42 protein-coding genes and 1 pseudogene (1 of these 43 running past the window's edge) are annotated in these 43,039 nt (G+C 60.1%); 42 read left to right on the top strand and 1 reads right to left on the bottom strand.

The features are described 5' to 3' along the window. Positions 1 to 268: 268 nt before the first annotated feature. From gpr to VB144_07575, 18 genes are all read left to right on the top strand, one after another. Positions 269 to 1,363, top strand: a complete 1,095-nt coding sequence (gene gpr / locus VB144_07660; protein MEA4883515.1) for a GPR endopeptidase — start codon at positions 269 to 271, stop codon at positions 1,361 to 1,363. A gap of 56 nt (positions 1,364 to 1,419) precedes the next feature. Beyond that, positions 1,420 to 3,003, top strand: a complete 1,584-nt coding sequence (locus tag VB144_07655) for a stage II sporulation protein P (protein ID MEA4883514.1) — start codon at positions 1,420 to 1,422, stop codon at positions 3,001 to 3,003. Then, on the top strand, positions 2,987 to 3,283 hold the full coding sequence (locus VB144_07650; protein ID MEA4883513.1) for a hypothetical protein: 297 nt from the start codon (positions 2,987 to 2,989) through the stop codon (positions 3,281 to 3,283). The genes VB144_07655 and VB144_07650 overlap by 17 nt, the downstream gene beginning before the upstream one ends. 65 nt (positions 3,284 to 3,348) lie before the next feature. Further along, positions 3,349 to 5,154: a translation elongation factor 4 gene (gene lepA / locus VB144_07645; protein ID MEA4883512.1), complete on the top strand. Its 1,806-nt coding sequence runs from the start codon at positions 3,349 to 3,351 to the stop codon at positions 5,152 to 5,154. A 2-nt stretch (positions 5,155 to 5,156) separates the two neighbouring features. Beyond that, positions 5,157 to 6,362, top strand: coding sequence for a radical SAM family heme chaperone HemW (gene hemW, locus VB144_07640; protein MEA4883511.1), 1,206 nt, complete (start codon positions 5,157 to 5,159; stop codon positions 6,360 to 6,362). A gap of 159 nt (positions 6,363 to 6,521) precedes the next feature. After that, entirely contained in the window at positions 6,522 to 7,577 is a 1,056-nt protein-coding gene (hrcA, locus tag VB144_07635; protein ID MEA4883510.1) for a heat-inducible transcriptional repressor HrcA, read from the top strand. A 78-nt stretch (positions 7,578 to 7,655) separates the two neighbouring features. After that, positions 7,656 to 8,795, top strand: a complete 1,140-nt coding sequence (dnaJ, locus tag VB144_07630; protein MEA4883509.1) for a molecular chaperone DnaJ — start codon at positions 7,656 to 7,658, stop codon at positions 8,793 to 8,795. 194 nt (positions 8,796 to 8,989) lie between these two features. Continuing rightward, on the top strand, positions 8,990 to 9,196 hold the full coding sequence (locus tag VB144_07625) for an RNA methyltransferase PUA domain-containing protein (protein MEA4883508.1): 207 nt from the start codon (positions 8,990 to 8,992) through the stop codon (positions 9,194 to 9,196). Next, positions 9,171 to 9,512 (top strand): thioredoxin, encoded by a 342-nt coding sequence (gene trxA, locus VB144_07620; protein MEA4883507.1) that lies wholly within the window; start codon positions 9,171 to 9,173, stop codon positions 9,510 to 9,512. Before VB144_07625 ends, trxA begins: the two co-directional genes overlap by 26 nt. 140 nt (positions 9,513 to 9,652) lie before the next feature. After that, the gene (locus VB144_07615) at positions 9,653 to 10,126 is read left to right on the top strand and encodes a hypothetical protein (GenBank protein ID MEA4883506.1); all 474 of its coding nucleotides are present in this window, start codon (positions 9,653 to 9,655) and stop codon (positions 10,124 to 10,126) included. A 136-nt stretch (positions 10,127 to 10,262) separates the two neighbouring features. Next, positions 10,263 to 10,733 (top strand): hypothetical protein, encoded by a 471-nt coding sequence (locus VB144_07610; protein MEA4883505.1) that lies wholly within the window; start codon positions 10,263 to 10,265, stop codon positions 10,731 to 10,733. Positions 10,734 to 10,816: 83 nt separating this feature from the next. Continuing rightward, entirely contained in the window at positions 10,817 to 11,293 is a 477-nt protein-coding gene (locus VB144_07605) for a QueT transporter family protein (protein MEA4883504.1), read from the top strand. A 24-nt stretch (positions 11,294 to 11,317) separates the two neighbouring features. Continuing rightward, positions 11,318 to 12,634 (top strand): tRNA (N(6)-L-threonylcarbamoyladenosine(37)-C(2))-methylthiotransferase MtaB, encoded by a 1,317-nt coding sequence (gene mtaB / locus VB144_07600; protein MEA4883503.1) that lies wholly within the window; start codon positions 11,318 to 11,320, stop codon positions 12,632 to 12,634. 39 nt (positions 12,635 to 12,673) lie between these two features. Beyond that, complete coding sequence (locus VB144_07595; protein MEA4883502.1) at positions 12,674 to 13,021, top strand: histidine triad nucleotide-binding protein; 348 nt, start codon at positions 12,674 to 12,676, stop codon at positions 13,019 to 13,021. Between the two features lie 326 nt (positions 13,022 to 13,347). Further along, positions 13,348 to 13,527 (top strand): 30S ribosomal protein S21, encoded by a 180-nt coding sequence (gene rpsU, locus VB144_07590; GenBank protein MEA4883501.1) that lies wholly within the window; start codon positions 13,348 to 13,350, stop codon positions 13,525 to 13,527. Positions 13,528 to 13,793: 266 nt separating this feature from the next. Next, the gene (locus VB144_07585; GenBank protein MEA4883500.1) at positions 13,794 to 15,620 is read left to right on the top strand and encodes a spore germination protein; all 1,827 of its coding nucleotides are present in this window, start codon (positions 13,794 to 13,796) and stop codon (positions 15,618 to 15,620) included. Continuing rightward, on the top strand, positions 15,607 to 16,782 hold the full coding sequence (locus VB144_07580) for an endospore germination permease (protein ID MEA4883499.1): 1,176 nt from the start codon (positions 15,607 to 15,609) through the stop codon (positions 16,780 to 16,782). The genes VB144_07585 and VB144_07580 overlap by 14 nt, the downstream gene beginning before the upstream one ends. Continuing rightward, complete coding sequence (locus VB144_07575) at positions 16,779 to 18,104, top strand: Ger(x)C family spore germination protein (protein ID MEA4883498.1); 1,326 nt, start codon at positions 16,779 to 16,781, stop codon at positions 18,102 to 18,104. Before VB144_07580 ends, VB144_07575 begins: the two co-directional genes overlap by 4 nt. 65 nt (positions 18,105 to 18,169) lie before the next feature. Here the strand turns inward: VB144_07575 and VB144_07570 are convergent, their stop codons facing one another. Further along, on the bottom strand, positions 18,170 to 18,334 hold the full coding sequence (locus VB144_07570; GenBank protein ID MEA4883497.1) for a hypothetical protein: 165 nt from the start codon (positions 18,332 to 18,334) through the stop codon (positions 18,170 to 18,172). A gap of 106 nt (positions 18,335 to 18,440) precedes the next feature. Between VB144_07570 and VB144_07565 the strand changes: the two genes are divergently transcribed. The 24 genes and pseudogenes from VB144_07565 to era form a co-directional block, all read left to right on the top strand. Beyond that, a complete protein-coding gene (locus tag VB144_07565) occupies positions 18,441 to 18,887 on the top strand; it encodes a GatB/YqeY domain-containing protein (GenBank protein ID MEA4883496.1) in 447 nt (148 codons plus the stop codon). A 47-nt stretch (positions 18,888 to 18,934) separates the two neighbouring features. Then, complete coding sequence (locus VB144_07560; protein MEA4883495.1) at positions 18,935 to 20,284, top strand: nodulation protein NfeD; 1,350 nt, start codon at positions 18,935 to 18,937, stop codon at positions 20,282 to 20,284. Continuing rightward, positions 20,271 to 21,287, top strand: a complete 1,017-nt coding sequence (floA, locus tag VB144_07555; protein ID MEA4883494.1) for a flotillin-like protein FloA — start codon at positions 20,271 to 20,273, stop codon at positions 21,285 to 21,287. The genes VB144_07560 and floA overlap by 14 nt, the downstream gene beginning before the upstream one ends. 37 nt (positions 21,288 to 21,324) lie before the next feature. Further along, positions 21,325 to 22,026, top strand: a complete 702-nt coding sequence (locus tag VB144_07550; protein ID MEA4883493.1) for a hypothetical protein — start codon at positions 21,325 to 21,327, stop codon at positions 22,024 to 22,026. Between the two features lie 266 nt (positions 22,027 to 22,292). Then, complete coding sequence (purE, locus tag VB144_07545; protein ID MEA4883492.1) at positions 22,293 to 22,838, top strand: 5-(carboxyamino)imidazole ribonucleotide mutase; 546 nt, start codon at positions 22,293 to 22,295, stop codon at positions 22,836 to 22,838. Further along, positions 22,835 to 23,614, top strand: coding sequence for a phosphoribosylaminoimidazolesuccinocarboxamide synthase (gene purC / locus VB144_07540; protein MEA4883491.1), 780 nt, complete (start codon positions 22,835 to 22,837; stop codon positions 23,612 to 23,614). Before purE ends, purC begins: the two co-directional genes overlap by 4 nt. Further along, positions 23,611 to 23,868 carry a phosphoribosylformylglycinamidine synthase subunit PurS gene (gene purS, locus VB144_07535; protein ID MEA4883490.1) on the top strand — a complete coding sequence of 86 codons (258 nt, stop codon included), beginning with the start codon at positions 23,611 to 23,613 and terminating at the stop codon, positions 23,866 to 23,868. The genes purC and purS overlap by 4 nt, the downstream gene beginning before the upstream one ends. Continuing rightward, positions 23,868 to 24,572, top strand: coding sequence for a phosphoribosylformylglycinamidine synthase subunit PurQ (gene purQ / locus VB144_07530; protein MEA4883489.1), 705 nt, complete (start codon positions 23,868 to 23,870; stop codon positions 24,570 to 24,572). The genes purS and purQ overlap by 1 nt, the downstream gene beginning before the upstream one ends. Beyond that, the gene (purL, locus tag VB144_07525; protein ID MEA4883488.1) at positions 24,565 to 26,838 is read left to right on the top strand and encodes a phosphoribosylformylglycinamidine synthase subunit PurL; all 2,274 of its coding nucleotides are present in this window, start codon (positions 24,565 to 24,567) and stop codon (positions 26,836 to 26,838) included. Before purQ ends, purL begins: the two co-directional genes overlap by 8 nt. Continuing rightward, complete coding sequence (gene purF, locus VB144_07520) at positions 26,817 to 29,303, top strand: amidophosphoribosyltransferase (protein ID MEA4883487.1); 2,487 nt, start codon at positions 26,817 to 26,819, stop codon at positions 29,301 to 29,303. The genes purL and purF overlap by 22 nt, the downstream gene beginning before the upstream one ends. Then, positions 29,282 to 29,788: pseudogene (gene purN / locus VB144_07515) on the top strand (phosphoribosylglycinamide formyltransferase). The gene purF and the pseudogene purN overlap by 22 nt, the downstream one beginning before the upstream one ends. An 81-nt stretch (positions 29,789 to 29,869) precedes the next feature. Further along, a complete protein-coding gene (purH, locus tag VB144_07510; GenBank protein MEA4883486.1) occupies positions 29,870 to 31,447 on the top strand; it encodes a bifunctional phosphoribosylaminoimidazolecarboxamide formyltransferase/IMP cyclohydrolase in 1,578 nt (525 codons plus the stop codon). A 15-nt stretch (positions 31,448 to 31,462) separates the two neighbouring features. Beyond that, a complete protein-coding gene (gene purD / locus VB144_07505) occupies positions 31,463 to 32,779 on the top strand; it encodes a phosphoribosylamine--glycine ligase (protein ID MEA4883485.1) in 1,317 nt (438 codons plus the stop codon). A gap of 57 nt (positions 32,780 to 32,836) precedes the next feature. Next, on the top strand, positions 32,837 to 33,148 hold the full coding sequence (locus VB144_07500; GenBank protein ID MEA4883484.1) for a YabP/YqfC family sporulation protein: 312 nt from the start codon (positions 32,837 to 32,839) through the stop codon (positions 33,146 to 33,148). A gap of 1 nt (position 33,149) precedes the next feature. Then, positions 33,150 to 34,352 (top strand): sporulation protein YqfD, encoded by a 1,203-nt coding sequence (locus tag VB144_07495; protein MEA4883483.1) that lies wholly within the window; start codon positions 33,150 to 33,152, stop codon positions 34,350 to 34,352. Between the two features lie 7 nt (positions 34,353 to 34,359). Next, the gene (locus tag VB144_07490) at positions 34,360 to 35,361 is read left to right on the top strand and encodes a PhoH family protein (protein ID MEA4883482.1); all 1,002 of its coding nucleotides are present in this window, start codon (positions 34,360 to 34,362) and stop codon (positions 35,359 to 35,361) included. Between the two features lie 5 nt (positions 35,362 to 35,366). Next, a complete protein-coding gene (locus VB144_07485; GenBank protein ID MEA4883481.1) occupies positions 35,367 to 37,682 on the top strand; it encodes an HDIG domain-containing protein in 2,316 nt (771 codons plus the stop codon). Further along, a complete protein-coding gene (gene ybeY, locus VB144_07480; GenBank protein MEA4883480.1) occupies positions 37,663 to 38,208 on the top strand; it encodes an rRNA maturation RNase YbeY in 546 nt (181 codons plus the stop codon). Before VB144_07485 ends, ybeY begins: the two co-directional genes overlap by 20 nt. Before the next feature lie 33 nt (positions 38,209 to 38,241). Next, positions 38,242 to 38,619: a diacylglycerol kinase family protein gene (locus tag VB144_07475; GenBank protein MEA4883479.1), complete on the top strand. Its 378-nt coding sequence runs from the start codon at positions 38,242 to 38,244 to the stop codon at positions 38,617 to 38,619. 8 nt (positions 38,620 to 38,627) lie between these two features. After that, positions 38,628 to 39,680: a DUF881 domain-containing protein gene (locus VB144_07470; protein ID MEA4883478.1), complete on the top strand. Its 1,053-nt coding sequence runs from the start codon at positions 38,628 to 38,630 to the stop codon at positions 39,678 to 39,680. Further along, positions 39,643 to 40,758 (top strand): DUF881 domain-containing protein, encoded by a 1,116-nt coding sequence (locus VB144_07465; GenBank protein MEA4883477.1) that lies wholly within the window; start codon positions 39,643 to 39,645, stop codon positions 40,756 to 40,758. The genes VB144_07470 and VB144_07465 overlap by 38 nt, the downstream gene beginning before the upstream one ends. Next, positions 40,755 to 41,825, top strand: a complete 1,071-nt coding sequence (locus tag VB144_07460; protein ID MEA4883476.1) for a DUF3048 domain-containing protein — start codon at positions 40,755 to 40,757, stop codon at positions 41,823 to 41,825. The genes VB144_07465 and VB144_07460 overlap by 4 nt, the downstream gene beginning before the upstream one ends. Before the next feature lie 2 nt (positions 41,826 to 41,827). Continuing rightward, entirely contained in the window at positions 41,828 to 42,244 is a 417-nt protein-coding gene (locus VB144_07455; GenBank protein ID MEA4883475.1) for a cytidine deaminase, read from the top strand. Further along, positions 42,241 to 43,039 carry the 5' portion of a GTPase Era gene (gene era, locus VB144_07450; GenBank protein ID MEA4883474.1) on the top strand. 86 nt of this gene lie beyond the right edge of the window, so the window shows 799 of its 885 coding nt (coding positions 1-799); the start codon lies at positions 42,241 to 42,243; the stop codon falls past the right edge of the window. The genes VB144_07455 and era overlap by 4 nt, the downstream gene beginning before the upstream one ends.

Genomic DNA, 43,039 nt, shown 5'->3' with positions numbered 1-43,039 from the left:
CGCGAACCCCACTCCAGGCCCCAAGCCTCTGTCCAATGGGCCCAAAGAATGTATTTCCTGCACTATTTCCAGGTTACGGCGTCCAAATTCCCGTGTTGATTCCTTGTTACCGATTTGTGGGAACCAATATCGTATCGTCAGCGCCTATCCGCCTCTCCCTCTTGGCCTCTTCCGGGTATCCGCCAGTTATCGACATCGCCCTGATGATATGCCTGACTGCGGGGGAAGAATAGGCATACACCATACGGAATTCAGGGGAGGCATGTGCGTGGAGTTCAGCCGCGCTTTTGGTAGGAAACCGCGCCCGTGGTCAGGTTTCGAATCCCCGAGTGATGCAGATTACATCGGGAATACGGGGAGCATAAGGACTGACCTTGCAGTTGAGGCTAACGAACTGCTGCAGAGGAGCGCCGGGGCACAGGCGCAGGGTGTTGTGTCTCACACAGAAGAGACCGAGTTCGGGTCCATCACTCGCGTGAGAGTCCTTACCGACCAGGCGGCTCGTGCCCTGGGAAAGGCCGTTGGAAACTACGTCACGATAGACGCGCCGGATCTGCCCATACGTGATCGGGAGCTTGAGAGCCAGGTCGCCGATGCTCTCGCCCATGAACTGGTGGCCATGATCCGGGCGAGCTACGACAATCTGGATTTCTGGCAGGTTCCCGACTTCACTACACTCGTGTGCGGCCTTGGAAACTGGAACGCCACTCCAGATGCGATCGGTCCACTCGTCGCCGGCAAGGTGATGGTCACCAGGCATGTGTATTCCATGACCCCGCCGGAGAAGAGAGGCGGACTGAAGTCAGTGGCGGCGGTGTCACCCGGGGTACTGGGAATTACTGGCGTCGAGACGGCCGAGATCATCTCTGGCGTGGTCGCACGCGTTAGGCCGAATCTGATCATCGTGGTGGATGCACTTGCCGCCAGGTCGGTATCACGCCTGGGTACGACCGTGCAGCTTTCCGATACCGGAATTCAGCCTGGGTCTGGAGTGGGCAATCGAAGATTCGGCATAACTCGCCAATCAATGGGGGTTCCTGTGATAGCGGTCGGGGTGCCTACTGTGGTGCATGCACTCACTATTGTGGCTGATGCGCTGCAGATCATGGAGAGGTGCGACAGAGGCCCTCAGCCGCTGACCGGCGTCGGTCCGCTGGGTGGGCCAGGGGCCAGCGCGGATACTGCCATGCAGCTTCCACCGGCAGTCGCAAGCCTGCTGCAGCCATACCTCGGCACTCTCATTGTCACACCGAAAGAAGTAGACGTGCTCGTGAAGGATCTGGCTGATGTGGTGGCCGGAGGGATCAACTATGCACTTCATCCCGCGATAGAGCAGGACGAGATCTACCAGTACCTGCAGTAAGGCCCTGGAATAGTGGCCTTGGGCGCGGCATACAGCTGCAAAGAGGGGTGATCTCGTTGTCGTTGGAACGGGGGACGCGTAAGAGAGCTGTTGCAGGATCGCGAAGAGCGCGCAGGCGGAGAGCTCACGGAGTCAGGGCCTTAGGCGGTCTGTTCCTGATGTATCTTGTGGTGATGGCGGTAGCGGCGGGGCTCATCTTCAGCGGCGCCCGGTCACGCCGAGACGCCGTTTCGGCCATGGCTTCCCAAGAGGGTGGGGCGAGGGATTCGACGGCAGACAGTAGCGCTGGCGGGACATCCCTCGGAGAGACTGTCTCTCGCGCCCTGAGCCGGATCGCCGAAATCGTCAGACCCAGAGGCCGGGAGCGGGGCGGCCTGCCTGACAGATCGGGGCAGACCCGAGATGAAAAGCGATCGTATTCGCTGGGGGCCCGCGTCATCCGCGCTGCTATGGGGGCGATGGGAGGTATAGACCCCGAGGACCCGAGAACAATCATCCGGGCGGAACTCCCGGTGATCGTGCCTCCTCCAACGAGCTCGGATAGGGCCTCTGCGCTGCCGGATCGGGCGGCGACAGAGAGGTCCCAGAGTGCTGCTCCGTCTGAACCGTTGGACCACGCTGTTGGGCCAGATGTCGACCTAGCAGGTGAGTTAGAGCGGACTCGAGAGACAGTGGAGCCTTGGGCGAATGATCGTGAGGAGATGGCATCGGGTCAGACAGCCGCGGTCGGGTCGGGAGATGGGCCTGCCAGTCCAAAGGCGCCCGCATTCGCATCCACTGCAGTTGTCGCGCCTGCTCCCGCGTCTGCGCCGGCCCACGCTTCTGCGTCCAAGCCTGCGTCCAAGCCTGCATCCACACCTAAGTCTACGCCGGCAACTGCACGCGAGCTAGCCGCCTCGGCGCCTGCGCCTGTCGCCGCGTCTGCGACTAGCGCCTCCAGTGCGGCTGCTCGGAAGCCCAGCGTGAAAGCCATGCCAGGCTCATCTCAGCTCGCGGCCAGGAAGGTGTCTGATACGCTTTTGGTGCGGGGAACGGCGCCTAAGGTGGCGGTGTTTCACACTCACAGCTCAGAGGCTTACAAGACCAGCTGGGGCGCTGACTATTGCTGGGGAAAGCCCGAGGGCGTGATTAGGGTGGGAGAGGCAATGGCGGCGGAGCTCTCCAAGGTATACGGGATTGCCACTGTTCACTCGTCCCAGGTGCACGATTATCCAGATTGGACCCAGAGCTACGCGAATGCACTTGCCACCATGAAGTCGCTGCTGAAGGAGTATCCGTCAATCGATGCCATGATCGATATCCATCGCGATTCGCTCCCGGCGAGCAAGGAGAGCCTCAGAACGGCAGTGGTGGACGGGCAGAAGGCAGCCAGGGTTATGATTGTCGTGACTGATGATAGCCCAGGGCTTCCCCACCCCAACTGGAGGAAGAACTACAGTTTCGCTCTCAAGCTCAATGCGCAGCTTGACAAGATGTACCCCGGCCTGTCGAGAGGAGTGTCCATCAACAGCCAGTCCAGGTTCAACCAGCACGTGCATGAGAGAGCCATCATCATCGAGATAGGGGGAAGCAGCAATACGGTGGAGGAGGCCTGCCGAACGGCGCGGCTTATTGCAGGGGCGCTTGCCAAGGTCATATAGCGCGCCCAGAAGGGGGCTAGCAGCAGCGAGGACGGAGGCTGCATGCATTGCAGCCTTCTTCCTGTTGTTCGCGGCCATTGTTCTGTTCGGGTCGGTCATAGCCGGGATCGGATCTGCGGGCATTGCGGGTTCGCCAAACGCGTGGGGCGTGGTCCGGGTGGACACGGAGCAGGTGAGCGCAGGTGGACGCGCTTTCCGCGTTGAGCTGCTCGGCGTTGCCCTGACGGTGGAGATGGAACGCGCCGCCGCATATGCACGACAAAAGGCAGCGGCGCCGTAGTGTGCTATAATCTCATCTGAGGTCCGCCGCGCCAGGACGCCTCGGACCAAGAGGTGTAGGTCAGCATGAGCAACGACAGAATCAGGAATTTCTGCATAATCGCCCACATCGATCATGGCAAGTCCACGCTTGCCGACAGAATACTCGAACTCACCGGCGCGATCGACAAGCGTGTCATGGTGGAACAGATCCTCGACAAGATGGATCTTGAGCGAGAGCGTGGCATCACGATTAAGCTGAAGCCGGTGAGGATAGACTACTCCGCTCCAGATGGCGCGAGCTATATTCTCAATCTCATCGATACCCCTGGCCATGTGGACTTCACATATGAGGTGTCTCGCTCCCTTGCCGCGTGCGAAGGCGCGGTGCTCGTGGTTGACGCGACCCAGGGGGTGCAGGCTCAGACTCTGGCCAACCTATACCTAGCTCTCGATTCGGATCTTGACATCATCCCCGTGGTGAACAAGATCGACCTTCCCAATGCAGACCCTGAGGCGGTCAGGGAGGAGATCATGGACCTTCTCGGAGTCGATGAGTCAGACGTGATTCTGGTAAGCGCCAAGACAGGAATCGGTGTGCAGGATGTGCTTGACGCTGTGGTGAAACGGATCCGTCCTCCGGCCGGGGCCTCCAGCGATCCTCTCAGAGCGCTCATTTTCGATTCCCACTTCGACGCATACAGAGGCGTGATAGCGCACGTTAGGCTAATGGAGGGATCGGTGAGCACGGGCGACCGCATCCGCATGATGGGCGGGAAAGGCGAGTTCGAGCTGACTGAGATCGGGGTGTTCAGGCCTGAGATGCAGATCAGAGGAAGGCTCTTGGCTGGTGAGGTCGGGTACCTTGCAGCGCAGATAAAGCAGATCAGCGAGGCATCTGTGGGCGATACCATCACGTCTGCCTCCAACCCCGCCTCTGATCCGCTCCCAGGGTACAGGCCCGCTGTTCCCATGGTGTATTGCGGGATGTATCCGGTGGACACCTCGGCCTACGGCGATCTGCGGGACGCCCTGGAGAAGCTGCATCTCAACGATGCATCCATAGCGTTCGAGCCGGAATCCTCGGTGGCTCTCGGCTTCGGGTTCAGGTGCGGGTTCCTCGGGCTCCTTCACATGGAGATCATTCAGGAGAGGCTTGAGCGCGAGTATGGGCTTGAGCTGATCACGACTGCGCCATCGGTGGCGTACCGAGTGACCACCACGGTGGGAGAGACCTTCTTGGTGGACAACCCGATGAACCTTCCGCCTGAGAACAAAGTGGAGATGATTGAGGAACCGTACGTGCGCGCCACAATCTTTGTGCCGTCGGAGTTCATTGGACAGGTCATGGACCTGGTTGTCGACAGGAGAGGATCAGTCCACAACCTGGACTTCATGGGCCCGGCTAGAGTGCGGGCCAGTTACGACATGCCGCTCTCGGAGATCCTGTATGATTTCTTCGACAAGCTCAAGTCGAGGACCCGCGGATATGCATCGCTCGACTACGAATTCCTGGATTACCGAGCTTCAAACCTAGTCAAACTGGATGTTCTGGTGAACGGTAAGCCCGTAGATGCACTGTCGATAATCGTCCATTCACAGACTGCGGAGAAGCGCGGGAGGACCCTCGTTGAGAGACTTCGGAAGCTGATTCCGCGGCAGCTCTTCGATGTTCCGTTGCAGGCCGCTGTGGGTTCTCGCGTGATCGCACGTGAGACTGTGAAGGCAGTGCGCAAGGACGTGCTGGCGAAGTGTTATGGGGGCGACGTCTCCCGGAAGCGGAAACTCCTTGAGAAGCAGAAGGAAGGCAAGCGCCGCATGAAGCAGTTCGGATCTGTCGAGATACCACAGGAGGCCTTCATGGCGGTCTTGGGCTCCGATGATGACGAGTAGCCATGGGCGGAGTATACGTCCACGTGCCTTTCTGTGTGAGAAAGTGCCGGTACTGCGATTTCGTTTCGTACCCTCGGGCCCGCTTCGATGGTCAGATCCACTCCTACTTGCAGGGGGTAATCGCTGAGGCGCAGCTGCGGGCGGAGGAGATCCGACATGCAGCGCCGGTTCAAAGCATGTACATCGGAGGAGGAACTCCCACGGTCGTTGCTCCGGGGGATCTGGCCTCGTTTATCGAGGCTCTCAGAGACGCGGTGAATCCGGCAGCAGTCTGCGAGTTCACGGTCGAGACGAACCCAGCTGCCGTGGATCTGGATGGCCTTGTCGCCCTCAGACGGGCGGGCGTCAATCGTCTGTCGATCGGATTCCAGTCTCTTGACGACTCCGAGCTGGCCGCGCTTGGGAGGGCGCACTCCGCCCAAGACTGTGTCGAGGTGTTCAGATCGGCCAGGGAGGCGGGTTTCGACAACATCAACATCGATCTGATGCTCGGAATCCCCGGACAGACCAGTGCTTCCCTTGCCGCCACAGTCAGTCGAGCCCTGTCGCTTTGCCCTGAGCATGTCTCTGCGTACTGCCTAATACTTGAGGATGGCACTCCACTCGCCCGCGATGTGGCAGAAGGCGCAGTCGTCCTGCCCTCCGACGACGAGACTGCCGATTTCTACGAATGGTTCGTGGAAACGTCCGGGGATGCGGGATATCGCAGATACGAAATCTCGAACTTCTGCCTTCCAGGCAAGGAGTGCGCGCATAACATCATGTACTGGGAGAATGGAGACTACATTGGGCTTGGCGTCGCCGCTCACTCGCATCTTGGCAGGGGCGCGCTGGCCCATTCGAACTCTCTTCAGTACGAATGCGGGGATTCCGGCGCCGACCTCGCAAGTGCAGTCAGGTGGTGGAACGGAGAGTCGACTCAGGACTACCTTGCGATGTTGAACGCAGGAGCAGCGCCAGCAGTGGGACGTGAGCATCGAACACCCATGGGAGAGGCGTCGGACGCGCTGATGCTGGGGCTGCGCATGGCCCGGGGAGTGGATCTCCTGGCTCTGGGGGCCGAGTACGACCTTGACCTCGTGTCGGAGTTCGGGCCGAGGTTTGCACGGCTTTCAGACCGCGGGCTGCTTTGCCTCGATGGGGCGCGGGCCTGTCTCACTGCCCGGGGATTCCTCCTTGCGAACATCGTGTTCCGGGAGTGTGTGTGAACTGCGCCGTGTGCGCGTGTGCTTCCTTCCTTGACATGAAATGCACTGAATGCTATCGTTGCATTAGCACTCTTAGCTTGTGAGTGCTAATGCAATGGGCATGTAGTTACTGAATTCCGTGAACACTCGATGCAGCACACGGGAAGAGAGGTGCGGGCGATGGCTGATAGGATGACCGAGAGGTCCAAATCGATTCTTCGTGCTGTGACTGATGACTACATCTCCACAGCTGAGCCAGTGGGGTCGAGAACCATCGCCAAGAAATACGGATTCGGGGTCAGCTCCGCCACCATCAGGAATGAGATGGCCGACCTCGAAGAGGAAGGCTACCTCGAGCAGCCCCATGCGTCTGCAGGGAGAATTCCGTCCGACAAGGGCTACAGGTTCTACGTTGACTCCCTGATGAGCGGCAGGGGCCTGACTGGTTTGGAGGAGACACGGATTCATGCTGAGTACCTGAGAAGGCGAGATGAGGTAGAGGCCCTGGTGAAGGCCACTGCGAAGATTCTTGGCGACATCTCTCAGTGTGCTTCGATCGTTGTGGGACCGGCGGTGAAAACTGCGGAGATCAGGCATATTCAGCTGGTTCCGCTGACTTCCGACACCATACTTGTGCTGGTGGTCACTACTGCCGGCCTTGTGGAGCACAAGGTGCTCTCGATGGAGCACAGCATGTGCGCTGCGGATCTCGACAGCGTGTCCAGGATCCTCAACAACGGGCTGCGTGGCAGGACTCTCGCGGAGATACACGGGAAGGTGCTGAGCGAGGTCAAGGACGAGCTGGTCGCCTACGCATCGTTCCTTGAAGGCATGTTTGAGCTTCTCCTATCTACACTGCATTCCTCTGATGAGGAGCGTGTGTACGTGGATGGCCTCATGAAGCTCCTTGGCCAGCCTGAGTTCAAGGAGATCGACAGGGCCAGGCCGGTCCTGGAGTTCCTTGAATCGGACGAGGCCGTCATGATGGAGCTTGCGCCAGCCGGGGCACGAGGGCTCGGAGGAACCAGGGTAAGCATAGGGTCTGAGAATTCCCGCGACGAGCTTCAGGCGTGCTCAGTGGTGAGCGCACCGTATGGGGTTGATGGCAGAGTTATTGGAAGCATCGCCGTGATCGGGCCTACTAGGATGGATTACCCTCTCGCCATGACCCTTGTTGGGCACATGGCTGAGGGGCTGTCGGAACTGTTGCAGCGCATAACGTCGTCATCATCATAACCTCTCTGAGTGGCGAAGCGGCCCCATAATAGGAGCTCAGTCCGAAAAGACCAGCGCGAACCGGATAATGAGGCGGTGTTGGATACGGCCGATCGGGACTTGTACGAGATACTAGGCGTCGAGAAGAACGCCTCTGATGAGGATTTGAAAAAGGCATACAGGAGTTTGGCTCGGAAGCACCATCCTGACGTCAACCCTGACGATCCATCCGCTGAGGCTAGGTTCAAGGAGATAAACCACGCCTACGAGGTCCTCTCTGACCCTGAAAAACGGGCAGCGTACGACAGGTTCGGCTCGGAAGATGGAGCAGGTCAGGGTGGAGTGTGGAATGCAGACAACGGCGGGTTCGACCCATTCGGCAGCATATTCGAGGCTTTCTTTGGAGGCAGTCCGTTCTCCGGCGGGGCCAGAACCGGTCCCGCACGAGGCGGCGATCTCAAGGCCGTGCTTCAGATTACCCTTGAGGAAGCGTCGTCCGGAGCTAAGAAGACCGTCACCCTGGACGGAAGGCCCACCATGTGCAGTGAATGCGGAGGATCGGGGCTCAAGCCCGGCACATCCAGATCCACCTGTTCGGAGTGCGGCGGGCGAGGCAGAGTGCAGAGCGTCGCATCTGGTCCATTTGGACAGTTCAGTACGGTTCACACCTGTCCGAGGTGCAACGGTCAGGGCAGCGTGGCGGATTCCCCCTGTTCGGCATGTGGCGGTGTGGGTCGTGTAAGGAAGATGGCCAGCATCAGCGTTGACGTGCCGCCTGGGGTCGACACAGGCACACGTCTTCGTGTGCGTGGGGAGGGCGAGGCTGGCTCTAGGGGCGGCCCCCCTGGCGACCTATACATCTATACTGAGGTGCTGCCACACCGGGTCTTCCAGCGGGATGGCGACAATCTCGTCGTCGAGGCGCCGATCTCGTTTTCTCAGGCAGCGCTGGGAGATGAGCTGGTTGTGCCTGCCATCGACGGGTCTGAGGCCAAGTTCAAGCTTCCCGAGGGAACCCAAACGGGCAGGCAGTTCACTGTGCGAGGCAGGGGAATGCCCCGGATGCGCGGCGCCGGACGCGGTGACCTCATCGTGCAGGTGAGGGTGGTCACCCCGACGAAGTTAACAGAAAGAGAACGAGAGCTACTGCAGGAGCTGGACACGACTCGCGGGTCGGCGTCGCCTGATGGTTCACGCACCTTCTTTCAGAAGGTCAAGGACCTATTCGACAAGAAGTAGCACAGCCACACTGCATTTCGCGGTGCGCCGGGGGACAGCACGGAAGAATCGCCCCGAGATGTTGCTGTTTCTATCGTCGGCGCTGGTCTCCAAAGCCGAGGGCTCAGTAAGGGATGCATTTGCCTGGGTGGGGCACACTATAGCGCGCCGACGCCAGCTGGGCGACTGGGTCACGCTAGCGTTGGAGGCCTCTCATGCGTAGATTCTTTGTGGGCAGCGACTGTGTGCAGGATGGCCGCATCACCATCGCTGGGCGGGACGCAAGGCATATCGAAAGGGTGCTGCGGCTCAGGCCCGGCGATCTGCTTTCGGCCATGGATGGTACAGGCTGTGAGCACACCGCGCGCATCACCGAAAGGGAGGATCATGAACACAATGATCAATGCTACAAAGCCTGTTGAGATCACTGATGCGAGTTTCGAGAAAGAGATCGGCGCCCACACTGGGGTGAGCATCGTCGACTTCTGGGCGGCATGGTGCGGCCCCTGCAGAATGCAGGGCCCTATTGTCGAACAGCTCGCGGGGGAGTACGCAGACGGCGCAGTGAGAGTTGCAAAGCTGAATGTGGATGAGAATCCAGCTGTTGCCGAGAGGTTCGGCATTATGAGCATCCCTACGATGATCATATTCAAGGGCGGCAAGCCCATCGACAAGGTAGTGGGAGTCACTCCTCTGGCAGCACTAAGGCAGCGGGTTGAGAGAGCGAAACTCGTCTAGACGAGAGGGCCGGTTCCCCGGCTTGTCCTGCAAATGTTGGCGTCGCCTCCGAGTATAGCAGGATTCTCTTCCTCGTGGGAGAAATACAGACCAATGCATGATCGAGGGCTGTCACCCTCGACCGCAAAGGAGGCGACACTTTGAACAGATCTCACGTTCTCAGAATCGTTGGGATCGTAGCTGTGCTCATGGCTGCGGTTCTGATGACGGGGTGCCTGAAAACAGTGCCCACGATGTCGTTCGACCCTGTTAAGCCGACGATTAAGGGTTCGGACAAGACCCTTATCGGCAAGCTCATTCTCTCCTGGACTGGCGGGTTCTCTGTCGGGAATTACGACAAGCTCACCGTGCAGTTCACTGACGATGCCAATCCAGCAAACAACATTGGAGCGCCAATCGTCGTGACCGGCCTGAAACTTGTGGTTCACCCGTTCGCCAAGAGTGCCGAGCTGAACCTGGCAAACCTTGCCACCATAGTGGTGCCTGCGGAGGCATTCGACGATGGTGGGGCTCTCAAGACCACCACCAAGGCGAAGTTCACGCTAACTGGGACCGGATTGCTTCTTGATCCCATCAGTGCAACCGCAGAGGTTGTGCTCGAGCCTCCAGTGTAGCGTCAACCAGTCATCAGAGAGGGCGCCGCATCGAGCGTGAATTCCACTCGGCGGCCCCTCTGTTCTTTTCGCCGAATCCTGCCGATATGCCTTGCATAGGCCCCACGCATGATGGGGCCGCCCGGAGGTGCGCCAAATGAAAAAGGTTCTTTCGTTGTTCGCTGCAGTCGTCTTGTTGCTTGTCATGACCACAATGCTCGCAGGATGCAACCTTGGCGCTCCGAGGCTCGTAGTGAGCTTCAGTCCGAATCCATTGAGGCTCGAGCCTGAGACGGACATCAACTTGACTGTGAACCTCAGGTTTGATGGAATCGGCTTTTTCAACGTGAAGGAACTGCGGATCAGTTATTTCGATGCCTTTGACGTCGAGCGCACGTATGAGGATCTGCCAAGCGGCAAGGTGCTTGACAGCGCGATACCGGCCCCAGGGCTCGGGGGCCTCATCTCGGTGTCAAAGACTCTGACTGATCTGAACAACGGCACTCCTATCAAGTCCACGGCTGATTGGTGGACGTTGCTGCCACATCCCGCTAAGATGGTCTTCACCTTCCTCGATGACTCCGGGAACCCGGTGGGCGGCGGCGATCTGCGCCTCGAGTGGTACTGATCGGCGAGCGGCAGCCGGTTAGCGTACACTTCGTTTGCGGACACTAGGATCGAAGCCGAGTACTTACGAGGGGCGAGTGGAACATGAAGGTCAGCACTAGATCGATTGCCCGCGCTGCGGTTATCGCAGGGGCGTACGCTGGCCTCTGTGTTCTGCTCGCCCCTGTATCCTACGGAGTGCTTCAGGTGAGGGTGGCTGAAGGGCTTACCGTCCTCCCAATACTGTGGCCCGATGCGGTGGTTGGGCTGACTCTGGGTGCACTGATTGCGAATCTGGCGGGTCCGTTTGGGATCATAGATGCGATATTCGGAACCGCCGCGACAGCTCTCGCGGCGTACCTTACTTACTGGCGGAGGCGCTCGCGGGCGCCCTACATCTACCCGATCATCGCCAACGGGCTGATCGTTGGGGCATACCTTCCCATCGTCACACACATGGAGATTCACTGGTGGACTTTTCCAGCCACTATGCTGGCTGTGGCTGCCGGGGAGGCAGTCGCGGTCCTCGCCTTCGGCTTGCCTCTGCTGCACGCGCTGCGGAAAATCGGTCTCGGGAAGTGACGGGTGGGCATGGAGGCATCTGCAATGCGCAGAGTGGGCATTGTCACCCTTGGCTGTAAGGTGAACCAGTACGATTCGGATGCGCTGGCGTCTGAGTTTCGACGGGCAGGGTACGAGGTGGTTCCCTTCGGGGAGGCCGCCGATGTGTACGTGGTGAACACCTGCACTGTGACGCAGATCGGAGATAAGAAATCCCGCCAGCTTCTGCGCAGAGCTCATTCCAAGAATCCAGACGCAATCGTGGTCGCCACTGGATGCTATGCGCAGTCCTCCCCAGATGAGCTTGCAGCTCTGCCAGGGGTCGGCGTGGTCTCTGGCACTGCGAACAGAGCGGGGATCGTCCGGGCGGTGGATGAGGCATTCCAGCGTAGGGATGTGCCTCCGGCCGTGCTAGTCTCGGATATTGATTCATGTTTCGATTTCGAGGATCTGGCAACGGAGGGCTCGGCGGAACGGACTCGCGCTTACATCAAGATCGAAGATGGATGCGAGAACTTCTGCTCATACTGCAGGGTGCCATATGTGCGTGGACCCGTCCGAAGCAGACGGCTCGAGAGCATCACTGGGGAAGCAGAGCGCCTGGCGGCCCGAGGATTCCGAGAAGTGATTCTCACTGGGATTGACCTTGGCGCATATGGACGCGATATGGGCGGTCAGCCAGACCTTTCCGATGTGATGGAGGCTGTGGCTCCGGTTCCGGGCATCGCCAGAGTGCGTCTGAGTTCAGTAGACCCCACCGATGTGACGGAGAGGCTTCTCACTGTGATGGGCAGCGCGCAAGCTGTATGCCCACACCTGCATGTTCCGCTTCAATCAGGCCATGACGGCGTGCTTGCCAGGATGAACCGACACTACACAGTGGCTCAGTATGAGGAGGTCGTGAATCGGGCCAGGGCCGCCATTCCGAACCTTGCAGTGACTACCGATGTGATTGTGGGGTTTCCCGGGGAAGACGAATCCGCTTTTGCTGCGACCATGGAAACGTGCGAACGCGTGGCGTTCTCACGGATGCATGTGTTCCAGTATTCGAGGCGTAAGGGAACCGTAGCCGCGGATCTGCCTGGGCAGGTAGGAAACGATGAGAAAGCGCGGAGGAGCGAGAAACTGATCTCCCTTGGCAGGAGGCTTTCGCTCAAGTTTCACGAGGCGCTTGTGGGGATGCGCATGAGCGTCCTCGTGGAACAGGCAGACGGCGGATCCTTCGAGGGTCTCACTCCAAGCTATGTCCGCGTGGTCGGGAAGGGACGCTTCGAACCTGGACAGATCGTGAGTGTGGTTGTGAGCGACGCCCATGAAGGTTTTGTGGGCGGGGAAGCAGAAGAGGAAACGATTAGAACCTGAAGGATCCTCATGTGAGCGAGGGTGCGAGGGGGTGTTGATATGGCAGACGACTGTGTCTTCTGCAGAATTGCGCGGGGAGAGATACCGGCATCACTACTGTACAAGGATGACGACATGATCGCATTCTCGGATATGAACCCCGCGGCTCCGGTGCATGTGCTCATCGTGCCTGTTGAGCACATTCCCAGTCTGCGTGAGCTGGGCCAGTCACACGATTCGCTCATCGGCAGAGTGCACAGGCTAGCAGCTAGGTTAGCTGAGGAGCGCGGTGTGGCCGATGGAGGGTATCGGGTGGTAGTCAACTGCGGGCGCGACGCTGGGCAGAGTGTGGGGCATCTTCATTTCCATCTGCTGGGCGGGCGGACGTTCGCCTGGCCTCCGGGATAGCCAGTGCAAGTGGCCTGGGGCTGGTATGCATGCGGTCTTCGCGGGTCGAAGGCGCCAAAAAACTGGCGCTTGCCCGAGCGGACCGCAAAAGAACTTGGCGCCAGTGCTCAATGTGGCGCAGATGCGGCATAGGATGCCGGGGATGCGCTGGAGCGCGTAGGCGTTGCACACACTCCAGGCAGCGGGCAGGCAGCGTATCCCGTTGACATTGCCGCAGTTGGTGCAGTATAATTTGACAAGATTGCCTCGTGGAACGTCATACGGATCCACGAAGACGCGTGCAGATGTGTTCGGATGATTCTCGCACGGAGAGGGGGGGTATCCGTATGGCATCAGAGGTCAGAGTTGGTAAGAATGAATCCCTCGATAGCGCGCTGCGCCGGTTCAAGCGGCAGTGTCAGCAATCGGGAGTCTTAGCTGAGATCCGCAAGCGTGAACACTACGACAAGCCGAGCGTGCGCCGAAAGAAGAAGTCAGAGGCCGCGCGGAAGCGGAAGTACCGCTAGCTGAGGGTTCAGTTGCCAGCCCCCAACGTGCAATGATTGACCCCAACGGAGGAGGGACTTAAGTCTCTCCTCTTGTTCGTTTGTACGCGCGGCAATGGGGCCTGCCCATGGGTGAGTATCCTCCCGCCTTCGTGTTTCCTGCGGTGCGCAACGGCGATAAGATCGGCATTGTCGTGAAGTGAATTCCGGTCAGTGGCATAAACCGCTCGGGTGTGGGCAAAGTGTGATGGTGAGTGGCTTCTGTGCTCACACTGGGGGAACGGTGCTTGAGATTCCTTAGGCAGCTCATTAGGGGAACTGCGGGGCAGCGAAGGATGATCCTGGGGAAAAGCCCGATCCCCCTCGAGGAAGTTGCGCGGCGCGGCGCCGAGAACCGCTCATCTGGCGGCGCCGAGCCTGAGCGAGACCTTCCAGTGGGCTCCGCTCCACAACTCCAGTCTGAGGGGACTCCTGTGCCTTCCTCCCTCGATGCCGTGGAGGCCTACATCCACGACAAGTTCGGTGAGGGCAGCCCTGACGTTGTTCTCCGCCGTCTGTCCATATGGACGCAACCGGAACTGGATGGACTGCTCTTCTACATAGAAGGCCTTACAGACCGTGCGACCGTCAACCTGATGGCCCTCAGATCGGTGATGCTTTCAGCGCGGGCGCCTTCTCTCGATCCGGGAGCGATCGACAAGTGCAATGTGGCGGATATCCTGACCACGCACCTTCTGCCGTCTGGGCAGGCCGCCGTGGAATCCACCATGCAGTCGGTGATCCGCAAGGTTCTCACGGGGGAGGCCGCCCTTTTCGTGGAGGGCGCAGGGAAGTGCCTGTGCTTCGAAGCCAAGGGGTGGGAGCACAGGCCCATCTCTGAGCCGCACACGGAGAAGGTGGTGCGAGGCCCGCGCGAGGGCTTCTCAGAGCTCCTCCGAGCGAATACCGCCCTGGTCAGAAGGAGGCTCCGCACGCCTAACCTGCGGCTGGACTCGATGCAAGTGGGCGAGCTTTCCAGAACCGATGTGGTGGTCGCATACATCGACGGCCTCACTGATCCTGAACTCGTGGCGAAGGCGAAGGAACGGCTGGAGGCCATAGTCATCGACATTGTCCCCGATTCCGGCATCATCGAAGAGCTTATCGAGGATTACCCATACTCGCCGTTCCCGCAGATACAGTACACCGAAAGGCCCGACCGGTTCTGCGCCGGGCTTTCAGAGGGGCTTGTGGGCATTCTGGTCGACGATTCCCCCATCGCTCTGATGGCGCCAGCAAACCTTGGGAGTTTCTTTCAGTCAGCTGAGGACTACTACGAGCGTTTTCCGTTCGGGGGGCCGCTGCGGTTCCTTCGCTACGTCTCTGGAGCCCTTGCGCTTCTACTGCCAGCCACATATGTGGCCGTAACAGGCTTTCACCAGGAGATGCTTCCAACGAAGCTTGCCATGGCGATCGCAGGATCGCACATGCCTGTGCCATTTCCCGCTCTGGTCGAGGCGATGCTGATGGAAATGGCGCTCGAACTGATCAGAGAGGCCGGGATTCGCCTGCCCGACCCTGTGGGGCAGACCCTCGGGTTTGTTGGCGCGCTGCTCCTCGGCGATGCCGCTGTTTCCGCTGGCCTGGTGAGCCCGATAATGGTGATAGTGGTGGCCGTTACAGGCCTTGCCTCCTTCGCCGTGCCTCACTATCCAACTGGCCTCGCCATCCGGCTGCTTCGGTTTCCTCTGCTCTTTCTTGGCGCATGGCTTGGGCTATATGGGGTCATGGCTGGGCTCCTCGCGATCTTTCTCCACATGGGCGCGCTTACGTCTTTCGGAGTGCCTTTCCTTGAACCGCTGATGAGGCCTGCGGAGGTCCTGCGGGACATGATATGGAGGTCCCCTGTGTTCACCTTCGAACGCAGGCCCGGGTATGCAAATCCCCAGGACAGGGTGAGGCAGAAACGATTCATCCGCACTTGGAGCCCTGGCGTCGCGAAACGGGCCCAGGAGGCCGAGAAGGCAGGGGAGATGCCGCCTGACCGCGACGAGCAGGGCGGAAGCGACAACCAAAGCAAGCGAGGCGACATGCGGGGCGGAGCGGGAGGTGGGAATGGTCATGCCAATCCATGATGGACGGGACGAGGGCAGGCGGGAAGCGGCTTCAACGGGACGGAAAAAGGAAGAGATCCTGTACCTCCAGGTAGTGGTGCTCGCGGCCCAACTGGTGTTCGCCACTGGATTCCTCGCGGCTGCGAGAGTTCTCACTCCGGTGGCGGGGTGTGCGGCGTGGATCTCTGTCATCGTAGGCTGGGCCATCGGAATTGCGATCGCGTTCATTGCCGGAGCGCTTATTCGCCGGTTCCCAACCCTCAGCGTAGTGGAAATGGCGGAAGATGTCTTCACGATCCCTCTGGGGAAGGCAATCGGATTCTCATTCGCCGTGTACTGCACCGTGATTCTCGCCATTTCATCGAAGCAGTTCGTGTTGGCGATTTCCATCCCGTTCCTCCAGTCGACCCCGACCGAGATCGTGAGCGGGGTCTTTTTCGCGCTGCTGGCTTACGCTACGTACCTCGGCATTGAGCCCATCGCGAGAGTGTCGTTGATTTTCTTCACCATAGTTGTTCTCTCTTTGATCATGCTCACTGGCCTCGCCGTGCCAGTGAGCGTTCCAGGGCGTCTTTTGCCCCTGCTCGGGAAGGGGCCCATGGCAATACTCAGGGGGGGCATGCTTTATGCATCCTATGTTGGGGAGCTCATCGTTGTCCTGGCTTTCATCAGGAGCATGCGTAAGCAGGACATTTCCAGAGTGCACATTGCCCTGGCAAGCGGGGTCACGATAGGATCCGTGCTGATGGCGCTGTCGGTGAGCTTTGGGCTGATGATGCTCGGTCACTACGCCATGGCCAGGCTCACCTTCCCTGCTGTGGAGATCGCGAGGATGGTTGGAGTGGGGGAGTTCCTTGAGCGCACCGAGATTCTCTTCCTTGCGCTTTGGTTCTCAGTGGCCCTCTTGAAGTCGGCGACTGTGTTTTATGCATCAGTGGCATCTGCGGCCGAGGTCATGAACCTCACGGATTATCGCCCGCTCGTGCTGCCTTACGGCGTCTTCACCATGGCCCTATCGCTATTGCCTGAGAACATAATGGAGTCCTTCAGCACCCTCGGGGTATTCCTCAAGTATTCCGGATGGTACGCGCTAGGGCTCCCCGCCCTGATGCTGACCGTGGCTGCAATACGGCATAGAGGCGGCAAGAGCAGGGGAGGAAGGGAGGCCGGAGCGACGTCATGACTCGGAACGCTGCAATCCTTGCCATGGTCTGCGTTACGCTGACGCTGGCCACGGCTGGCTGCGGTGAGGGACAGGAAATCGAGAGCGTAGGTTTCATCATGGGCGTGGGCATCGATGAGGCCGAGAACGGGCGTATAAGGGCATGGGTTCAGTCAGCAATTCCGTCGGCAAAGCCTTCGGAATCTGCCAAGGAGGAGTCGTGGCTTGCTTCTGCCGAGGGCGCCACCGTTTGGGAGGCGCTCAGGAATGTCGGAGCCAAATCGGGCAAGGTGCTATTCCTAGCGCACGTGCGGTCTCTGATCATAGGAGAGAGGTTTGCCCGCAGCGGGTTGAAGGACCTACTTGACGTGCTCGCGAGGGTTGGCGAATTCCGCGCCAAGTCGTGGGTGGTCGTGACCTCAGATCCAGTCGACAGGATACTCGGGGTGCAGTCGCCTCAGGCGAGCATCGCCGCTTCTTACATCAACGCGCTAATGCGCAACGCGGGGCAACTGGCAGTTGCGCCCCGGTCTACAGTCCTTTCCGTCATTGCCGCCACAGAGGAGGCGGGGCTGCAGCCAGTCATCGCCAGGGCGAAGCTTGTTCCCCAGATGTCGCCTCAGGAGGAGACACCCATCGGCAGGCGCCCTGAGGGCAAAGGCCCGACCTCTGGGCCAAACCGGGAAGGAGGCGCTGCGGGAGGAGGCGCTGCGAGTGAGCCGGGTGGGGCGGGCGGATCCAGCGGGGCTGATTCGCAGGCGCCTTCGTCAGACGCCATTGAGCTTTCGGGCGCCGCCGCATTTCGCGCTGACAAGATGATGGGCTGGCTCAGTCCGGAGGATACGGCCATGCTCCTCATTGTGAAGAACGCAGGAGGGGAATACTCGTTTATTCACGATCTTCCCCGCGGCAGGGGCACGGTGGCGGTGAGCATCCTGAGTTGTCGCGCATCGTTTGACTTGCCCAAGCCCATCCCGACTTCAGTGGATGCCTTCAGGGGAGCCAGGGTGGTGATACGAATCCGGGGCGAAGTGGACATCCGGGAACTCGCATCGGATGAGAGCTTCTCCAGTTTGGACGAGATAGAGGCTCTCAACCGGGGGCTGTCGAAACAGGTGGAACAGCGTATCCGGGCCTTGGTGGCCGTTTCGCAGGATCAGTACGGAACTGACCTGCTGGGCATGGGCGAGGCGTTTCGGCAGAGGATCAGTGTTCAAAGGTGGGAACGGGATATCGCGCCGCGCTGGCACGAGGTATTTCGCACTCTGGAGATAGAGCCAGAAGCAAGGCTTGAGGTTCGAAGACGCGGAATGACTGTCGGATCTCCGAAGCCGAGGGCATAGGCCTGCAGACGCATGGAGAACGCCCAGGCGGTCAGGCCATAGGTTGGACCTGGGGATGATCGAGCTCATGCTCTGAAGAACAGTTCCCATCCAACGAGGGCCAGGGTGAGCAGGGTGAACAGGATCAGCCCCACGGCGCCGAAGCGATTCCGCCCTTTCCATGCCTCGGCGGCGTATCTCCACGAATTGACCATGATGGCTGCTGCGCCCAGGAATACTGCATAGCCCATTGCCGTCGCACCTCTCATCGTCATTGTCCCAGCGCATATGGTTCCCGTTTCACGCGGAATCCATCAATGGTATAATGAGATATTGCCGCAGAAGGAGGAAGGCAAGATGTCGCTTACTGTGCGTCTTAGGGAGGACCTCATGGCAGCTACCAAACAGGGGGACGCCCTGCTGAAATCGGTGATCAGGCTTTCCATTGCAGCCCTCAAGAATGCGGAGATAGAGAAGATGGCGCCGCTCTGTGAAGCTGAGGAACTGGAGGTCATGGCCAAGCAGGTCAAGCAGAGGCGTGATGCCATCGATGAGTACATAAGGGTGGGCCGGCCTGATAGAGCCCGCGCTGAGCAGGATCAGATCGACGTGATGATGAGATATCTGCCAGAGCAGCTCTCCGAGGCAGATGTTCGCACTATTGTGGCTGATGCTGTGGCGCAGATAGGCGCGTCGGGCCCGCGAGATATGGGCAAGGTGATGGGCATTATCATGCCGAAGGTCCGCGGTCGCGCCGATGGGAAACTCGTGAACCAGGTTGTGAGAGATCTGCTGGGGGCCTAGGCCCGTGGGCATGCACTGGATCAAAGAAGGGGGGATTCCGGTTGAGAGTGCGAATTCGCACCGGTGTTCTCGGCGTGGCTTTCCTGGTTGCCGTGGGAGTGTTGACGGCCTTGGCGCCAGGCTCGTGCCAGGCGGCGGCGAGGGTCTATGTGGTGCCCATCAATGGGCAGATTGAGATGGGAGTGTCGGCCTTTCTTGCGCGTGGTATTCGCGATGCGCAGGATGCCGACGCGGATGCTCTCGTTATCGAGATTGACACGCCAGGCGGCCTCGTGGACGCGGCGATCAAGATGCGCGATGCCATCGTATCTTCAGGGATTCCGACCATCGCCTATGTCAATTCTCGGGCGTGGTCGGCAGGAGCGCTGATCACCCTGGCCTGTGATGTGATCGCGATGGCCCCGGGAGGATCCATGGGCGCCGCGGAAACACGCCCCAAGGAGGAGAAATACATATCCGCATTCCGCGCCGAGTTCGAGGCCACAGCGGAACTCCGGGGCCGTGATCCGAAAGTCGCGGGCGCTATGGTAGATGCTGACGTGGATATCCCGGGCCTGGTCGAGAGGGGAAAGATACTCACCCTCACTGCACTGAAGGCAAAGGAGATCGGGTTTATCGACCACACCGTGACCAGCCTTGACGATCTGCTGGCCAAAGAGAAAATGGCCGGCGCCGAGGTGACTCGCGTGAAGCCCACATCCGCCGAATGGCTTGGGCGGGCGATCTCGAACGAGGCGGTGTCAGGGGTGCTCCTCACTATCGGGCTCCTCGGGCTCGCAATCGAGCTTGTTACGCCGGGGTTCGGGGTTCCGGGAACTCTGGGCCTTGTGTCGCTTGCGCTCTTCTTCGGCGGACGGATGATGGGCGGGGCGGCAGGCTGGGAGGCAATAGTGCTCTTCATAGTCGGGCTTGCTATGCTCTTGCTGGAGGTCTTTGTGATCCCTGGCTTCGGCGTAACAGGAATCCTTGGAATTGTGAGCATCTTTGCGAGCATTCTGTTCAGTTACCCTACTCCGGGGCAGGCGATGACGGCCCTGGGAATCGCCTTCACTGTCACGGTTGTGCTGGTGGGGCTTCTCATACACTTCATGGGCAGGCATGGAAAGGACCAGGTCGGTTCGGGGAGAATAGTGTTGGGCCATTCTGAGACCCCCGACAGGGGATACGTGGCTGTGGACACCATGGAACGGTTCCTGGGCAAGGATGGAATAGCGCTCACTCCTCTCAGACCGGTCGGCGCCATAAGCGTGGACGGGACGCGAATGGATGCAGTGTCTGAAGGAGCCTTCATCCCTGCCGGAACTAGGGTCCACATCGTGGAAGTGGAAGGATACAAGATCATGGTCAGGCCGATCATCGATGAAAGGGAGGGTGCCGCGAGCGATGCTTTACATTGAGACGCTAGCCTGGGTGCTTCCGATTCTGATTATCGTTTTCTTTCTGATCCTGCTCAACTTCATCCCTGTGGGGCTGTGGATCTCCGCGTGGGCCGCAGGGGTGAAGGTCGGGCTGTTCACTCTCGTGGGGATGAGGCTTCGCCGGGTTGTGCCATCGAGGATCATCATGCCGATGATTAAATCGGCGAAAGCCGGGATTCCGGCCACTGTTGACCAGCTCGAAGCCCACCACCTTGCAGGGGGCAACGTGGATAGGGTAGTGGATGCCCTTATCGCAGCACAGCGGGCCGACATCAACCTCAGTTTTGAGAGGGCGGCGGCCATCGACCTTGCCGGACGCAATGTGCTCGAGGCGGTTCAGATGAGCGTGAACCCGAAGGTTATCGAGACGCCGGTAGTGGCGGCTGTGGCCAAGGATGGCATTGAGCTCAGGGCGAAAGCCCGCGTCACTGTCAGGGCGAACATTGAAAGGCTCATAGGAGGAGCAGGCGAGGCTACGGTGATCGCCAGGGTCGGCGAAGGCATCGTGACCACCGTTGGCTCTGCAGAGAGCCACAAGGTAGTGCTGGAGAACCCGGACATGATCTCCAGGGTGGTTCTGGCGAAGGGCCTCGATAACGGCACCGCCTTTGAGATTCTCTCAATCGACATCGCCGACGTCGACGTTGGCCGCAACATCGGCGCACGGCTTCAGATGGATCAGGCGGAGGCGGATAAGAACATCGCGCAGGCTAAGGCTGCTGAGCGACGATTTGCCGCTCTTGCCCTGGAGCAGGAAATGAAGGCCAGGGTGCAGGAGATGAGGGCCAGAGTCGTGGAGGCCGAGGCCGAAGTTCCGCAGGCTCTGTCGCAGGCCCTCAGAAGTGGAAACATGGGTGTTATGGATCATTACAACCTCCTGAACCTCAAGGCCGACACTCAGATGCGGGAGTCGATCTCCAAAGCAGGGTCCAGGCCTGGAACGCTCGAGGAGGGCTCCGGCGCCAACGGCACGCCGAAGTGATTCACGCCCACTCCTATGGATGGAGGTGGTGGCCCCTTTGGATCTCCTATCAGTATTCATAGCGCTGCTTGTGGTGTTCTCAGTAGTCGTTCGAGTTCTCAAGACGATCATGGAGGCGGCCGAGAGCGACGCTCGCCGCAAGGCGGGCGCCCGGGGAACGGCCCCGCAGGCTGGGCCTGTTCAGAGGACCGACCGGGCGCCGGTTCAGTCGCGTTCAGGTCAGGGCGGGCCTTCACCAGCTCCTCAGGCGCCTGGCGGCTCGCTCGAGCCTTCAGGAACTACGACTGATTGGGTGGAGGGATCGGCGGCTGAGGAGCAGCCTGAGGCGGCTTTCGAGATGTCCGAGGAGGGTCCTTCGGAGCCAGGCCTATCTGTGCCAAGAGGCGATGATCTTCGCGATCAGATGCGGGCTGAGTGGAATCGGGATCGGATGCGCACATGGGATATGCCTGCAGATGTAGGCTCACTTGGGCCGGTGGGAGAGCCCGCTGATGAACCCATAGCGCGAGCTGCGGGCCTGGCGCCGGCGCCAGATAGTGGTAGATCAGATGAGGAGGCCCTGCCTGGTGCGGATCTCGGCGATGATGATGCGGGACCTAGCCGTAGTGACGCGTGGAGTGCGGACTTGATGCTTGGGCCTGACGCCGCGACTGCCGGTGAAGAACAGGTGCGCTTTGGCATGGTGTGGGGCATGGTCCTCGGCACGCCGAGGTGCAGGTCGCGAGCACGGCTTCCATAGTCGGTTTCCATAGTTGACAGGGATAGGCTCGGGAGTGTAGTCTGGTGTTGTTGACAATCGCATAGAACTCGAATTGAGCGAAAGTGCATCTAGGGTTCCACCTCTGCTGTTGGGCGGAGGGTTTGGTCCGAGCGATGCAGGCCCGCGCTACGCGGCGCCACACCTTGAGGGATAAAAACCCCGGCGGTTAGGTTTCACTCCGCGCAGTGAACCGTCCGCCGGGGCTTTCATTTTTCTGTGGCGAAAGCGAAGCATATCACTTGGAGGTGGACAGGATAGCGAATCGAGTGGGCATTGTGATGGGCAGTGCATCCGACCTGCCGGCAATGGAGGCCGCCGCGGCAGTCCTGGCGGCGCTCGAGGTCGGGCATGAGGTCAGGGTTATCTCGGCGCACAGAACGCCGCAGGCTGCGGCGGACTACGCCCGGCAGGCGCGTGAGAGAGGCATCGGCGTGATCATTGCCGGAGCAGGAGGCGCGGCGCACCTCTCAGGAGCGATTGCAGCGAACACTAGCATCCCAGTGATCGGGGTGCCGCTTCTTTTGGCATCAGGTGCGCTAGGCGGTTTCGATGCACTATGCTCCACCGTGATGATGCCTGCGGGAGTCCCAGTGGCCACTGTGGGCATCGGCGGGGCGGAGAACGCGGGGTTGCTTGCAGCTCAGATACTGGCTCTGTCGGACTCGGAACTCATGGCGAGGCTTGAGAAACGCCGGCAGTCGATGGCTGAAAGAGTGGCGGATGCCGATGCTCGCGTGTCCGCGAAGTTCGGCGCTGCCGGGAGCGAGGGAAAGGGGAGTCAATCGCGATGAATGCAGGAAGACTGCTCTACGAGGGCAAAGCGAAGATTGTGTACGAGACTGACGATCCATCAATGCTGCTGATGGAGTTCAAGAATGACGCCACTGCGTTCGACGGCAAGAAGAAAGGCTCTTTTGCAGGGAAGGGAAAGGTGTGCAACCTCATGTCGGCATCGCTCTTCTCCCTTCTTGAGCATGCTGGGGTTCGCACTCACTACATTCGCACTGAGGGCGAGCGCTTCATGCTCGTGCGGAGGATGCAGATGCTTCCAGTGGAGGTCGTGGTGAGGAACGTGGCTGCGGGAAGCATATCTCGCAGGCTAGGCATTCCCGAGGGAACCGCTCTCCCGAGGCCGCTGGTGGAGTTCTACTACAAGAACGATTCCCTAGGCGACCCGCTTTTGTGCGAAGGCCACATCGAAATACTGAAGGCGGCATCGCCAGAGCAGGTCGAGAAGATCAAAAGGGATGCACTGGCAGTGGACAAGCTGCTCATGGATTTCTTCTCCTCGCTCGGTGTGGACCTCATCGATTTCAAGCTCGAATTCGGGATGTTCGGAGATGAGATTCTCCTCGGCGATGAGATATCCCCCGACACCTGCAGGCTATGGGACGCCGCCACAGGAGACAAGCTCGATAAGGACCGGTTCCGGCGGGATCTTGGCGGAGTGGAAGAGGCCTACGCGGAGATGCTGTCCCGCGTGGAAAGCGGATCCGACACAGTTCATGGTGAAGATGGGACGCAGGACTCACATGGTCCATTGAGACCTGGAGGTGGGGCAATATGAATTACGTGGCGCGAGTTGCAGTTGCGCTGAAAGAGTCGATTTTGGATCCTCAGGGAGAGGCTGTAAGGTCAGCCCTTTGTTCGATGGGTTACGCCGGGGTGAACGGCGTGCGCGTCGGGAAGAGCCTCGAGGTCAGGATCACTGCATCAGACGAGGCGGAATGCAGGCGGGTCGTTGATGAGGTATGCCGCCGCCTCCTTGCAAACCCGATCACTGAGACATATCAATTCGAGATCGCGAAGGAGCAGGCGTGATGAGATTCGGAGTAGTGGTGTTTCCCGGGTCGAACTGTGATCGCGACTGCCTCACCGCAATATCCGCGGCGGGCTACGATGGGGAGTTCATCTGGCATCGTGAGACGTCGGTGGATGGTTTCGACTGCCTGGTTCTGCCAGGCGGATTCGCGCACGGTGATTACCTGCGGTCTGGCGCCATAGCAAGGTTCTCACCGGTGATGGATTCGATCATCAGATACGCCAATGAGGGCAAGCCAGTACTGGGAATCTGCAACGGGTTTCAGGTGCTCCTGGAAGCCGGACTCCTTCCAGGGGCGATGCTGCGCAACACCTGCACCAGGTTCGTATGTGCGCCGCAGAGGATTCGCGTGGAGTCGGCAAGGACACCCTTCACGAGCGGGCTCAGCGTGGGAGAGACGCTAGCACTTACGATCGCCCACGGCGAGGGCAACTACTACGCCGACGATGCGGTTCTGGCCTCTCTGGAGGCGGCTGGGCAGGTCGTGTTCAGGTACTGTGATGAAGCCGGGAATGTGACCCCGGGCTCTAACCCCAACGGCAGCCTGAACAACATAGCGGGGATATGCAACAAAGGCGGCAATGTGTTGGGGATGATGCCCCACCCGGAGCGCGCTGCAGAGGAGATCCTGGGAGGCGCCGATGGTCGAGCGCTGTTTGAATCGGTCGCTGCCTGGGTCAGTGGAGGTGGACGTCGTGGCTAGCACAGCGAAAGACAGCCGCTGCCCCTGGCGTGAGATGGGGCTCACCGATGAAGAGCACGACATGATCTGCAAGATCCTCGGAAGGGAGCCCAGCCTGGTTGAGACCGGGATGTTCTCCGTGATGTGGTCGGAGCACTGCTCCTACAAGAACTCCAAACCCATTCTCAGAACGCTGCCCACATCCGGCAAGCACGTGCTCGAGGGCCCAGGTGAGAATGCGGGAATCGTGGACGTAGGGGACGGCATTGCCGTGGTGTTCAAAATCGAAAGCCACAACCACCCATCTGCGGTGGAACCGTACCAGGGTGCGGCGACTGGAGTGGGCGGGATCATCAGAGACATATTCACCATGGGCGCGAGACCCATCGCCATCCTCGATTCGCTCTGGTTCGGCGACCTCTCATCCGCCAGGAATAGGCGGCTCATGGATGGGGTAGTGTCGGGGATCGCGGGCTACGGAAACGCCGTCGGTGTCGCGACGGTGGGAGGCGAGACCCACTTTCACCCGTCCTACGAGAACAACCCTCTTGTGAATGCCATGTGCATCGGTGTGATGCGTAAGGAAGACATCAAGCGTGGAGCAGCGCGGGGCGCCGGGAACAGCGTAATGGTCATAGGTTCAAGAACAGGACGCGATGGAATCCACGGAGCGACATTCGCCTCTGCGGACCTCACCGAGGAAGCCGTGGAGCGGAGGTCGGCGGTCCAGGTCGGCGACCCATTTCGAGAGAAACTGCTGCTTGAGGCGTGCTTGGAGCTTGTTGCCCGCGGGTGTGTGCTGGGAATCCAGGACATGGGAGCGGCTGGGCTTACCTGTTCATCTTGCGAAATGGCGTCACGGGGCGGCACAGGGATGATCATGGATCTGGACCGCGTGCCCAGGCGGGAGAGGGGAATGACCGCGTACGAGTTGATGCTCTCGGAATCACAGGAGAGGATGCTTCTCGTTCCAACGCCCGGAAGAGAGGCGGAAGTGGAGGAGATCCTAAGAAAATGGGAGCTTGAGGCGTCCATCGTCGGGAAGGTCACCGACGACGGAATGGTGACAATCATAGACGGCGGGAACGTAGTGGCACAGGCGCCAGCAGCTGCACTTGCAGACGATGCGCCGGTGTACCACAGGGAGTCGCAAAAGCCCGCATACATCGATGAGCTCGCCTCTTTCGACACATCCTCCATTCCACCAGTGGATGACCTGGGAAAGGCGCTCCTTGCTCTCCTGGCGCGTCCGGAGAATGCGAGCAAGAGGTGGATCTACTCTCAGTATGACCACCAAGTGGGCGCGGGCGCCGTGGTCACGCCAGGCTCGGATGCGGCGGTTCTGCGGCTTCCCGGCGCCCAGCGGGGCATCGCCGCTTCGACGGACTGCAATTCCCGGTACTGCTGCATTGACCCCAGAAAAGGAGCCGCCCATGCAGTCGCGGAGGCTGCCCGGAACGTGGCCTGTTCCGGCGCCAAGCCGATTGCCATCACCAACTGCCTGAACTTCGGGAACCCATACAAGCCCGAGGTCTTCTGGCAGTTCTCGGAGTGCGCCGCCGGAATGGCCCAGGCCTGCGAAGCGTTCGAGACTCCAGTCACAGGAGGGAATGTCAGCTTCTACAACGAGGATGGGGAAGCGTCGATACGTCCGACCCCAGTGATAGGGATGCTGGGGGTGATTGATGATGTGAAGAACAGAGTTACATCGGGATTCCGGAACGCAGGGGATGCAGTCGTTCTTCTCGGGATAACGAGGGACGAGATAGGCGCATCAGAGTACCTTGCAGCCATTCACATGGTCGAAGCGGGCCCCCTGCCCCTGCTGGATCTGGATGCGGAGAGGCGTCTGCAAAGTCTCCTCCAGGCGGCGGCAGGGCGTGGGCTCTTGGCGTCTGCCCACGATATTTCCAGCGGAGGGCTTGCTGCGTCTCTTGCCGAGTGCTGCATCATTGGCTCGGTCGGGGCAGGGCTTACGATTCGCACCGATCTGGCGCCTGACCGCTGCCTGTTCAGCGAAAGCGCTGCGAGAGCAGTTGTGAGCGTGCCGAGGGATGGGATCGCGCCACTGCTCGCGCTGGCATCGGAACTGGGGGTGACGGCTCAGCTGATCGGGGCAGTGGGCGGCGATAGACTTACAGTCGCGTTCAGGCGTGCAGAGGAGGATGCACCCACGAACGGCGTTTCAGGTGATGAAAGCTCCCCCGCTCTCAGGCTCGACCTGAGTGTTGCCGAGATGGCGAAGCCGTACGAGGAGGCCATACCATGCGCGATGATGAGAGACTAGAGGAGGCGGGCGGGTGGACTGGGGACGGCAAACTCCACGATGAGTGCGGAGTCTTCGGGGCCTGTCTCCACGACAACGCCGCGCTGGCAGTCTACTACGGTCTGGTATCCCTGCAGCACAGGGGGCAGGAGAGCGCGGGCATTGCCACCTGCTTCGGGGGCGAAGTCCGAGTTGTGAAAGGAATGGGCCTCGTGGGCGAGGTGTTCCATGAGGGTTCTCTGGAGAGGCTCCCGGGCGGGACTGGGATTGGGCATGTTCGATACGCGATCACCGGAGATGGAGGCGAATCCGGCATCCAGCCATTCGTCTTCAGGCACCTAGGTGGCATGATGGCAGTGGCTATGAACGGCCACATAACGAACGGGCCGGAGCTGCGGCTTCGGCTTGCTAGGTCTGGAGTGGTGTTCCAAAGCGAATCCGATTCTGAGACCATAGGCTGCCTGATAGCTCGCTACCACTCCTTTGGCATGGTTGGGGCCATCGAGCGCACGATGGAGGACCTCCGCGGCGGCTACTCGTTCGTTGTGATGGCAGATGACACTGTGTACGCTGTTCGGGATCCATACGGGTTCAGACCGCTTATCATGGGGACCAGCCCTTCAGGCTGGGCAGTGGCCTCGGAATCCTGCGCACTTGATGCCATCTCCGCGTCTGGAAAGCAGGACATCGGCAGGGGAGAGATCGTCGCGATCACTCGGGATGGCGTGCGAGCGGTGGCAACTCGAGCTTCGAAGAGAGGGGCGCCCCCTTCCACATGCATCTTCGAGTATATCTACTTCGCAAGGCCCGACTCAGTGATCGACGGAATAGGTGTTGGAGCGGCTCGGGAGGCGGTCGGCGCCGCTCTGGCCCGGGAGTCAGGGATTTCGGCGGATGTCGTGGTCCCTGTGCCTGAGTCTGGAGTCGGAGCGGCTCTGGGGTACTCAGCTGAGAGCAAGATTCCGTTCCAGCACGGACTGACAAAAAACAGGTATCTGGGCCGCACGTTCATCAGGCCGTCTCAGAGCGAACGCGAACTGGGAGTGAGGCTGAAGCTCAACGCGGTGGAGCATTCCTGTGCAGGCAAGCGAGTGGTCCTGGTGGACGATTCCATAGTCCGCGGCACGACCAGCGCCAGGCTGGTGGATCTGATGCGGAAGGCAGGCGCCAAAGAGGTGCACCTGGCGGTGTCGTCGCCTCCTGTTCTGTACCCCTGCTGCTACGGGATAGACACCAAGGAGCGGACAGAGCTAATCGCAGTGGAGAAATCGGTTGAGGAGATACGAGAGACCATAGAGGCTGACTCTCTGACATACATCTCCCGCGACGGAATGCTCGATGCGGTATCGAGGCTGGCGCCGGGCGGCGGCTTCTGCACCGCGTGCTTTGATGGCTGCTATCCTGAAGTCGCGCCAGGCTCGGGAACGTGCGGATGCGGCCGCATGACCTATCGCGAGTCCGGGGTGGATATCGCTGAGGGCGACCGGGCGGTTGCACTGATGAAACCTGCTGTCCGCAGTACTTTCACTCCAGGGGTGATGAGCGATATCGGGGGGTTCGGCGGGCTGTTCAGCCTCGCTGCGGCCGGAATCGAGGATCCTGTTCTGATATCCGGCGCCGATGGGGTTGGAACGAAGCTCAAGATCGCGTTCGCCATGGAACGTGACGATACGATCGGCATCGACGCTGTGGCGATGTGTGTTAACGATGTGCTCGTCTCAGGAGCGAAGCCCCTGTTCTTCCTGGACTACATCGGCTGCGGTCGGCTTGATGCGGAGAGGATCGCCCAGGTGGTGTCGGGCGTGGCAGATGGATGCCGGCAGGCCGGGTGCGCCCTTGTTGGAGGAGAGACCGCCGAGATGCCTGGTTTCTATCCGGATGGCGAATACGACATAGCCGGGTTCGCAGTCGGCGCCGTGGATCGCAGCAAGCTGATCGACGGTTCACGAATCCGGCCAGGGGACGCGGTCATAGGCGTGAACTCGTCGGGGCTTCACTCCAATGGGTATTCCCTTGCCCGCGCTGTTTTGCTCGAGGCAGGCGGCATGCTTCTGACTGAGAATGTGGATGAGCTCGGCTGCACTCTGGGAGAGGAGCTGCTCCGCCCCACGAAGATCTACGCTGCTGCAGTGGCTTCGATGCTCGAGAAGGTGGATGTGCTGGGAATGGCCCACATAACCGGTGGGGGCCTGGTCGAGAACCCGCCAAGGATACTCCCAGAGGGCGCCTCCATGGAACTCGATCTCAGCTCCTGGCGGGTCCATCCCATATTCCGGTTGATCCAGCGAACAGGCAAGGTGGATATCCACGAGATGCTCAGGGTGTTCAACATGGGCATCGGGCTGGTTGCGGTCGTGCACGCAGAAGATGCTGACCTGGCGGTGAGGACCATTGGTGAGCATGGCGAGGCTGCGCAGGTGATCGGGAGGATCGTGGCAGGCGACAAGAAGGTCAAGTTCAGGGGGTGCGAGGATTGCGGCTGGTAGTGCTGGCCTCAGGCAGAGGCTCCAACCTGCAGGCGGTGCTCGATGCGATTGCCAATGGTTCCCTCAGATGCTCGGTTGAGAAGGTGGTGTCTGACGTCCCGACGGCGAAGGCGCTTGAGCGGGCGAGGACCTCCGGGATTCCCGTGGCGTGCGTACGGAGGCGGGATTTCGCCTCAAGGGACGAGTTCGACGCGGCCCTAGGAGACGCGGTGGCAGATGCAAGACCAGATCTGGTGGTGCTTGCGGGGTTCATGCGGGTGCTGGGGCCGAGGTTTCTCAGGCGATTCCCAGGGGCAGTGATCAACATCCACCCGGCGCTCCTCCCTGCATTCCCTGGCCTAAATGCACAGAGGCAGGCGATTGAGGCCGGGGTGAGCCGCTCTGGATGCACTGTTCACTACGTGGACGAGGGAATGGACACCGGGCCTGCAATAGGCCAGCGGGCAGTGCCAGTGCTCCCAGGGGATGACGAGGCTGCCCTTTCCGAGAGAATACTGCAGCAGGAGCATGAACTCCTTGTGGAGGTGATACGCGCGCTCGACGCATCTAGAGAGGAGGGTCACAAGATGGCGAAGCACATGGCCTTGATAAGTGTACACGACAAGACCGGAGTGGAGGATTTCGCCCGGGGCCTCGTAGAGCTTGGGTATGGGATTCTGTCGACAGGCGGGACGGCCAGAGCGATCCGCGATGCAGGCGTTGAAGTCACTGACGTGTCGGCAGTGACTGGTTTCCCTGAGGTAATGGACGGACGCGTAAAGACGCTCCACCCGCTGATCCACGCGGGCATACTGGCGCGTCCCACTGCTGAGCACATGGCGGAACTTGCGAAGATCGGAGGTTCGCCCATCGACATCGTGGTCTCGAACCTGTACCCGTTCCAGCGCACCGTTGAGAGCGGCGCCCGGGAAGAGGACATCATAGAGAACATCGATGTTGGGGGGCCCTCAATGGTCAGGGCGGCGGCCAAGAACTTCGAGCGAGTCACGGTCGTGGTCGACCCTGCGCATTACGGCGAGATCCTCGCCGAGCTCAGAGAGAGCGGATCTGTCTCGCTCGCTGTCCGCAGGTCTCTGGCTGCAGAGGCGTTCCGTCATACTGCTGCCTATGATTGCGCCATATCCAACTACTTCGCAGGCGCAGTGCATGGGGATCCTGCCGGGCCTCAGGCGCGTGAGATGCTCACACCCGAATGGACTACAGGCGGTGTGCTGGTGCAGAGCCTTAGGTACGGCGAGAACCCGCATCAGGCAGCGGCATTCTATAGAACCTCAGGGTGCGTGCCCCGGGGCATCGCCGCATCGAAGCAGCTTTCCGGAAAGGAACTCTCCTTCAATAACCTGGCTGATATGGATGCCGCCATTTCCACAGTGAGGGAATTCGATGAGCCTGCGGTTGTGATAGTGAAGCACGGGAACCCGTGCGGCGCCGGAACTGGACGGGGGCGGGATTCCCACGGCCTTGCTGAGGCTTTCTCAGTCGCCCTTGAGTGTGATCCAGTATCCGCATTCGGAGGAATCGTGGCAGCCAATCGGAGTGTGGACCGGGCTGCGGCTGAGGCCATGAAGAAGCTGTTCCTTGAGGTGATCGCGGCCCCAGGGTTCGACGATGATGCTCTGGCGGTCCTCCGGCTAAAGCCCAACCTGCGGCTTATCGACATGTCTGCAGGAGCATGGCAGGCCGCGCCGAGCTGGGATGTGAGGCCGGTGCTTGGTGGGTTCCTTGTTCAACAGCCGGATTCGACGCGTGACGACGGCGCCGGGTTCTCTGTCGTCACCAAGCGCGCTCCGGATGAGCGGGAGGGTATCCAACTCGCGTACGCGTGGAAACTGGCGGCCCATGTACGATCAAATGCGATTGTGCTCTGGAATGGCGATGGCGCCGTCGGAGTGGGCGCCGGGCAGATGAACAGGGTCGGCGCTGCCAAGATCGCCATAGAGGCGGCGGGTGAAAGGGCTCGCGGCTCGGTCCTTGCCTCCGACGGTTTCTTCCCGTTCGCCGACACTGTGGAACTCGCCGCAGATGCGGGGATTACGGCGATCATCCAGCCTGGAGGCTCGGTGAAGGATCGCGACAGCATTGAGTCTGCTAATGCCCACGGCCTAGCAATGGTGTTTACAGGAGTGAGGCATTTCGCACACTGATTGGGGGGCTTCGTGATGTCCGCATCATCCTCTCCCTGCGATGTACTGGTAGTAGGTGCAGGCGGCAGAGAGCATGCGATTGCGTGGAAACTCGCGGCGAGCAGCAGAGTAAGGCGGGTGTTCGCTGCTCCAGGCAACCCCGGAATCGGTCGAGTGGCCCAGTGCGTTCCCATAGCAGCCACTGATATCGGCGGAATCGTCCGGTTTGTGCGGGAATCGGGGTGCAGATACACTGTGGTAGGCCCGGAGTTGCCTCTGTCATTGGGGCTCGCCGATGCATTGCGAGAGCAGGGTTTCGCGGTTTTTGGCCCTGATGCGGGAGCGGCGCGCATCGAATCATCGAAGAGCTATGGAAAGTCGCTCATGGATAGAGCAGGGATACCCACGGCCGCCTACGAGGTGTTCGACGAGCCGTCCAGAGCACGTGAGGCGGCCATGTGGGCGGCGCGCGAGTCGGGGAACGGTGTAGTAGTGAAACTGGATGGGCTTGCGGCCGGCAAGGGAGTAGTAGTTGCCGATACGCCTGAGGAAGCAGGGCGCGCGGTGGATGCACTGGCTTCAGGCGCGCGGGGGGAATCCTCTGCGAGGATCATCGTGGAGGAGCGCCTCGTGGGAGAGGAAGCGAGCGTGATGTGCGTGAGTGACGGTTCCGCCGTGTGCATGCTCGCTCCCGCCCGTGATCACAAGCGTTCCCTAGATGGCGATGAGGGGCCGAACACAGGCGGCATGGGCGCCGTGGCGCCTGTTGACATGCCTGATCTGCCGTGGATCCGTGAGGCGATCCTACAACCTGCCATAGCCCAGCTTGCGGCGGACGGTCATCCATTCGTAGGTGTATTGTTTGCGGGCCTGATGCTTACGGCTAACGGCCCCAGGGTGCTCGAGTTCAACTGCAGAATGGGGGATCCTGAGACACAGGCCGTACTGCCTCTGCTGGAATCGGACATCACGGACCTCATCGAGGCCGCCTGCCACGGCGGCTTGAACCCAGACCTACCATCTTTCCGCTGTTCTCATTCGGTATGCGTGGTGATGGCATCTCCTGGTTACCCAGGCGATCATCCTGTGGGCATACCCATCCAGATCCCGGCACGCCTTGAGAGAGGCGATGGCGATTCTGTGGTCTTTCATGCAGGCACTGCCATGTTGGATGGACAGCTTGTGTCTTCAGGCGGCAGGGTTCTCGGGGTGACCGCGCTAGGCGACGACCTATCTTGCGCAAGGGCCAAAGCCTACACTGCAGTAGAGGCCATCAAGTTCGATGGCGCCCACTACAGAAGGGACATTGGGATGCGGCATCGCGCGGCAGAGGCGGGAATACAGTCGAAGTAGGGCGCGGCGACCTGTTGACGCCGCCTGAGAGGATGAGCCCTGGTTGGGGGTGGCGGCATGGCGGCAGGCAGCCGGTTTCCCAGGCGTAGCCATGGCCTGGCGCCGCGAAGGGTATCCGATCTGCTTGGGGCGCCCAAAGATGTAGCTCTGGGATTGCCATGCCTCAGCCTTGAGGGTAATCTCCTCCTGAGAATCGAAAACCATGAAGGCGTCGTTGAGCTGAACTCCCAGCGGGTGAGAGTGCATACACCCGCTGGGCAGGTTTCCATATCCGGACGTGCACTCAAGGTGAGTATGATCTCACAGGATGTGATCATTGTGGAGGGGTGGATAGGCGGGATAGAGTTCGTGGGCTGGGGGGTGTCCTGAAGTGGCAGTTTCCGGCCTGTGGGAGTGGATGAGAGGATATGTTATAATCAAGGTCACAGGCAGGATGCTTGAGAGATTTGTTAACGCTGCTGCTAGCCAGCATATTGATCTGAGTGATCTGGTTCGCGTGGGCGAAGGGGCAATGATGGCTCGAGTGAGCCTGCGGGGGTATTTGCAGCTTCGCCCCCTGCTCTCTGCGTTCGGGTGTCGAGCCAGCGTGGAGATGCGCGGCGGAGCGCCGTTCATCGTTTCCGCGGCGTGGCGCCGTAAGGCGATGGTGGTCGGCATTGTCCTTTTCGCGGTCGCCCTGTACGGCCTGTCATCCGTGGTGTGGACTATCGACATGACCGGCGTGTCCCCGGAACGGAGAGCGAGGATCGTAGAGGTCCTTGAACGGCTAGGTGTGCGCCGATGGGTCAGGCGATCATCCATTGACATTGACTTTGTCCGCGATGAGCTCGCCCGCTCAGTGGACGGACTCGCGTGGGCCGGGGTGGAGTTGCAGGGAACTACGCTTGTGGTTCGCGGGGCCGACATGATAATGCCACAGCGGCCAGTAGGTCACATCGATCTCGTCGCATCATCAGATGCGGTGATCGAAAGGCTTATCGTACTCGCTGGCGAGGCGCGCGTTCGCGAGGGAGAAACCGTCGTAAGTGGTCAAGTTCTGGTGGCAGGGCGCGCAGCTGCCGTTCCTGGTGAGCAGCCAGTCCACGCCAGGGCAATCATCCGCGGCCGGGTATGGCGAGAGTTCCGGGCCAGGACGCCCCTTGAGATAGAGGAACGCATTCGGACAGGGAAATCCTCTGCTCGGTACCTATTCACAATCGGCGCCCTCCGGTTCGCAGTGGGCCGGCGAGGAGCCTACGATGCGTACGACACTGAGGAACTGGTGCGGCGGGTGCGCATCGGAAGGGGCGGGCCCTTTGACGTCGAAATCACCAGGGAGGTACGGCATGAGCTGTCGCTCGGGATCGGTTCCGTCACGCGCGCTGAGGCCTTCGCCCTTGCCAGGGAAGAGGCGGCCAGCGCTGCGCAACGGGCAATTCCGTCAGGCGCGGAGAGAGTGTCAGTGCTGGAGGAATCTGTCGATGAACTGGGCGATGATCTATCCCCATCTGCCGTGTCTGTGTGCTTGATAGTTGAGACCATTGAGGATATCGCACTAATGCGTGATAACGTCTCAGATGAACGGGGGGAGTAATCTCATTTTGAGCAATCCGGTTGTTGACGCTAAGTTCTGCACGAATGGAAATGCGGAGGCAGCTGCGCTTTTTGGGAACAGGGATGAGAACCTGAGGCTGGTTGAGCGCCTGTTGGGGTGCAAGATAATCGCCCGTGCCAATGAGGTGACTGTGTCGGGGCCAGAGGAGGCTGTGGGGAAGGCCGTCCGAGTCCTCGGCGATCTGCAGTCCGCCGTGCGCGCGGGCAATCGTGTTTCGGGGCGGGAGACTAGGTACTCTGTGATGCTTGCCCACGAAGAGCGGTCGGAGACCCTTTCGGGGTTGCTTGGAGATGTCGTTCAGGTCACCGCCAGGGGAAAGCAGATACGTCCGCGCACAATCGGGCAGAAGCAATACATCGATGCCATAAAGAAGAACGATATCGTATTCGGGATCGGCCCAGCCGGAACTGGCAAGACGTATCTCGCTATGGCCATGGCCATAGCGGCATTCAAGAATAAGCAGGTGAGCAGGATAGTCCTTACGCGTCCTGCAGTTGAGGCCGGAGAGAAGCTAGGGTTCCTCCCTGGCGACCTTCAGGAGAAGGTCGACCCCTACCTTCGTCCGCTGTACGATGCGCTCTTTGACATGCTCGGGCTCGAGGTGTACGAGCGTTACAGGGAGAAGGGCCTGATCGAGATCGCTCCACTTGCCTACATGCGCGGACGGACCCTTGACGATGCATTCATCATCCTTGATGAGGCGCAGAACACCACTCCGGAGCAGATGAAGATGTTTCTCACGAGGCTCGGGTTCTCTTCGAAGGCGGTGGTGACTGGGGACATCACCCAGATTGACCTGCCGAGGAGGCGGTTTTCTGGGCTGGAGGAGGTTCAGACAGTCCTATCGGGCATCGAGGGCATTGAGTTCGCGTATCTCACAGATCAGGATGTGGTGAGGCATGAACTGGTTCAGAAGGTCGTCCGGGCCTATGAGAGATTCGACTCCCGGAGGGCCAAGGAGCCAGCCGACAAGCTGGAAGCGAGGTAGAGTCAGTGGCACAGCCAACACAGGGCCAGTCACAGGGTGGAAGCGGGCGGCCGGGCGCCACAGCATGCCCACGAGCGGCTTCGCGAGGAGCGTCTGGCTCGAAATCCCGTGTTTCGGCGGCAATTGGCGCGGTTTTCGGAAGCCGCCTCACGATAGCCTTCGTGGCAGTAGCCGTCGCGGCGGTGATGGTGTCGTGGGTCCTTCTGCCTAGGGCGGTGGAGCTTGCTCCTGGGCAGCTTGCCAAGAGGGACATAGATGCTCCACGCACCGTTGTGAACAGAGTCGCCACGGACAAGCTCAGGGAGGACGCGCGCAAGGCATATCTGAGGAATGCCCCAAGCTTCTCAGGGAACTACGAGGTCAATCTGTCGTACTCGTACATGGCCGAAGAGGCGGTGGATTCGGTATTCGCCGCTGTTGTATCCGCAAACGCCAATGATCCCAAGGCTTCAGCTCAGGCTGTTGCACGTGCTGCCCAGCGTCTGCTCACGGAGGCCAAGGGGCTTTCGGTGTCTGTGGATGACTTGGCGATCCTGGCAGACCTGGATCGGGCCCAGCTGGACTCGGTCAAGTCTGCGGCAGTCTCGTTGGCTGGAGACACGATGAGGGAAATCCGAATCACCGATTCCAATCTGCAGGCGGTTTCGAGCGGGATTCCTGATGATCTTGCGCGCCTTGGAGTCCTAGCAGTGGCGATCCGACCAGCATCGCGCGTGGTGGTGGCGGCCTTGAGGCCCAATCTATCGCTGAATCTTGCAGGGGTGGAGAAGGCAGCGGACGAACAGGCCAAGATGGTGCAGGCCGTGTACATTCACAAGGGGCAGAGCATCATCAGGCGGGGCGATCCAGCTACTGAAGAGCAGATCGCGATCCTTGCCGATCTGGGCCTTCTGGGTAAGCGCGGGAATCTACTCGGATGGATTGGCGTGGTCGCGCTGTGTGCGACGGCAGTGGCCTACACCTCCGCGTACATCAGGAGGTTCACCCCTAGAGTCCCGTCCGCTCAGGGAGTGCTGGCGCTTTCGGCAGTCGCTGGGCTGGTGTCGCTTCTGTCTAGCGCTGTGCTTGTAAGCGTTGTGCCGGATTTAGCGCCTTACCTGGCGCCAGCTGCCTTTGCGGCCATGGTGATCTCGTCTCTCGTATCCCTTGAAATGGCTCTGGTGGTCAACCTGTCAGTGGCGGTGCTGGTAGGAGCCTTGATGCGCGGCGACATGTTTGCAGTCCTTGTCGCAGCTGCGGCGGGGGCGTGCGGCGCCTATGCGATCCCTAGGCTACGCGACAGGACAAGCATGACCGGCGCAGCGCTGTACGTTGGCGGAGCCATTGCGGCTGTGTCGTTCATATACGGATCCGCCTTCGGCGAGCCAGCGATCTCTTCGAGATGGTATCTCGGATTCGTGAATGGTATAATATCGACCGTGATGACCCTTGGTTTTCTGCCATTCTTCGAGGCCATATTCGGGGCGGTATCTCCCCTGCGCCTCCTCGAGCTATCAAATCCAGGCCATCCTTTGCTCAGAAGGCTGTTGCTTGAGGCGCCCGGGACCTACCATCATTCTATACTTGTGGGAAACCTGGCAGAGGCAGCGGCGCAAGCCATCGGAGCTGATGCTCTGCTAGTGAGGGTTGGCGCCCTGTACCACGATTGCGGCAAACTGAAGCGTCCATACTTCTTCGCGGAGAACCAACTTGCTCAGGCGAACCCGCACGACAAGATCAGTCCGTCGCTTTCGACTCTGATCATAACGTCGCATGCGAAGGACGGCGCCGATCTGGCCCGCGAATTCCGGCTTCCCGAGGCAGTGGTGGATATTGCTCAGCAACACCATGGGACGGGGCTCGTATCATTCTTCTACTACAGGGCCACTGAGAGTGATCGGGACTTGTGCGTGGACGAAAAGGACTTTCGGTACCCTGGGCCTAAACCACAGAGCAGAGAGGCGGCAATAGTCATGCTGGCCGACTCGACTGAGGCTGCTGTTCGGGCGTTGCCGAATCCTTCACAGTGGCGGATCAACAACACTGTGAAAAAGATAGTCAAGGACAAGCTCAACGATGGACAGCTCGACGAATGCGAACTCACACTCAAAGACTTGAATGCGATGGAGACGGCCTTTATGGGTGTTCTTTCTGGTGTGTACCACGAGCGGGTCGAATACCCTGACCTTGTGCAGAAGGACTCCCCAAAGGAGCGCCAGCCGGAAGTCAAGGCAGTCTGCGCCGATTCTCAGGCGAGTCAGGCGGAGATGGTGACGGAGCAGGCGCACTCAGCGTCTGGATCCGAGGGAGGAGCAACGCCGCATGTCAGTGGAGATAGTTGACCGACAGGACGAGGTCGATCTGGCTCCCGACCTCGAGGGCAAAGTAAGGGAGGCAGTTCAGATAGCACTTCAAACCGTTCTAGGAAGAGATGATTTCGAGGTTGATGTGAGTTTCGTGGATGACGCTGAGATAGCCAGGCTTAATGCCGACTACCGCGGCATCGACGCGCCCACCGATGTTCTATCTTTCCCTCTCGAGGACCCAGACGAACTGATTGCTGACGATGCCACAGATATCGAGCTGGCGGAACTGCCCGATCATCCCAACATGATACCTGCTGGGGATGAAGAAGAAGAGATCGAGTGTTCAATGCCTGATGAGCTTCTCGGTGATGTGGTAATATCGCTCCCTCGCGCTCGGGAACAGGCAGAGGAGTACGGCCACTCTCTTGCGAGAGAGGTCTGCTATCTCACTGTCCACGGTGTGCTTCACCTGGCGGGGCATGACCACGAGACTCAGCAGGGTGCAGCGGATATGAGAGCGCTTGAGGAATCGATCCTTGGAAGGATTGGACTCTCGCGATAGACTGGCGACGGGCGCTGGCCGGAGGCGGTTAGGTTGAAAGCGCGTAATGTTCGGGAGAGTTTCGGATTTGCTGGCCTTGGGATCGCCCACGCCTATCGCACAGAGCGCAACTTGCGCATCCACGTCGTCGCGGTCGTCCTGGTGGGGGCCATGTGCATGGTTCTTCGTGTGGATTCCCGCGAGGTGTGCCTTCTGGCGCTGGCGGCCACCATTGTGCTCTCAGCGGAGATGATCAACACTGCGGTGGAGCTGTGCGTGGATCTCGTCACTCAGGAATTTCATCCGCTGGCCGCGGCGGCCAAGAACGTGGCCGCAGGAGCGGTCCTTGTCTCAGTTGTCGGCGCTGTGGCTGTCGGCCTGGGGGTCTTCGGCCCACGGTTGTTTGCGATCATCAAAGGCCTTGCGAGGTGAAACAGGCTATGGCAGCCAAGCCCAGGCCAACGAAACCTGCCAGGCGGCAGCGGCAGTGGCTCACTGGCATTATCATAGTGCTTCTTTTTGTCAACATCATGGTTCTGGCGCGCGCAGCGGAGCTGATCACCTTTCCGGGCGAGGTATCGAAGACCGCTCTTCTGCGCGAGGGCGCAATGTCGTTGGCGGATTACTACGAATCACAAGCAACTAAGCTGGGGCTTGATCGCAACGCCGCCGTGAGAGATGCCCTTGCGAAGTTCAAGTTCGAGGTATCGAAGGCGAATGATGCTGAAGCCATCGCCTACATTATTGGCTACTATGGCAGGGCTACCGGCGATGTGATAGAACGTGAGCAGGAGAACAGAAGGCGCGAGGCAGTGCTTGCCATCATCAACGGCGACCAGAAGACCATGGCCGTCACGGGGCAGGCAATGATCACTGTCTCTGCGGATCAGGACGGACGAATCAGCGTGGAGGATTCGGCGCACGTTCTATCCCTCTCAACCATCGACGCGATCCAGAAAAGCTCGGCGCTTTCTGGGCTGGCGAGCCCCATCGATATCGAGATCTCCGTGGGCAAAGCGAACGTGATCACCCCCAGAACGATGCAGGACAGAATCAGGCTTCTCCGGGATGAAGCTGATTCGTTGAGGCTTGCTCACGAAGAGGTAAGGCGCGCTGCGGGATACTCGCCGTTATCAGGACGCGGAGTATCTGTGTCGATGTACGATGCGGAGGGCGGCTTCTCCAAAGATGAAGTAGTTCAGGAGAAGGACATCCGCGATGTAGTAAACGAGCTGTTCGCCGCGGGCGCGCAGGGTATCGAAGTGGGGGGCCAGAGGCTCATCGCCACATCGTCCATACGCTCAGCAGGCCCACAGATCCTTGTGAATCAGCGGCCGATTCCCGTGAACCCTGCCGTGGTGCGGGCGGTCGGTGACCCTGAGGTCCTTGAGAGCAGTCTCGATCTGATCAAGAACTCCCTCAAGCGATGGGGGATCAATGTGAGAGTGGAGCGGTATGACAGCATTAGCCTATCGCCGTACCGCGCCCAGTGATCGCCGGATCGCGCGGCGCAAGGTAAGGATACAGCGGGTCAGGATGGGCGAGCTTAACTGGCTTGCCCTGCTTCTTCTCGCCTCGATCGTCCTGCTTTTCGACGCCATAGTCATAGGAAGGCAGATCAAACTCATAAGATTGCCCGGAGAGATGACCGATGTGGACATGGCCAAGAGCGGCGCCATGGCCTACGTCGAGCTTGAAAGGGGCATCCTGCAGGTGGACAAATTCACCGGGATCGGCTCGGCCGGGCCTGTGCTGGATGGGGCCCAGAGCGCGTTTGCGGCCGCACGGAGCAGGGAGGATGTAGGGCGAGAGCTGTCCGCGATCTCTCGTGGACTGGCGTCGGCGGTACAGTCAGACAGGGCAGAGGCCGCCAGGTCTCGCATAGCGGAGCTTGTCGAGGCTGATGCTCGAGTGAAGAGCGGCAAGGCGGCTGACAGTTACGTCCTCGTCACCTCAATCGGAGGCGAGGTGAAGGTGCAGGACCGTCAGTCCGCGCTGAGCCGGACGACTCTCGATGCGATCACGAAGGACCCAAGCATCCAGAGGGCTCCGTACGCGATTGAGGTGCAGATCACGCAGTCAGGAGTGACGTTCGACTCCGGCGATCCAGTGGCAAGCGGAGCTGCCCTATCCAGGGAGATCGCCTCTCTCACTGCCTCCATTGCGGAGGAACGGGTGTCTGCCGGCCTTGCAGAGATGGATGGCCCCGGCGTGCAGGTCAGGGCGTACGACGCCCCTTCCGGCTACGGGTGGGATGAGATAGTCCACCAGAAAGACATCCTCGATATCCTTGATGCCCTGTTCGCTGCAGGTGCGCGAGGCGCGATGGTTGGAGGGGAGCGGATCGTCGCTGCCTCCTCGGTGCGGTGTGTCGGCCCGGTGGTCCTGGTTAACCAAAGACCTGTTCCAGTCAATCCAATCAAGGTGTACGCAGTCGGCGATCGGGCCGTGCTTGCGAAGGCGCTTGTGCCTATTGCCGGTCGGTTTGCGAAGAGCGGGAAACGGCTGGAGGTAGTCAGAGAACCCAGCGTGCGTCTGGCAGCAAATCACAAGGGTGGGCTGCAGTGGTGAACCGCAGAGTTTGGCTGGTGCTGGCGGCTATGGTCGTGGTGCTGTGCGCCGCCGTGGCGATTAGGCTCTCAATCGGGACGGCGTCGATCGGTGGGCGCGAACACGCGCTATCCGATGACTCATCGGCAGATACCGGGTCGTTGGGGAGGGACGAAGCTGATAGCGTCAGATCAGGGCCATTGACGTGGATAGACCCCCTCGATGGGAGGACGCGCGCGTCGTTTGACTCTCCAACATACTTCGCGGCAGCGGTTGAAAACTCCCCTGCTGCCAGGCCCCAGAGGGGACTTGCGGATGCGCGGGTCGTTTACGAGATGCTTGCAGAGGGCGGAATCACAAGGTTCGTCGCCTTCTACTCCGCGTGCGACGGAGGGCCGATAGGACCAATTCGCAGCGCCAGGCCCTACCTAGTGGAGGTTGCGCAGGAGCATGGCGCGATGTTCGTACACTGCGGAGGAAGCGCGGAAGCGCTGGCCATGATCGCCAGGCTGAAGTACCCAGCGATAAACGAGATGAGGAATGGGGTTGCCTTCTTCCGAGATCCATCGAGGCGCATGCCGCACAACCTATTTGCGAAGCCGAAGGCACTCGCGGAACAGGCGAGGAAGCTCGGTATTCGTACGGATTTCGCTGAATCAGGGTTCGAGTTCGCGAAGGCGCCGGTGCGGATGAAGGATCACGCGAGCAAGGCAACGATCAAGTACCCAGCTGGCTACTTAGTGAGATGGGAGTATGATCCGTCGTCGAACCGGTGCCTCAGGTTCATGGGAGGCCAGCCGCATACCGACCCGGATTCGCAGGCTCAGATCTCGGCCGCGAATGTCATCATCCAGTATGCAGTGACGAAAATCATCGATAAAGAAGGCCGAGTGTCCATTGCCAGGCAGGGCAGTGGAGACGCGCTGATGCTCATAGGCGGGCGGATTGTGAGGGGATCCTGGGAGAGGGAAGCGTCTGACCCCACGCGCTATCTGGGGCCGGATGGCGCCTGCGTCAAGCTCAACCCCGGCGCCACCTGGATACAGGTAGTCCCGGTGGGAACGGATGTTCAGATTGTGGAGGGATGACTGTGCTGGATGCCGGTGATAACCCAGGAGCCCTGGAGGAACTTATCAGGGTCGCGCGACACGCCCGCGAGAACGCGTACGCACCCTACTCTCGATTTCGAGTGGGTGCAGCGGCACTCGCGAAAAGCGGAAGGATATATGCTGGGTGCAATGTGGAGAACGCCTCGTTCGGCGGCACAATATGCGCTGAGCGGACTGCGCTTGTGAAGGCGGTATCTGAGGGTGATCGGGAGTTTCTGCACATCGTGGTGGCGTCGGACAGGCCTGAACCGGTGACGCCGTGCGGCATCTGTAGGCAGTTCATGGCCGAGTTTGGTCTGAACACTCCAGTCACGATGATCGGAAACGATGGCATTCGCGTCACCCGCACTGTCGGAGAGCTCCTTCCCGGGGCGTTTAGGTCGGAGGATATGCTGTGAGATCAGGTTTTGTGGCTATCGTTGGAAAGCCCAATGTGGGCAAGTCGTCACTTCTGAATGCGCTTGTCGGGGCGAAAGTCTCCATTGTAACCGACAAACCTCAGACCACCAGAAACCGAATCTCCGCCATTGCGAATCTCGATGGCGCGCAGATCGTGTTTCTCGATACGCCCGGGATACACAAGCCCCTCCACACGCTGGGGGAAAGGCTGGTGAATGCTGCCCGCGGCGCGCTCGACGATGTGGACCTCATACTCATGGTGGTGGATGCGTCATCGCCTGCTCGCCCTGAAGATGAGACCGTGGCGTCGTATGTCTCGAAGGCTGCTGCTCCTGCCTGGCTCATCATCAACAAGATCGATCTGGTGAGTGCGGAGAGGGCCTCAGAGGTGGAGCGACTCTCGAGGGATCTCGCTGGTTTCCAGAGGGTGAAAGCAGTGTCGGCTGCAACAGGCAGGAACCTGCCTGGGTTCGTGGAGGAGATCGCGACCGTGCTGCCGGAAGGCCCAATGTACTATCCACCCGGTGTTCAAGTCGACAGGCCCGAGGAGTTCATTGTCGCGGAGTTTATCCGCGAGAAACTGATCGACCTGACCCGTGAGGAGATACCGCATTCCATTGCTGTCGTCGTTGATGAGATGACGAGGCGCGAAGACCGCGACATAGTGGACATCCGTGCAGTGATACTTGTGGAGAGAGAATCGCAGAAGGGCATCGTGATAGGCGCCGGTGGAAGCGTGCTTCGGCAGACCGGGACACTTGCGCGCATGGAGATCCAGCGGTTGCTCGGCTCCC

The organism is Clostridia bacterium, from assembly GCA_034926675.1.
GTDB lineage: Bacteria > Bacillota > DTU025 > DTU025 > DTU025 > JAYFQW01.
The sequence above is the reverse complement of the archived record's forward strand: the minus strand, read 5'-3'. Positions and strand labels throughout refer to the sequence as shown.

Coding starts and splice junctions, on each gene's coding strand:
- lepA (MEA4883512.1), top strand. CDS start 3,349: ATGAGCAACGACAGAATCAGGAATTTCTGCATAATCGCCCACATCGAT.
- hemW (MEA4883511.1), top strand. CDS start 5,157: ATGGGCGGAGTATACGTCCACGTGCCTTTCTGTGTGAGAAAGTGCCGG.
- hrcA (MEA4883510.1), top strand. CDS start 6,522: ATGGCTGATAGGATGACCGAGAGGTCCAAATCGATTCTTCGTGCTGTG.
- VB144_07625 (MEA4883508.1), top strand. CDS start 8,990: ATGCGTAGATTCTTTGTGGGCAGCGACTGTGTGCAGGATGGCCGCATC.
- trxA (MEA4883507.1), top strand. CDS start 9,171: ATGATCAATGCTACAAAGCCTGTTGAGATCACTGATGCGAGTTTCGAG.
- VB144_07610 (MEA4883505.1), top strand. CDS start 10,263: ATGAAAAAGGTTCTTTCGTTGTTCGCTGCAGTCGTCTTGTTGCTTGTC.
- VB144_07605 (MEA4883504.1), top strand. CDS start 10,817: ATGAAGGTCAGCACTAGATCGATTGCCCGCGCTGCGGTTATCGCAGGG.
- mtaB (MEA4883503.1), top strand. CDS start 11,318: ATGCGCAGAGTGGGCATTGTCACCCTTGGCTGTAAGGTGAACCAGTAC.
- VB144_07595 (MEA4883502.1), top strand. CDS start 12,674: ATGGCAGACGACTGTGTCTTCTGCAGAATTGCGCGGGGAGAGATACCG.
- rpsU (MEA4883501.1), top strand. CDS start 13,348: ATGGCATCAGAGGTCAGAGTTGGTAAGAATGAATCCCTCGATAGCGCG.
- VB144_07580 (MEA4883499.1), top strand. CDS start 15,607: ATGCCAATCCATGATGGACGGGACGAGGGCAGGCGGGAAGCGGCTTCA.
- VB144_07575 (MEA4883498.1), top strand. CDS start 16,779: ATGACTCGGAACGCTGCAATCCTTGCCATGGTCTGCGTTACGCTGACG.
- VB144_07570 (MEA4883497.1), bottom strand. CDS start 18,334: ATGGGCTATGCAGTATTCCTGGGCGCAGCAGCCATCATGGTCAATTCG.
- VB144_07565 (MEA4883496.1), top strand. CDS start 18,441: ATGTCGCTTACTGTGCGTCTTAGGGAGGACCTCATGGCAGCTACCAAA.
- floA (MEA4883494.1), top strand. CDS start 20,271: ATGCTTTACATTGAGACGCTAGCCTGGGTGCTTCCGATTCTGATTATC.
- purC (MEA4883491.1), top strand. CDS start 22,835: ATGAATGCAGGAAGACTGCTCTACGAGGGCAAAGCGAAGATTGTGTAC.
- purS (MEA4883490.1), top strand. CDS start 23,611: ATGAATTACGTGGCGCGAGTTGCAGTTGCGCTGAAAGAGTCGATTTTG.
- purQ (MEA4883489.1), top strand. CDS start 23,868: ATGAGATTCGGAGTAGTGGTGTTTCCCGGGTCGAACTGTGATCGCGAC.
- purF (MEA4883487.1), top strand. CDS start 26,817: ATGCGCGATGATGAGAGACTAGAGGAGGCGGGCGGGTGGACTGGGGAC.
- purH (MEA4883486.1), top strand. CDS start 29,870: ATGGCGAAGCACATGGCCTTGATAAGTGTACACGACAAGACCGGAGTG.
- purD (MEA4883485.1), top strand. CDS start 31,463: ATGTCCGCATCATCCTCTCCCTGCGATGTACTGGTAGTAGGTGCAGGC.
- VB144_07500 (MEA4883484.1), top strand. CDS start 32,837: ATGGCGGCAGGCAGCCGGTTTCCCAGGCGTAGCCATGGCCTGGCGCCG.
- ybeY (MEA4883480.1), top strand. CDS start 37,663: ATGTCAGTGGAGATAGTTGACCGACAGGACGAGGTCGATCTGGCTCCC.
- VB144_07470 (MEA4883478.1), top strand. CDS start 38,628: ATGGCAGCCAAGCCCAGGCCAACGAAACCTGCCAGGCGGCAGCGGCAG.
- VB144_07465 (MEA4883477.1), top strand. CDS start 39,643: ATGACAGCATTAGCCTATCGCCGTACCGCGCCCAGTGATCGCCGGATC.